At 50.9% G+C, this 56677-nt stretch carries 59 protein-coding genes (1 of these 59 cut by a window edge); 35 read left to right on the top strand and 24 right to left on the bottom strand.

The annotated features are described in order from the left end of the window. The first annotated feature begins 126 nt into the window (after positions 1-126). On the top strand, positions 127-1515 hold the full coding sequence (locus tag C5S61_RS10510) for an SPFH domain-containing protein (protein ID WP_110515015.1): 1389 nt from the start codon (positions 127-129) through the stop codon (positions 1513-1515). A gap of 615 nt (positions 1516-2130) precedes the next feature. Here C5S61_RS10510 and C5S61_RS10515 read toward each other — a convergent pair. Genes C5S61_RS10515 through C5S61_RS10525 form a run of 3 tightly spaced genes read right to left on the bottom strand, consistent with a single transcriptional unit; the run spans position 2131 to position 5334 of the window. Next, on the bottom strand, positions 2131-3324 hold the full coding sequence (locus C5S61_RS10515) for a glycosyltransferase family 2 protein (protein WP_164689351.1): 1194 nt from the start codon (positions 3322-3324) through the stop codon (positions 2131-2133). Continuing rightward, positions 3317-4483, bottom strand: coding sequence for a glycosyltransferase (locus C5S61_RS10520; RefSeq protein WP_110515017.1), 1167 nt, complete (start codon positions 4481-4483; stop codon positions 3317-3319). The genes C5S61_RS10515 and C5S61_RS10520 overlap by 8 nt, the downstream gene beginning before the upstream one ends. Next, complete coding sequence (locus C5S61_RS10525; RefSeq protein ID WP_110515018.1) at positions 4483-5334, bottom strand: alpha/beta fold hydrolase; 852 nt, start codon at positions 5332-5334, stop codon at positions 4483-4485. Before C5S61_RS10525 ends, C5S61_RS10520 begins: the two co-directional genes overlap by 1 nt. A gap of 118 nt (positions 5335-5452) precedes the next feature. Between C5S61_RS10525 and C5S61_RS10530 the strand changes: the two genes are divergently transcribed. After that, positions 5453-6046 (top strand): hypothetical protein, encoded by a 594-nt coding sequence (locus C5S61_RS10530; RefSeq protein ID WP_110515019.1) that lies wholly within the window; start codon positions 5453-5455, stop codon positions 6044-6046. 42 nt (positions 6047-6088) lie between these two features. Then, on the top strand, positions 6089-6682 hold the full coding sequence (locus C5S61_RS10535; protein WP_110515020.1) for a hypothetical protein: 594 nt from the start codon (positions 6089-6091) through the stop codon (positions 6680-6682). On the opposite strand, the gene C5S61_RS10540 is transcribed toward C5S61_RS10535, so the two are convergent. Next, on the bottom strand, positions 6665-8059 hold the full coding sequence (locus C5S61_RS10540; protein WP_110515021.1) for a sensor histidine kinase: 1395 nt from the start codon (positions 8057-8059) through the stop codon (positions 6665-6667). The genes C5S61_RS10535 and C5S61_RS10540 overlap by 18 nt on opposite strands. A gap of 102 nt (positions 8060-8161) precedes the next feature. Here C5S61_RS10540 and C5S61_RS10545 point away from each other — a divergent pair, with 102 nt between their 5' ends. From C5S61_RS10545 to C5S61_RS10560, 4 genes are all read left to right on the top strand, one after another. Further along, positions 8162-9901, top strand: coding sequence for a VWA domain-containing protein (locus C5S61_RS10545; protein ID WP_164689352.1), 1740 nt, complete (start codon positions 8162-8164; stop codon positions 9899-9901). A gap of 114 nt (positions 9902-10015) precedes the next feature. After that, entirely contained in the window at positions 10016-10918 is a 903-nt protein-coding gene (locus C5S61_RS10550) for a LysR substrate-binding domain-containing protein (protein ID WP_110515023.1), read from the top strand. 84 nt (positions 10919-11002) lie between these two features. Further along, entirely contained in the window at positions 11003-11590 is a 588-nt protein-coding gene (locus C5S61_RS10555; RefSeq protein ID WP_110515024.1) for a sigma-70 family RNA polymerase sigma factor, read from the top strand. A 30-nt stretch (positions 11591-11620) separates the two neighbouring features. After that, positions 11621-12469, top strand: a complete 849-nt coding sequence (locus tag C5S61_RS10560; RefSeq protein ID WP_110515025.1) for an anti-sigma factor family protein — start codon at positions 11621-11623, stop codon at positions 12467-12469. 2 nt (positions 12470-12471) lie between these two features. Here C5S61_RS10560 and C5S61_RS10565 read toward each other — a convergent pair whose 3' ends face one another. Beyond that, positions 12472-13074, bottom strand: a complete 603-nt coding sequence (locus C5S61_RS10565) for an HD domain-containing protein (protein WP_110515026.1) — start codon at positions 13072-13074, stop codon at positions 12472-12474. 225 nt (positions 13075-13299) lie between these two features. On the opposite strand from C5S61_RS10565, the gene C5S61_RS10570 reads away from it, so the two are divergent. From C5S61_RS10570 to C5S61_RS10580, 3 genes are read left to right on the top strand one after another with little or no spacing between them, the layout of a single operon-like run. Next, the gene (locus tag C5S61_RS10570; protein WP_110515027.1) at positions 13300-14121 is read left to right on the top strand and encodes an alpha/beta fold hydrolase; all 822 of its coding nucleotides are present in this window, start codon (positions 13300-13302) and stop codon (positions 14119-14121) included. A 17-nt stretch (positions 14122-14138) separates the two neighbouring features. Further along, on the top strand, positions 14139-14426 hold the full coding sequence (locus C5S61_RS10575; RefSeq protein WP_012187950.1) for a metal-sensitive transcriptional regulator: 288 nt from the start codon (positions 14139-14141) through the stop codon (positions 14424-14426). An 8-nt stretch (positions 14427-14434) separates the two neighbouring features. Further along, a complete protein-coding gene (locus C5S61_RS10580) occupies positions 14435-15463 on the top strand; it encodes a magnesium chelatase ATPase subunit I (RefSeq protein WP_110515028.1) in 1029 nt (342 codons plus the stop codon). Here the strand turns inward: C5S61_RS10580 and C5S61_RS10585 are convergent. The 6 genes from C5S61_RS10585 to C5S61_RS10610 form a co-directional block, all read right to left on the bottom strand. Beyond that, positions 15460-15855: a hypothetical protein gene (locus C5S61_RS10585; RefSeq protein ID WP_110515029.1), complete on the bottom strand. Its 396-nt coding sequence runs from the start codon at positions 15853-15855 to the stop codon at positions 15460-15462. The two genes, C5S61_RS10580 and C5S61_RS10585, sit on opposite strands and share 4 nt — an antisense overlap. 13 nt (positions 15856-15868) lie before the next feature. Beyond that, positions 15869-17089: a phospholipase D-like domain-containing protein gene (locus C5S61_RS10590; RefSeq protein ID WP_110515030.1), complete on the bottom strand. Its 1221-nt coding sequence runs from the start codon at positions 17087-17089 to the stop codon at positions 15869-15871. A 17-nt stretch (positions 17090-17106) separates the two neighbouring features. After that, positions 17107-18342, bottom strand: coding sequence for a molybdopterin molybdotransferase MoeA (locus C5S61_RS10595; RefSeq protein WP_164689354.1), 1236 nt, complete (start codon positions 18340-18342; stop codon positions 17107-17109). A 57-nt stretch (positions 18343-18399) separates the two neighbouring features. Then, on the bottom strand, positions 18400-18777 hold the full coding sequence (gene panD, locus C5S61_RS10600; RefSeq protein ID WP_054537250.1) for an aspartate 1-decarboxylase: 378 nt from the start codon (positions 18775-18777) through the stop codon (positions 18400-18402). Positions 18778-18953: 176 nt separating this feature from the next. Next, on the bottom strand, positions 18954-19175 hold the full coding sequence (locus tag C5S61_RS10605) for a hypothetical protein (RefSeq protein WP_054537251.1): 222 nt from the start codon (positions 19173-19175) through the stop codon (positions 18954-18956). Between the two features lie 38 nt (positions 19176-19213). Further along, on the bottom strand, positions 19214-19882 hold the full coding sequence (locus C5S61_RS10610; RefSeq protein WP_110515032.1) for an HAD family hydrolase: 669 nt from the start codon (positions 19880-19882) through the stop codon (positions 19214-19216). A 209-nt stretch (positions 19883-20091) separates the two neighbouring features. Between C5S61_RS10610 and C5S61_RS10615 the strand changes: the two genes are divergently transcribed. Beyond that, entirely contained in the window at positions 20092-20973 is an 882-nt protein-coding gene (locus C5S61_RS10615; RefSeq protein WP_110515033.1) for an apurinic/apyrimidinic endonuclease family protein, read from the top strand. A gap of 3 nt (positions 20974-20976) precedes the next feature. Continuing rightward, the gene (locus C5S61_RS10620; protein ID WP_110515034.1) at positions 20977-21615 is read left to right on the top strand and encodes a DUF8743 domain-containing protein; all 639 of its coding nucleotides are present in this window, start codon (positions 20977-20979) and stop codon (positions 21613-21615) included. Between the two features lie 12 nt (positions 21616-21627). On the opposite strand, the gene C5S61_RS10625 is transcribed toward C5S61_RS10620, so the two are convergent. The 4 genes from C5S61_RS10625 to C5S61_RS10640 are packed head-to-tail and all read right to left on the bottom strand — an operon-like array spanning position 21628 to position 23841. Continuing rightward, positions 21628-22173, bottom strand: coding sequence for a protoglobin domain-containing protein (locus C5S61_RS10625; RefSeq protein WP_110515035.1), 546 nt, complete (start codon positions 22171-22173; stop codon positions 21628-21630). 15 nt (positions 22174-22188) lie between these two features. Continuing rightward, positions 22189-22566, bottom strand: coding sequence for a roadblock/LC7 domain-containing protein (locus tag C5S61_RS10630; protein ID WP_110515036.1), 378 nt, complete (start codon positions 22564-22566; stop codon positions 22189-22191). Then, complete coding sequence (locus C5S61_RS10635; protein WP_110515037.1) at positions 22559-23134, bottom strand: GTP-binding protein; 576 nt, start codon at positions 23132-23134, stop codon at positions 22559-22561. Before C5S61_RS10635 ends, C5S61_RS10630 begins: the two co-directional genes overlap by 8 nt. 8 nt (positions 23135-23142) lie before the next feature. Next, a complete protein-coding gene (locus tag C5S61_RS10640; protein ID WP_164689356.1) occupies positions 23143-23841 on the bottom strand; it encodes a DUF4388 domain-containing protein in 699 nt (232 codons plus the stop codon). 362 nt (positions 23842-24203) lie between these two features. Between C5S61_RS10640 and upp the strand changes: the two genes are divergently transcribed. The 10 genes from upp to C5S61_RS10690 all read left to right on the top strand — a co-directional run bounded on the left by upp (position 24204) and on the right by C5S61_RS10690 (position 34362). Then, a complete protein-coding gene (gene upp / locus C5S61_RS10645; RefSeq protein ID WP_054537274.1) occupies positions 24204-24824 on the top strand; it encodes a uracil phosphoribosyltransferase in 621 nt (206 codons plus the stop codon). A gap of 6 nt (positions 24825-24830) precedes the next feature. Further along, the gene (locus tag C5S61_RS10650; protein ID WP_110515039.1) at positions 24831-25811 is read left to right on the top strand and encodes an NAD-dependent epimerase/dehydratase family protein; all 981 of its coding nucleotides are present in this window, start codon (positions 24831-24833) and stop codon (positions 25809-25811) included. Continuing rightward, the gene (locus C5S61_RS10655) at positions 25812-26627 is read left to right on the top strand and encodes an MBL fold metallo-hydrolase (RefSeq protein ID WP_110515040.1); all 816 of its coding nucleotides are present in this window, start codon (positions 25812-25814) and stop codon (positions 26625-26627) included. Next, positions 26624-27922 (top strand): F390 synthetase-related protein, encoded by a 1299-nt coding sequence (locus C5S61_RS10660; RefSeq protein ID WP_110515041.1) that lies wholly within the window; start codon positions 26624-26626, stop codon positions 27920-27922. Before C5S61_RS10655 ends, C5S61_RS10660 begins: the two co-directional genes overlap by 4 nt. Then, positions 27919-29172, top strand: coding sequence for a glycosyltransferase (locus tag C5S61_RS10665; protein WP_110515042.1), 1254 nt, complete (start codon positions 27919-27921; stop codon positions 29170-29172). The genes C5S61_RS10660 and C5S61_RS10665 overlap by 4 nt, the downstream gene beginning before the upstream one ends. A gap of 24 nt (positions 29173-29196) precedes the next feature. Next, on the top strand, positions 29197-30183 hold the full coding sequence (locus tag C5S61_RS10670) for a 3-oxoacyl-ACP synthase III family protein (RefSeq protein ID WP_110515043.1): 987 nt from the start codon (positions 29197-29199) through the stop codon (positions 30181-30183). A gap of 9 nt (positions 30184-30192) precedes the next feature. Beyond that, positions 30193-30939 carry an SDR family NAD(P)-dependent oxidoreductase gene (locus tag C5S61_RS10675; protein ID WP_110515044.1) on the top strand — a complete coding sequence of 249 codons (747 nt, stop codon included), beginning with the start codon at positions 30193-30195 and terminating at the stop codon, positions 30937-30939. Positions 30940-31029: 90 nt separating this feature from the next. After that, positions 31030-32583, top strand: coding sequence for an ABC transporter substrate-binding protein (locus C5S61_RS10680; protein ID WP_164689357.1), 1554 nt, complete (start codon positions 31030-31032; stop codon positions 32581-32583). Beyond that, complete coding sequence (locus C5S61_RS10685; RefSeq protein WP_110515046.1) at positions 32580-33530, top strand: ABC transporter permease; 951 nt, start codon at positions 32580-32582, stop codon at positions 33528-33530. Before C5S61_RS10680 ends, C5S61_RS10685 begins: the two co-directional genes overlap by 4 nt. Beyond that, the gene (locus C5S61_RS10690) at positions 33454-34362 is read left to right on the top strand and encodes an ABC transporter permease (RefSeq protein ID WP_110515047.1); all 909 of its coding nucleotides are present in this window, start codon (positions 33454-33456) and stop codon (positions 34360-34362) included. The genes C5S61_RS10685 and C5S61_RS10690 overlap by 77 nt, the downstream gene beginning before the upstream one ends. A gap of 488 nt (positions 34363-34850) precedes the next feature. On the opposite strand, the gene C5S61_RS10695 is transcribed toward C5S61_RS10690, so the two are convergent. Together C5S61_RS10695 and rpmB are read right to left on the bottom strand one after the other, a co-directional pair. Next, positions 34851-35909 carry a sigma-70 family RNA polymerase sigma factor gene (locus tag C5S61_RS10695; RefSeq protein ID WP_054532437.1) on the bottom strand — a complete coding sequence of 353 codons (1059 nt, stop codon included), beginning with the start codon at positions 35907-35909 and terminating at the stop codon, positions 34851-34853. 489 nt (positions 35910-36398) lie between these two features. Continuing rightward, positions 36399-36581 carry a 50S ribosomal protein L28 gene (gene rpmB / locus C5S61_RS10700; RefSeq protein ID WP_041303856.1) on the bottom strand — a complete coding sequence of 61 codons (183 nt, stop codon included), beginning with the start codon at positions 36579-36581 and terminating at the stop codon, positions 36399-36401. Between the two features lie 294 nt (positions 36582-36875). Here rpmB and C5S61_RS10705 point away from each other — a divergent pair, with 294 nt between their 5' ends. The 8 genes from C5S61_RS10705 (at position 36876) to C5S61_RS10740 (ending at position 44573) form a co-directional block, all read left to right on the top strand. Continuing rightward, entirely contained in the window at positions 36876-37355 is a 480-nt protein-coding gene (locus C5S61_RS10705) for an Asp23/Gls24 family envelope stress response protein (RefSeq protein WP_160319451.1), read from the top strand. Further along, positions 37327-38964: a DAK2 domain-containing protein gene (locus C5S61_RS10710; RefSeq protein ID WP_110515049.1), complete on the top strand. Its 1638-nt coding sequence runs from the start codon at positions 37327-37329 to the stop codon at positions 38962-38964. Before C5S61_RS10705 ends, C5S61_RS10710 begins: the two co-directional genes overlap by 29 nt. Before the next feature lie 44 nt (positions 38965-39008). After that, on the top strand, positions 39009-39857 hold the full coding sequence (locus tag C5S61_RS10715; RefSeq protein ID WP_110515050.1) for a DegV family protein: 849 nt from the start codon (positions 39009-39011) through the stop codon (positions 39855-39857). Between the two features lie 184 nt (positions 39858-40041). Further along, positions 40042-40875, top strand: coding sequence for a DegV family protein (locus C5S61_RS10720; RefSeq protein ID WP_164689359.1), 834 nt, complete (start codon positions 40042-40044; stop codon positions 40873-40875). Positions 40876-41355: 480 nt separating this feature from the next. Next, a complete protein-coding gene (apbC, locus tag C5S61_RS10725; protein ID WP_110515052.1) occupies positions 41356-42435 on the top strand; it encodes an iron-sulfur cluster carrier protein ApbC in 1080 nt (359 codons plus the stop codon). A gap of 74 nt (positions 42436-42509) precedes the next feature. After that, positions 42510-43544, top strand: coding sequence for a GTP 3',8-cyclase MoaA (gene moaA, locus C5S61_RS10730; protein WP_110515053.1), 1035 nt, complete (start codon positions 42510-42512; stop codon positions 43542-43544). An 18-nt stretch (positions 43545-43562) separates the two neighbouring features. Next, positions 43563-44018: an SRPBCC family protein gene (locus C5S61_RS10735; protein ID WP_110515054.1), complete on the top strand. Its 456-nt coding sequence runs from the start codon at positions 43563-43565 to the stop codon at positions 44016-44018. A gap of 114 nt (positions 44019-44132) precedes the next feature. After that, positions 44133-44573: a hypothetical protein gene (locus C5S61_RS10740; protein WP_110515055.1), complete on the top strand. Its 441-nt coding sequence runs from the start codon at positions 44133-44135 to the stop codon at positions 44571-44573. Here the strand turns inward: C5S61_RS10740 and C5S61_RS10745 are convergent. Next, on the bottom strand, positions 44549-45358 hold the full coding sequence (locus C5S61_RS10745; RefSeq protein WP_110515056.1) for an alpha/beta hydrolase family protein: 810 nt from the start codon (positions 45356-45358) through the stop codon (positions 44549-44551). The genes C5S61_RS10740 and C5S61_RS10745 overlap by 25 nt on opposite strands. A gap of 157 nt (positions 45359-45515) precedes the next feature. Here C5S61_RS10745 and C5S61_RS10750 point away from each other — a divergent pair, with 157 nt between their 5' ends. Next, positions 45516-47255, top strand: coding sequence for an FG-GAP repeat domain-containing protein (locus C5S61_RS10750; protein WP_110515057.1), 1740 nt, complete (start codon positions 45516-45518; stop codon positions 47253-47255). A gap of 48 nt (positions 47256-47303) precedes the next feature. On the opposite strand, the gene C5S61_RS10755 is transcribed toward C5S61_RS10750, so the two are convergent. Then, the gene (locus C5S61_RS10755) at positions 47304-48011 is read right to left on the bottom strand and encodes a hypothetical protein (RefSeq protein WP_110515058.1); all 708 of its coding nucleotides are present in this window, start codon (positions 48009-48011) and stop codon (positions 47304-47306) included. A gap of 62 nt (positions 48012-48073) precedes the next feature. Continuing rightward, positions 48074-48913, bottom strand: coding sequence for a patatin-like phospholipase family protein (locus C5S61_RS10760; RefSeq protein ID WP_110515059.1), 840 nt, complete (start codon positions 48911-48913; stop codon positions 48074-48076). A gap of 508 nt (positions 48914-49421) precedes the next feature. Between C5S61_RS10760 and C5S61_RS10765 the strand changes: the two genes are divergently transcribed. Further along, complete coding sequence (locus C5S61_RS10765; protein ID WP_164689361.1) at positions 49422-50360, top strand: GAF domain-containing protein; 939 nt, start codon at positions 49422-49424, stop codon at positions 50358-50360. 51 nt (positions 50361-50411) lie between these two features. On the opposite strand, the gene murJ is transcribed toward C5S61_RS10765, so the two are convergent. Genes murJ through C5S61_RS10785 form a run of 4 tightly spaced genes read right to left on the bottom strand, consistent with a single transcriptional unit; the run spans position 50412 to position 53829 of the window. Beyond that, positions 50412-51992, bottom strand: a complete 1581-nt coding sequence (gene murJ / locus C5S61_RS10770) for a murein biosynthesis integral membrane protein MurJ (RefSeq protein WP_110515061.1) — start codon at positions 51990-51992, stop codon at positions 50412-50414. Then, on the bottom strand, positions 51989-52705 hold the full coding sequence (locus tag C5S61_RS10775; RefSeq protein ID WP_110515062.1) for a PIG-L deacetylase family protein: 717 nt from the start codon (positions 52703-52705) through the stop codon (positions 51989-51991). Before C5S61_RS10775 ends, murJ begins: the two co-directional genes overlap by 4 nt. An 18-nt stretch (positions 52706-52723) precedes the next feature. Further along, on the bottom strand, positions 52724-53398 hold the full coding sequence (gene lipB / locus C5S61_RS10780; protein ID WP_110515063.1) for a lipoyl(octanoyl) transferase LipB: 675 nt from the start codon (positions 53396-53398) through the stop codon (positions 52724-52726). Further along, positions 53395-53829, bottom strand: a complete 435-nt coding sequence (locus tag C5S61_RS10785) for a hypothetical protein (protein WP_110515064.1) — start codon at positions 53827-53829, stop codon at positions 53395-53397. The genes lipB and C5S61_RS10785 overlap by 4 nt, the downstream gene beginning before the upstream one ends. A 189-nt stretch (positions 53830-54018) precedes the next feature. Between C5S61_RS10785 and C5S61_RS10790 the strand changes: the two genes are divergently transcribed. The 3 genes from C5S61_RS10790 to C5S61_RS10800 all read left to right on the top strand — a co-directional run. Beyond that, the gene (locus tag C5S61_RS10790; RefSeq protein ID WP_110515065.1) at positions 54019-54594 is read left to right on the top strand and encodes a DUF4256 domain-containing protein; all 576 of its coding nucleotides are present in this window, start codon (positions 54019-54021) and stop codon (positions 54592-54594) included. 56 nt (positions 54595-54650) lie between these two features. Continuing rightward, positions 54651-55766 (top strand): class I SAM-dependent methyltransferase, encoded by a 1116-nt coding sequence (locus C5S61_RS10795; protein ID WP_110515066.1) that lies wholly within the window; start codon positions 54651-54653, stop codon positions 55764-55766. A 164-nt stretch (positions 55767-55930) separates the two neighbouring features. Next, positions 55931-56677: the 5' end (the start) of an ATP-dependent nuclease gene (locus C5S61_RS10800; RefSeq protein WP_110515067.1), read on the top strand. 1014 nt of this gene lie beyond the right edge of the window; the window shows 747 of its 1761 coding nt (coding positions 1-747); the start codon lies at positions 55931-55933; the stop codon falls past the right edge of the window.

The following is a 56677-nucleotide window of genomic DNA, read 5'->3' on the forward strand; positions in this document are numbered from 1 at the left end:
CCCAATCCCCGATCCCCAAATCCTAGCTTCATCCTTCATAATTCTTCCTTCATCCTTGTAATAAATGTCATAGCAATTGTCACAGCCGCGGTGTATGCTAGCTCTAGCATAGCAGCGGAGGACACAATGATTATTCCTTGGATCTACTACGTTCAAGCTGATGAACAATTATTAGTTGAGAGTTTTAGCCGCCGTTGGACGGTCAATGGGCCGCAACGTTATACAGCCCGACCCTTCGAACGCATTACGCGGCGCAACGGTTTGGTGCTTGGTCCAACCGAATATGTCTATGTCACCGATTCGTTGAGCGGCCAAGTGCGGCTCGAACGCGGCCCGCAACTGCTCTTCCCCAACGCCTACGAAGAGCTTGGTAAAATTCTCTTGGCAATTCCGCTCAAGAAAAACCAATATGCCCGCATTTTGGATCGCAGCACGGGCCAATTACGCGTTGAGCGTGGCGAGCAAAGCGTCTATCTCGAACCCAACGAGATTCAAATTGGCGCAATTGAGGCTGGCTACAATATCGATGAGCATCACGCTGTGTTGGTACGCAGCACGACTGATGGACAATTAAACCTGATCACCACACCCCAAGTGTTTATTCCTACTGCCGAACAAGAAGTGATCGAACATCGCCAGCGGATTTTGCTCGAAAACCATGAAGTTGTGGTGATAAAAGATCGTGACGGGCGCTATCAATTTCGCCGTGGCAGCCAGCGTGATCGCTCGTTCTTCCTCGAACCATACACCGATTTGGTGACCTTTCGCTGGTCGTCGGGCTTGCACAAAGATAAACGCAATTTGGTCATCACGCATTTGGATATTCGGCCAAAATTTATGTGGTATGCCTTCGAGGCCCGCACCCAAGATAACGTCGAAATTTTGATCGATATTACCTTCTTTTGGCAATTGGCCGATGTTGAGGCCATGATTGTGAGCACCGATGATGCGCCAGGCGATATTTGCGCCCACGCGCGCAGCGCCATCATCCAAGCAGTTTCGCAAACCAGCCTAGAACGCTTTCTGTCCAATTTCAATAGCATTGTGCGCGATGCAGTGATTGTGCCCGAAGACGATTTTTATGCAGAGCGTGGCGTAAAATTGCACTCGGTCGAAGTGCGTTCAATTACCTGCAAAGACCCAAATACCCAGCGTGTGCTACAAGAAATTATTCAAGAAACCACCAATCGGCTCAATCGGTTGCAAAAGCAAGAGAGCGAGAACGAAATTAAGGTCAAGCAACTCGAAGGCGAGATTGTGGCCCAAGAAACCCGCAGCCGCTTGCTCGAATTGCAGCGCCGCATTGCCCAAGCAGAAGCAGAAACCCACGGTTTGGCCGAAGCCGAACGCGTCCATGCCTTTATCCAAGGCCTTGGCGACGATTTGCCAATCAGCGAAAAGCTGGCAATTTTCAATATTCTGCGCCGCCAGGATGCAATTGCTAGCCTCAGCCAAGGCAAGGCTCAGTTGTATCTCACGCCCGCCGATATTAATTTGAGTCTTGAGCATCATTAGTTACTAGTGGGGGTCGGGGATTAGGGATCGGGGATCAGATAATGGGATTTATTTAACCACGAAGAGCACGAAGAACACGAAGGTTTAAGTTATTGAGTCCCAAATACTTATTCGTGCAATTCGTGGCTAAAACGTCTGATTTTTAACGCAGAGGCGCAGAGAAATGATGGCTTGTGGCGCTAGGCTATCGGAATATTTGTATGAAGTCCATGATCATACGTTCTATAGCCACAAGCCAATAGCCAATAGCCAATTTCCCCTTCGTGCTCTTTGCGTTCTTCGCGGTTTAGTGCCTTCGTGGATTACATTTTTAACGCAGAGCAATGATGGCTATGGGCTGATGGCTTTGTGTATTGGTATATTAACCACCTCATGCTCGATCCCCTCACCCTAACCCCTCTCCCGTGGCGCGGGCGAGGGGCTTTAACACCGTGGTTCTGTCGCAATGCGTGGTAAAAAACAGATGCTCCCCCTCGCCCGCGTTCAGTGGGAGAGGGGGCTGGGGGGTGAGGGAACACAATCTACTAGCCCACAGCTAATAGCCTTTCTTCGTGCTCTTTGCGTTCTTCGCGGTTTAGTGCCTTCGTGCTCTTCGTGCCCTTCGTGGATCAAAACTCATTGCTCATCCCTACGTTGCACAAACCGAAATTCGCCGCCTTTTTCCACATCCATCACATGGCCGCGCCAAACGATGCGTTGCGGGGCAAGCAAGGCCTGAATCAATTGCACGGGAATCAGCAATTCTAGAAATGGCACGAGCAGCCAATAGCGGCGTGGCGTGGATTGCGCAAGATATTGCTGATCAATTTGGATAAAATTCAATAGCCCAAGCAGCGTATAGATAGCGCTAAACCAGCGCTGGCGTTGGCTTGGGCGCAGCAGCGTCACGATAGCCAAGAGCAAGGGAAACAGGGTTGGCACAATCACCAAACACAGCAATAAACTGCGTTCGCGCCGATTCAAATGGCGTAGCAACGATTCGCGCGGAAAGATAAACCAGCGTTGAATCAGGCTCCGATAGCGCTGAGCATTGGTCACGGTCGTGCGAATTGCATGGCGCATACTGGTTTGCTGCAAGCCCAAGCCAGCCTGTTTAACCCGTTGCGCCACCGCAAAATCATCGGCCAAAATATGCTCCAGGCCATTGAAGCCATCCAATTGCTCCAGCACATCGCGCCGCAACGCATAGAACATGCCATTAATCGTAAATGGCTCGCTGACTTGAATATATGGCACATAGGTCAGCAAACTATTGCTATTGACAAACAATGCCACCAAACTCGACCAAGCATTATCAAACGAGCGATAGTAGGGCAAGCCAAACGCCAAGCCAACGCCCGCTTGATCGAGCCATGGCAAGCAATCTTCCAAACCATAGGCTGGCAGGCTGGTATCATCATCGAGCACGCAAATAATCTGGCCTTGAGCTTGCGCCAAACCAGCAATCAACTTGAAGGTTTTGGGATTCACGCGCTCCGCAGGCGCAGACAAGCTGATAATGCGAATTGTTTGGTTGGCATATTCTGCTTGTAATTCATGACAAAGTTGCTGCGCTACCCGATCATTATCATCAATCAGCCACAACCATTCACGAGCATAGTTGCTTGGCGCACTCAAATTGGCGCGTAAACAGGTGGCCAAATGGGGGTCGCCACTCAAAATTGGCTGTAGCAAACTCACCAAGGTTGTCGCTGGATCGCGCTGTGATTGGGGCGTAGGTTTGCGAAAAAAGCGCCAAACTTGCCACCACTTCCAGCAGCGTTGGCCAAGCATCAAGCAGCACAACAGCAGCCAAAGCCGTTTAATCATGATTTTGCTCCTTGCCCAGCCACTGAGCTGCTGCCAAATGCCGTAGCCGAATGCGCTCGCCACGCCAAACAATGGTGTCATCGCCAAGCAAGCCCCAAAGCATCAGCAATGGGTCAAGCAAGCTGCCAACGATGCTCAACGGCCAAGCCCACCACGGCGTTGCTTGTTGGCAATACCGCCGCATTTGCCAAACATGCAGGCTCAATTGCGCCGCCAAACAGGCCACCAACCATGGCCGCAGCTTTGGACTAGGCAAACTTGCCAACGCCAAAAGCGGCGGTATCGGCTGGGCAGCGCTGGTCAGGCCAGTTACCAACCGATCACGCCGAGTAAGCTCAGGCAACATCAACACCCGCGGAATCGTAAACCAGCGCTCCATCTGCAACCCATAGGCCTTGAGCGTGGCAAAATAATTATCAACTGTGTAAATTAATGGCGTTTGCAGATTGCGCAGCCCATGCGCTTGCACCCGCCGCGCCAACTCATGATCATCATCAATCCGCCCATCCATTGCTTCAAAACCACCAATGTGCTCAAACACGCTACGTTGCAAGGCAAATTGATGGCCGGTAATCGTGTATGGCTCGGTCAAGGCCGCCACGCCGACGTAGCTTGGCAAGGCATTGGCATTCACAAAATTGCTCATCAAAGCAGAAGGCAGATTTTGCCAATTCGTATAACAAGCCAAGCCAAAAATTGCCCCAACCTGCGGCTGCAACAAGTAAGGAATCGCTTGGCTCAAGCCATCAGGTGGCAACGTTATATCATCATCAACAAACCAAACAACAGCTGCTTGGGCTTGGGCCAACGCTGCGCGCATCTTGCCCAATTTCGAGGCGAAACGGCCCCAATCAGGTTCAATTTGCACAATTGTAATTGCATGATTTGGATTCTTTCTCTGTAACGCAGAGCATACTGCAAATGTTTCCTGATCAGCGCGATCAACCACCCAATAATGATTAAGCTGGCCAGAATAGCGCAAATTCAGCCGTTGCTCCAAGGTTGTGGCCAAATCGAACACGCCGCGAGTCAAAGGCTGAATTAAATCAATGCTTGGCCAAACATCAGGAGCAGCAGGCTTGGGCTTGGCAAAAAAGCGCCGCAGCACCAACCAACGCCAGCAACGATCAAGCAAATACCACAGGGCCAACAATCGCATTATGTCGCCTCAATCTGCGCCAAGGCATAATCAATATAGTCATCAATTTGGGACAGCGAAGCACAATGTTGGGCCTGCGGCACGCGATAATAGCTTGCCGTCGGATAATACTGGCGCAATAATGCTTGATCGCGCCGCCCAAACAAGCTATCGTGTTCAGCCACAATCATGGCTAGCTTGCCATGCCAACGCGCCGCCCCCAAATGCCAATCCAGCTCACGCCACCAACGCAACAAGCTCAGATAATCGTGGCGCTGCATTTTTTGCAAATTTTGCTGCAAACGCTCAGCCCAAAATGGCCGCAGAATACTGGCCATTGGCTGCAAAAATTGCTGCGTGCCGCGCCAAAACAGCCAGCGCACCAAGCCCAATGGCAAGATCGCGACCAGTGGATGCAGCAAACTGAGCCAGAGCCAACGCCCACGCCGAGGCACGCCAGTATCCGAAAGCAGCAAGCCTTGGGCCAATTGAGGGCGATAGTGCAACAGTGCTTGGGCAATCAAGCCGCTATACGAGCCAGCCACAATCCAACTCGCTTCAAATTGCAAATAATCGAATAAGGCTTGCAGATTGGCCGCCAAATCAGCGAGATTATCAATCGTGTTGGGATACGCAAGGCTAAGCACTCGATAGCGTTGCTGGCAACGATCAAGCCAGCGAAAAGCCAAATCGGCTCGCGCCAAGCCACCAGGCAAAATCAACAAGCCAGGCAAATTACCGCCCGTATCGCAAATTTCCCATTCGTGGCCGTTGATGCGCACCCGCTGCACTGGATAGCGCTCAAGAGTTGCCGCATAACAGGTTTGGCAATCGGCAGCGCTGATTAACTGCTCATACGCATGCTGGTTCATGAATCTATGCTGCCTCTCAAGTTGCGCTATTGCTGCGCCTAAATTGCTGCAAAGTTGCTCTATCTGCTCGATTGAGCTTGCTACACTCATTCTAAGCCTTTTATACAGGAGTTCTGCAATGGATAGCGTCGCAGTAGCAGACATTGATCGACCACAACCTTGGTGGCAAAGCATCGTTTATGGCTGGTATTTGCCAGCATGCTTGGCCCTTGTTTGGTTCACCAGTCCTATTTGGCTGAAGAGTGCAATTATGCTCCTCTTTGATTTTCGAATCAGCGAGATTATGGCTAAAAGCATCATTCTAATTCGGACTGCATTCATCGCAAGCCTCGTGCTGAATAGTTTGATTTTATGGTTGCTCAAACCAACAAACTACCTTTGGATTTGCACAATTTGGTTTCTTGGTTTGAGCATGGCCACGGCACTGTATGAAACAATCAACCGATCGGCTATCACTGGCAAGATACCCTCCTTGTTCATCATCAGAGTTCCTGGTAATCATTATAGTTACAATGCAGTGGCGATCTTAATTGGGTTCCTGCTGAGCGTTGTTTGCATGGTCGTTCAGTATTGGCTAAATCCCAAAGCATACCCTACTAGGCGCACGCTACTTGTCGCAGGGCTATGTTTAACAATTATTGCAACATGTGCTGTGAGTATAAAAACTAAAACAATTGATAAGCCACGAGCTATAAGCATTGATGCTTTCTAACCTCATAAGCAGTCAACTACATTTTGATGCAGGAGTTTTGCAATGGATAGCGTCGCAACGGCAGTTCAACCAATTCCACGCTGGCAAAGCATCGTTTATGGCTGGTATTTGCCAGCATGCTTGACGCTTGTTTGGTTCAGCAGCGCTATTTGGCAAGATATTACTTTCATCCAAGCAATTAATCATCAAACAATCAGCAAATGTATGCAGCTCTTGCATTCGATATTTTTTGCTAGTGTCTTTCTCAATGGTAGCATCTTATTTGCGTTAAATCCGCAAAAACATATTTGGCTTGGCATCATTTGGTTTATTGGCATCGCCCTGATTGTACGCTATTACGCTTCGCGCTATGAATCAGCAGGGTTTGCTTTATCGATTCGCGCCTTTGAACTCCCAAATGAAGCCTACTATGTCTGCAATGCAGGAACATTATTGCTGAGTGCAAGTCTAAGCTTGAGCATTATGTTAATTCAATATTTGGTTAACGCTCAAGCCTACACCAACTGGCGCAGCAGGATTTTGGCATGGCTCGCGCTCACAATCGTCGCAGCTTGTTACCTCAGTTTAGAATTTGAGGCTAACGCTATCCTAAAACCTGTCGCTGCTGCATTCAACGCCTTAAATTGGCAGGCTTAATTGAATATGTGCGCCTTGCTCGCTAGGAATCAGCACTGCATCGCCGCCATGCGCGCGCACGATTGCCCGCACAATCGCCAAGCCAAGGCCCGAGCCACCTTCAGCACCACGCACGCCGCGCTCCCAAATTGCATCACGCATGGCTGCTGGAATGCCCTCGCCAGTATCTTGCACATCGATCACAACGTGATCGGCGGTCAAGCTGACTCGCATAATAATTTGGCCGCTTGGAGGCGTGGCCCGTAACGCATTATCAAACAAATTCAACAAGGCTTGCTTCAAACGATCACGATCAGCCTCAATTGCAATTGGGCGCGGCGGAACTTGGGCCAGCAATTCCACCCCGCTGCGTTGCGCCCGCCCACTCAAATTCTGCACCAACTCGTGGATCATCTCGCCAAGATCGAGGCTTTGTTTGGGGCCAAGGGTTAGGCTTGGTTGAGCATCGTTGCGCAAAAGCTCATCGGCCAAACGCGCAAGCCGCGCAATTTCGGCCTGCATTGCCTGAATCGATTGCTGCTGTTCGTCGGCGTTCTCTGCATCCTCGATATTTTCCAAGTAGCCACCCAAGGCCATCATCGGCGTGCGCAACTCGTGCGAAACATCGCGGTAAAACCGCCGTTGCGCTTCCGATTGTTGCTCGATCCGTGATAACCGCTCAGCCAATTGATCAGTCATGGTATTGATCGAACGGGCAAGCTGAATAATTTCTGAGGGGCCACGTTCCAGCGCCCGTTCGGTGAGATCGCCATCGGCCACCTGCTCGGCAGTTGTGCGCAATTGACCAATCAGCCGCGCCAACCAACGGGCCACCAACGACGAACCTAAAAAGGCCGCTGCAAAAGCCAAAGCAATCGAAATAAAGACAAACCGTCCCAGCACGCGCAGCAAGCGATCTTCGTCGGCAACGCTTTGCGAAACCTCAACCACCCCCACAACCTTTTGCTGCCAACGCACTTGGCCCGCCACATAGCGCCGCCCACGGGCCTCGCCCACAAACACAGTTGGAATACTAGTTACAAATTGGCTGGCAGCAGCCCGACTCGGAAACGCCGAGTTTGAGCCATTGGCCCCAAAAATTTGGCCAGCACTCCCAAAGACCCGAATTGCGCCATCGCCATTGCCAATTGGCCGACTCAGCAGAATATTGGTTGCCGATTGTAAATCGCCATCGCTTGCTATCAGTTGCTCGGCAAAGGCAATATACAACTCAAGCTGATTATTTAATTCAACACTGCGACGATCAGCTTCGCTAATGCGTACACCCATCAGAATAATGATCGCGATTAATGCTAAAGGCACAACACTAACCGCCACCATCGTGATGGTTAGGCGCACAGCTAAGGTTACAATTTTGGGTCGATGTACTTTTTTCATAGCAGCATTATCGCATAGCTAGCCACTTGCATGGCATGATATAATCGCTTTTGAGAAATTTTGTCCCCTTCAATGAAACTTGATGTAGAAAGTGTAGAGGCAATGTCTACGTTAACCTATCCACACCTGCCCGCGCCCTTCGAAATCATCGGGGCTTGCGGCAAGCAGTCGAGCCATCGGCGTTTTTTTATGGCCAAAAAATCGGGCATTCCCTACTTGGTTTGGTGGGAAAGCCGCATTCCCGATGCCTTGCGTAAACAGCAAATGGTGGTGCAAATTGCCGAGCAGGCTGGGAGCGAAGTCGCTATTTTAGATGTTCAGGCCTTGTCGTTGCAACAACTTTTGGATACAGCTGGCAGCCTGCCTGCACCAGTTGCCGCTCAATATGCCTTGGGCCTGATCGAAACAGCCGAATTTAATCATCGCCAACGAACTGCATTGACGAGTAGCAATCTGTATGGGCCAAACTTGCTCGACCTTGGTTCACAAGGCACGATTGTGCCAAAAATCGATTCCAGCTTGGCTCAAAAAGCCGCGCCAATTCCAGCTCAATTATTGCCAGTCAACGAACAGCCAAACTCGCAAACCGATAGCTATTATATCGGAGCCTTGATTGCGTGGATGATGAGCGGCCAATTTGCCCCGCAAGGCAATCCTTTAGCCATGCTGCCAGCAATCGATGGCCGCCTAGCGAGCATTTTACAACGCGCCACTGCCGCCAATCCAAAACAACGACCAAGCGCCCAAGAGCTTGGCCAACTCATCCAAGATTGGTTATCGGGCAAAGTTACCGAAGCTGCCAAAAAGAAACCTTCAAAGCTGAAATGGGTGGTCGGTGCAATTGGCACAGCAATCGTCACCTTCTTAGTCATCTATGGTTTATCGCAGCGTGATAAACCTGCTGATACTGAGTTTGGGCAGGCCAAAGCCAATGGTCCAAGCACCGATTTCCAATCAGACAAACCAGGCACAGGTTTGGCCATGCTCACTGATGTCAATGAAGTTGAGATTAATCGCATCGATGATACGGGCTATCCCGACATTGATATGTATCTGAGTATCATGCGCCCGACGGGGGTGATAACCGATGTGCCACGCCAAAATGTTAGCGTCTTTGAAAATAATAATAAAATTGAAAACTTCTCGTGGGTTAATCTCTCGAAGATTCGTGATCCGCTGAATATTATGTTGGTGATGGATACCAGCGGCAGCATGGGGCCAAGTAAAGAAGGCTTAACCGATGGCGGTTTAGATGCAGCCAAAGTAGCAGCCCTCGATTTTATCGAGCGCCTGCCATCAAACACCAATCTTGGCTTAATTCACTTTGGCACGATGGTGACGGTTGATCACTCATTAACCGATGATATTGATGCAGTGCGCCAAAGCATTACCGAGCTTAAAGCCGAAGGCCAAACTGCGATTTATGATGCCTTGGCAATTAGCTACACCCAATTACGCCGCGCTGAAGGCCGCACATTCATCGTGCTGATTTCTGATGGCGCTGATACCGCCAGCAAGGGCGATAATTACGATAGCATTGTGGCTAAAGCTGCCAAAGCCAAAATTCCAACCTATATTATTGGCTTGACCAGCCCAGAATTTGATGGCAAATTGCTGGAAGATTTGCAACGCGATACCAAAGCCATGATCTACCAAACCCCATCCAAAGAGCAATTAACCAGCTTCTATGGCGAGGTCGCCCAAGAGGTTGCTGGCCAATATCGGGCAAGTTTCAGCGTGCCAGATAGCTATACAAGCGGCGCTGGAATTACGCTCAAGGTCGAGGTCAACGCTGGCGATGGCCGCTTAGTTACCAAAGAACGCAACTATAACAAACCTTAAACTGCTCACCGACAGCACGTTTTCAATCGCAGCATCGTACCAATGCTGCGATTTTTATTTTGGCCGGAAGTTGTGCTACAGTGCAAACCACAATTGAACCTATGAGAACACCCTATGCTGGATTTACAAAAACTGCGCATGTTTGTGGCGGCAGCTCAAAGCCGCAATTTCACCCGCGCCGCCGAGCAACTCGATCTCACGCAACCGACTGTTAGCCAACAAATCCAAACCCTCGAACGCGAACTTGGCGTGAGTTTGTTCGAACGGTTGAGTCGTGGCATCGAGCTAACCGCTGCTGGGCGAGCACTGTTACCCCATGCCGAGCAAATGATCGCGCTCGAACGGATTGCCGAACAGGCGGTACGCGCCGCTGCTGGCCAAAGCGAACGCACATTGCTTCTGGGCGTTGGCAATACCTTGGCCACCTATGCGCTGCCCGATTTGCTGCAACGCTTCAACTGGGAACACCCAGAATTTGTCGTGCACATCGGCACTGGCAACACCGAGCAGTTGCTGGCTCAAGTGATTTCTGGCGAATTTGAATTGGCGCTGGTTGGTTCGCCGATTAGCCACAATCAATTGATCGTGATGCCATTTCTTAGCACCGAATTGGTGGTCATCGTCAGCCCCGATGACCCGTGGGCACGCTTGAAACAGATTAATCTCGAAGCCTTGCATGGGCGGCGAATGCTCTTGCGCGAGGAAGGCTCAGCATTGCAAGCGAGCGTCAGCGAGTTGCTCACCAAGCAACAAATTCGCCCCAAACAGCCAATTGTGCTTGGCAATCTCGAGGCAATCAAGCGCTCGGTTGAAGTTGGTTTGGGCATCGCCTTAGTACCAGCCATGGCCGTGCGCCGCGAAGTAGCAGCAGGGCGTTTGCGCCAATTGCATTTGGCCAATATGCCAACGCGGCGGGTTTACAATGTGGTGCATCATCGCGACCGCCACATTACGAATGCAGCCCAATTATTCCTCGATCTTTTGCGCAAACCCTTGGGACCCGATACTAACGAATGAGCCATTGATATGATATGATACGAGCTATTGCTTCCGACCACCTTTTGGAGCAGAACCCGTTATGGGCTTGGGGGAATGGCCTGCATGACCGATGCAGAACGACAATGGGTGAGCGCCGCCAAAGCTGGCGACGTTGAAGCCTTCAATCAATTAGTGCGCATGTACGAAGGTCGAGTCTATGGCTTGGCCTATCGCATGCTGGGCGATAGCGATAGCGCTGCCGATGTGGCCCAAGATACCTTTATCTCGGCATTTAAGGCAATTCAGCGCTTTCGCGAAGGCTCATTTGCGGCATGGTTGCTGCGCATCGCCACCAACGCGTGCTACGATGTGTTGCGCGCCCAAAAACGCCGCCGCACCACCTCGATGGATCAAATGCTTGCTGGCGATGATGATAGCCCTGGCGAGCAATTTGAAGATCAATCGCTGCCACTCGATCAGCACATGATCAATCGCGAGCTGCAAGCAGCCATCCAAGCAGGATTGGCAACCTTGCCCGAAGATCAACGAGCAGTGTTGATTATGTGCGATATTCAAGGCTTTGCCTACGAGGAAATCGCGGCAGCTACTGATACCCAACTGGGCACAGTCAAATCGCGGCTCAGCCGAGCACGGGCAAAGTTGCGCGATTATCTTAAAAGTCGGGAACTTTTGCCAACTGCCGAACGTTAAGCGTGATATGACGACACAAGTGGGTATGCAATGACACTAATATCTGAACAACAACAAGAACTTCTTTCGGCAGCCCTCGATGGTCAGCTTAGCGCCGCCGAGCAAGCTCAGTTGGATCAACAGCTTGAGCACGACCCTGGCTTAGCTGTAGAATTTGCCGAGTTGCGCTCGATGCAGGCGTTGTTGCAAGACCTCCCGCCTGTTCGACCACCACGCAGCTTTACGCTTGATCCCGCCCTCCATGCGCCCAAACGTAGCTTCTGGCTCAGCGGCTGGACACGTTGGGTCACGGTAGTTGGCGTATTCGCGTTAATGCTGACGGTTGGCTTGCAGCTAACCAATCAGGCTGAGCAATCGATGACGATGGCTCCTGAATCGCGCATCCTGAGCACTGAATCAGCAGCTGTTCAATCCCAGCAAAATGACGAAAGTGCTAATCCTGTAGCGACACCAATGGACACTGGCAGCGGCGGCGCAGCCATGCCAACCCCAGAGATGGCACTGCTGCAACAACCAACTGGTGGAGCTGCCGATACAATGGGTGGGGCTTATCCACCGCCAGCCCAGCCATATGCTGCTGGCTCAGTTCCAATGAGCGATACGCTCGATATGGCACGGAGCATCAGCCCTGAACAAGCGACTGCCTTAGCTGGCAATCCCTTGAACCAACCATTGATCGAGCCTAATCGCACCTCATCGCCCGATACCAATGAGTTGGAGCAACCAGTGCTCAAGGATCAGGTGCTTGAGCAAGTAGCTCCTGCGCCAGCAGCTGAGTCTGAATCATCATTATTGCTCTGGTTCAGCATCGCACTTGTGCTCGGAGTTGGCTTAGCGTTCGCCATGGGCTATTGGTTCAAACTGCATAAACAAGCCTAAATTTACCACGGCTGCCCTTGTGCTTCTGCTTGGGCAGCCGTAATAAATTGGGCTAGCACTGCAATCCGTGCTTCAGCCAAACGCTGGGCGCTGGCAAGGCGCAGTTGGCTCGGCAAATGGTGTAGGTTGTGCTCCAAGGTCGCCAACACATCGCCAAAGGTTCGATAGCGTGTATCGCGACCAACTTTACTCACAATTCGCAAGATTCCTACCGCCCCTAGTTGCTCCAAAATATCAGCATCGCGCAATAAAGTGGCTTCAAGGCTAGTTGGCGTTTGCTGCGGGCTATGTTGGCCAATCGCCGCCACCACCGCCGCAATTTTGGCGCTGGGGAATTGCCATTGTTGCAAGAGCGCAGGCACTTGGCGCATGGCATAGGCCACATTATCCCAAGCAGCCAATGCGGCAGGTTCAGCAGGCCGATGGCCAATAAAGACTCCAAGATCGTGCAACCACGCCGCCGCATACAATACATCATCATCATAGACCAAACCTGCACCAAGTGTTATCGCCAACTGATATAAGCGCGGCTGATGGCTATATTTATCGATCGGCAGGGCTTGTTCACGAATATAAGTCTGAATCTGGGTGCGAAAATCTGGCATAAAACGACCTCTTGCACTACGAAATTTCCATTTTAGCCGCCAAAAGCAACCCATCTGTCACCCGTGTAGACCCTACTTTTGAGAATTGACATAAACGTCGTATCACAGGTACACTACAGCGACCACTCAACCACAACCCATTTTAGCAAGCAATGCTGCGTTGCCGAGCTTTAGGCGGTATGGTATAGTTTGGTTGACAGCAGTCTGCAACGTGAGAGCATCACCATGAGCGTAATCGTCATTGATGACCAAGTTGTGCATTACGAGACCTTTGGGCGTGGTCGTCCAGTCCTATTTCTCCACGGCTGGCTCGGTTCGTGGCGCTATTGGATGCCGACGATGGAATACGTTTCCAAAGATTTCCGCACATATTCGTTCGATTTTTGGGGTTTTGGTGATTCAGATAAAACAAGTACTGCCAAGAGCATTAGCATTACCAATTTCTCTGATCAAGTGATTCGATTTTTGGATGCCATGGGCATCGATAAGGTTCCGCTGGTCGGCCACTCAATGGGCGGAATGGTCGCGCTCAAAACTGCAATCCGCCACCCCAATCGGATTAGCCGAGTTGCGGCTATTGGTGCTCCAATCGTTGGTACATCGCTTTCAGGCTTGCTCAAACTCACCGATAATCAGTATGTTTCGCGAGCAATGGCGCGCGTGCCAGTCGTCACCAAGTTTTTGTTTCGCTGGTTTTTGGGCAATGTCAACGATACGTCCTATGGCGAAATTCTCGACGATAGCGTTAAGCCAACCGAAGAAAGTTTGCGCCGCGCCGTTGGCTCGATGATGCGCACCGATCTGCGGCCTGAACTCGAACAATTGACGGTTCCGACCTTGGTTGTCCATGGCGCTCGCGACGATATTGTCAATCCCAATCAGGCCGATATTTTCTTACAACGCGATATGGCCAACACGCAAGTTTTTGTGATGCCAGAAAGTCGCCATTTTCCTTTCCTTGACGAGCCAGCTCAATTTAACAAGGTGCTTCACGCCTTCTTAAAACGGCCAGTCAACGAAACCCGTGCTGCTGCTGAAGCAGCATAGGTAGTTAGGTCAAGTTCATGATTGATGAACAAACTGAAGCCTTAGTCCGGCGACTCAAAAGTATCGAAGGCCATGTGCGCGGCGTGCAACGTATGCTCGAAGAGGATGCCTACTGTATCGATGTGCTGCGTCAAACCCTGGCCATTCGCCGCGCACTCGAAAAAGTCGATGCCCTGGTGCTCGAACGCCATCTCTCAACCTGCGTAACCAATGCAATTCGCTCGCCCAACGAGGGCGAACGCGAACAGGCCATTACCGAAATTCTCGAAATTTTTGCGGCAACCCGCAGTGTTAGCGAGAAATAACCAACTCTATGAATGAGCTGCTACCCTACCCATTGTTGGGCATTGTCGGCCAAAGCGAGCTAAAAACCGCGCTTACCTTGGCCTTGGTCAATCCCGCTGTGGGTGGGGTTTTGTTAAGTGGCCCTTATGGCGTAGGCAAAACCACCGCCGTGCGCGGCTTGCTCGATATTATGCCCTTGGTCAAACGCTCGCGCTGTGAAAATAATTGCCCGCCCGACGACGAGAGCGACCTCTGCCCAACCTGCCTTGATTACCTCGAACGCGGCGAATCGCGGCTCAAAGATGATCTCATGCGCTTGATCGAGCTGCCACTCAACGCCCGCTTAGAGGATGTGGTCGGCGGTATGAACGAGCGCGTCGCCATCGAACAACAACGGGTAGTGCTTGAAGAAGGGGTTTTGGCCCGCGCCAACAATAATTTGCTCTATGTCGATGAAATTAATTTGCTTGATCACGCGGTGATCGATGCGATTCTCGATGCTGCCGCCCAAGGCCAAACCTTCGTGCGCCGCGGGGCAATGGTCAAACTCTATCAAAGTCGCTTGGTGCTCATTGGTTCGATGAATCCAGAGGAAGGTCGCTTGCGTCCGCAAATCTTGGATCGTTTGGGCTTACGGGTGTGGGTCGGCCCGCAACCAACCGCCCGCGAACGGCTCGAAATCTATCGCCGCGCAATTGCCTTTCGCCAAGATCGTACAGCCTTTCGGCTAGCCTATGCCCAGGCTACTACCCAACTGCGGCTTGATGTGCTCAAAGCCCGCGAGTTGCTGCCCAACGTTCATCTAACCAAAGCTGCTGAACGCTATGCCATGCAGATTATTACTCAATTGGCGATTCCTTCGCATCGGGCTGAAATTGTGTTGCTGGAGGCTGCCCGCGCCCGCGCTGCTGCTGATGATCGGCTTCGCGCTACACCCAACGACATCAAAGCAGTTGCTCCAATGGCCTTGCGCTGGAGACAAAGCCCGCATCTCAGCGATTTTCTGAAGCAGCATGCAACCGAAGAAGGCCTGATCGCCCAAGCCTTGCAAGCCTAATAATAGACTTCGCGACCAAAAAAGGCTTCTACATCACGCGAATTCATATAGGCCAGCACAATGACATTCCACAACATGCCGCCCCAAGCCCAGCGCTCACCCAACAAACCATCCAAAATATAGCCACCAATCGAAACATAGGCGCTGACAATGACAACCCACCACATGATCCGCCAGCCTTGAAACAGCGCCAAACCCATGACCACTTGAAAGCATGCGGTCACAACCAATACAATCGGATCTTCCGATAAGATAAATGATTGCAAAAAAGCTGGCACGCGCCCCAGCAAGGCCACGCCAATCTCAACCATTGCGGTCAGCACATAGCCAATCGCAATCACGGTAATCAAAAATGGGCGGCCAAAAGCCAACGATTCATTGCGTTTGAGCATACTTGCTCCATTTCTACAAAATCGGCCACAGCGGCGAGAGCACCAGTTCAGCAGCCTTGGTATACCACGGACGCTGAATCCATTCGGCCAAGGTAAGTTCGCGGGCATTGGTCATATCGCAGGCAAAAATTGCTTGCATTCGTTCAGCAAAAGCCGCATTGTAAATTTCAAGATTAATTTCGTGGTTGCCCGCCAAACTCAGCCGATCAAGATTGGCCGTGCCAACCGTCGACCAAATGCCATCAATCGTCGCGGTTTTGGCGTGAATCATGGCGTTTTCATACAGAAAAATTTTAATTCCATGGCGCAAGCAAAATTCAAAATAATGACGCGCCAGCCAATCAGCCAACACATGGTTCGATTCAGCTGGAACCAAAATCCGCACATCAACCCCGCGCCGCGCTGTGAGCACCAACGCCTCTAAAATCGCCCGATCAGGAATAAAATAGGCGTTGCTAATGTAGACAAAACGCTCGGCCCGTTCAATCGCATCAAGATACATCGAACGAATTGGAAACACCAAACGCCCAGCATCGTTGCGCTGCACTCGCACCGTTGATTGCCATTCCAAATCAAGGTCGATGTTGAGCCGAGGCAAGCGCCGCCGATAGCGATTCCATTGCGAAGCAAACATCTCGGCCAAATTACTTACAATCGGCCCGCGCACTTGCACATGGGTGTCGCGCCACTCGGTGCGATACAATTCGCCCAAATTGTAGCCACCAATAAAGGCTACGTCGTTATCGACAACCAATAGTTTGCGATGGTCGCGCGCATACGAGCCAATATCAAAAATTTGCGATAAGCGCGGAAATGCCGGATAGGTCAACAAGTGAATTTCAGCAGGAAACTTTTTGAATTTACGCGGAACCACCAAATTTGCAAAACCATCGACAATCACATACACCGCCACGCCGCTATGCGCTTTACGCATCAAGGCATCGCGAAATTTTTGGCCTAATTCATCGCCTTTGAAAATAAACGTTTCGAGCAAAATCAAGCGTTGCGCCGATTCGATAGCTTGCAGCATCGCCGGAAACAGCTCTTCGCCCGACATATACAACTGAAATTCATGGCGATCGTCGCTGGTTGGCGGCAGGCTAATCCGTGGATAGCGTTTATAGCTGGTTGGTCGCCATTTGCGCACGCCAATCAACAAAAAAGCCAAGCTCACTTGGAGTACCACGATTACCACCAGCATCGTTATCAGATCTTGAAATGATTCAAATGGCATCCGCCGTACTCCATCAACTATTGCAGTTCGCCAAACAGCACAATTTCGGCGTATTCACCACGAATAATGCCACGACTTGCCTCTGGCACAATCAACAAACCATTGGCCCGTGCCATTGAGCTAACCAAACCTGATCCTTGAGCACCAGTTAATTCAGCGGTCAAGCCTTCAGCACTGCTTTTAACAATTACCCGCAAATATTGGCGACGTTCGTTGCTTTCCAAATCGGCATCAAGCAATTTGGCCCAAACGCTAGGCCGAAATAGCTGCTGATAACCACCGATCTTGCGTAACGCAGGCCGCACAAACAGCTCAAAACAGACCATAGCCGAAACAGGATTGCCAGGCAAGCCAAAAATTGGTTTGCCTGCGATCGAGCCAAAAGCCAAGGGTTTGCCTGGACGCATGCGCACGCGCCAGAATTCAAGCTTGCCAACTTCATTCAAAATTTGCTTGACCAAATCATAATCGCCAACTGACACGCCGCCAGAGGTCAGCAACACATCAGCTTCAGCCACGGCTTGGGCTAAAGTTGCGCGCAAAGCAGCAGCATTATCGGGCACAATTGGCATTAAAATCGGAACCGCTCCCGCTTCGCGCACTTGGGCGGCATTGGCATAGCCATTCGAGTTACGAATTTGGCCAGCGTTTGGCTCGACTCCCACATCAACCAACTCATCGCCAGTAGCAATAATTGCCACGCGTGGTTGGCGAAAAACGGGCACTTGAGCCGCGCCAATCGTTGCCAAAACCCCAATACTGCCAGCATGCAAAACCTGCCCAGCATTTAGAACCAAGGCTCCAGCCTGCATATCCTCGCCTGCTGGCCGAATATTATTGCCATGCTGGGTTGCTTGAAACAGCTTCACAACCTCGGTTTGGGCGTTGGGTTGGCCTTCGTCGGTTTCCTCGAAGGGCACAACAGCTTCTGCATTAGCCGGAACTTGGGCTCCAGTCATAATCCGAATCGCGCTGCCATGCCGCAGTTCATGCTTTGACACCGCTCCCGCCGCAACCCGCTCAATAATCTCTAACGCCGCAGGCTGATCGGCACTAGCTTGGGCCAAATCGGCGACTAAAACCGCATAGCCATCCATGGCCGAGTTGGCAAACGGCGGGGCATCGCGATCGGCGTACATTGGCGTGGCCAAAACGCGACCCAAAGCCTCAGTTAACGCAATTGATTCGCTGGCGAGGGTGGTCATGCGCTCAAGAATCGCCGCTTGAGCATCAGCAACAGCAAGTAAGCTCATATAAAAAAAGGCCATGGATGGGCCAAAACCCAATCCATGGCACACTCCTCACAACAACTAACGACCACCAGCAGGCTGCAACGCCTTCACCTCGGTAATCGCATTTTGTTCATCAACAAAGACCACGGTTGGCTCCCATTCTTCGGGTTTGGCATCAACTTGGGCATAGGCCATGATGATCACCAAATCGCCAACATTGACCAAGTGCGCCGCAGCACCGTTAAGTTGAATTGTGCCAGAACCACGTTCGCCTACAATTGCATAGGTTTCGAGCCGCGCACCGTTATTAACATCGACTACTTGAACCCGTTCAAATGGCCAAATTCCCGCTGCTTCCAACAGATCCTCATCAATGGTAATCGAACCAACATAATTGAGGTCTGCCCCAGTGACGGTGGCGCGGTGAATTTTGGCATGCACGAGGGTACGAATCATCGTTGATTACTCCTTAGGTTGGTCGCCGCTGTTCATCCCATCGATCAACAGTCGCCGCCATAAACCATGATACGGCTGTCAGTGGTCTAACGCAAGTCGTTTTTATTGAGGTTTCGATTCAACCACAAATCCCTGCTTCCTTCGCCCGCGTTCAGTGGAACTGAGGGAACAGCGCCTTACTTTTGTGGATTAGGATAGCGTTCGAGTTTACCATCAAGGTCAGCAATGCGCTCGCGCAATTGCTCGACACTCAAGGCTGTGCCATCGTCATCGGTTGGCAACACAATCCCTTCAGCCTCAAGATCCCAGTTTTGTTCGAGGCCTTCCAAGGCGCGGGCCAATTTGCGGCGTTCCGAAAGCCATTCTTTGCGATACATGCGGTTTTTATATTGTGGCATACAATCCTCCAATTCAAGTAATAGCTCTATTGTACCATTCAGCGTTGCGCATTTTGAGCCAACCAAGCGGGCAGTTCGCTCAGCTGAGTTACGATCGCCACTGGTTGGGCAGCGCTGAGCGTTGCCAGATCATGCGTGCCTGTTGTGACCGCCACACTAGCAACTTGGGCGTTATGTCCAAGCGTAATATCGTGGGTCGTATCGCCAATCATCAAGGCTTGGGTTGAATTCAGGCCAAAATAGGCCAATGTTTTTTCCAACATCTCAGCATGCGGTTTGGGCTGGCTCACTGAATCATTGCCCAGCAACAAATCAAAATAATCTAAAAGGCCAACCTGGCGCAGCACCGCAGCACTCACTGGCGTAATTTTCGAGCTAGCAATCGTCAAACGATACCCAGCTGATTTTAATTCGCTGATAGTTTCGGCCACACCTGCAAACAAACGGCTGCTTGGAATCGCAATCTCACGATAGATTGTACGATAGCGCTCGGTCAAAATCGCATAGTTTTCAGGCAGAAAATCGGTTAAGCGTTCCCAAAAAACCTGCAATGGCAAACCAATCCATGGCGCGATTTGGCTATATTCTGCTCCAGCAAAGCCATGTTCCGCCAACACTTGATTGACCGTATCAACAATCCCTTGCGCCGAATCGACCAAGGTTCCATCTAAATCGAACGCCAATAATTGAATCTGTGTCGCAACCACAACCTGCTCCTAGCTTATGCAACGAATCTAAACAGCTATTATGCAACGTTTGAGCAGTTTCGCAAATTGCTCAGCAACCCATGCCAAAAATCGTGATCAAGTGTATCTAACCAAGCTGAGTGAATAGATTTACCAGCTATGTTCTGCATAGCATCCATTCCACAAAGGCTGGCAATCTTCACCCAAACCCAGCCTTTGTGGAGTTACCCATGCGCTATCTTGGCCTGAGTGGCCGCATTTTAAAACGACCTGATTTACAAGCGCCCAACCAGCAAGGCCTAAGCCAATGGGTTTTGTATCTTTACGATGTGCTGCGCTATCTCGACCAACACCACATTCATTGTTATCGCTTGCCAGCTTGGCCGTATGAGTTGCTGAATAGCTGGCCCGAAGCCGCCGACCAAATTCATTTAATTGGAGAATATGCCCAACAAGCCAAGATTCGCCTAACCTATCATGTGCCAAGCAATGTGCTGCTCAATAGCCATGATCAGCACATTCGCCACTATGCGCTGAATTATTTAACTAGTGCAGCAGCCTTTTTGACCCAGCTTGGCAGCTATGATCCAGTGATTGTGGTGCATATCGGGGCGCAATATGGTGATCGCGCTTGGGCTTTGGCGCAAACGGTTGCTAGCTTGCAGCAGCTTGATCCCGCAATTCTCAATTGCTTGGCACTCGAGGCCGATGGCCGCGTTTGGAGCTTGCTCGATGCGTTGCACATTCATGCCCAAACCAAGATTCCGGTGATTTTCGATTGGCTGCATCATCAGCTTTACAACCCAGCCCAATTAAATGCTGCCGCTGGATTGGAATATGCGCTGGCGACATGGCCAAGCCAACGCAAGCCCAAAGTGCATTTTAGCTCACCTAGAACCGAAATTCGGCTTGGTCAACGCCAGCAATTGCTATTGCCAACATGGCACGAACACAGCGATTTGGCCAATCCATTTGAATTAATCAGCCTGCTGCGTTTGCCATTCCAGCGTGATTACGACCTGATGCTTGAGGTTAAGGCGGGCGATTTGGCGCTAGAACGAGCACGGAGCGATCTCCAACGCTTTGCGCCAGAGCTTGTTGATGTGGAGTAGCGTATGCCAGAAGCGAACACGCCAGTTTTAGTCGCAGTTTTGAATAATCAAGCAGATTGGCAACGGATTCAGGAGCAGCAGTGGTATCGGGTGCCATTGGCGCATGCCCCACGGCGGATGGCTGCTGGCATCTTGGCATGGTATCAAACCAAGGCGTTTGGCGCTGAGGGCGGTCAAATTCGCTGGTATGCAGAAATTAATCATGTGAGCCAAGCCACCCGCATCCAGCTTATCCCCGAACAGCCTGAGCATCCCCGTGCTCAAGAGCACTACTGGCGGCTGCAAATTGGCGCGTTGCAAAGCTTGCCCCAGCCAATTAAGGCCCAACGTTTTCGGCGCATAACCTTCATTAGCACCAATTGGCAGCAGTTCATTCACGCCAAACAGATCAATGATCTATGGCTAGGTGATAGCTTAATCGAGCAACTAAGTCAACAACTCATCAGCGAGGGTATGAACGTAGTGCGGCGGCGCTTACACGATGGTAATACGCCGCCGCAAGGCACGTGTCTGCTGATTCCGTTGCTCAATCAACTTGAGCTCCAGATTGGTGAGCAAGTTTTACGCTTCGAGCATGAGGATTTAATTTGGGATTTTGCTGGTTGCTTAGCCCAAATTCGGGCTATTCAAAGCCGAAATTAAGGAAAGCTGCGCTTACTGACCAGCAAGCAACAAACGGGCGAGGCGCTCACCGCCAACCAAATCGGCCAAATGGGCTAATTGGTTATCTTCATAGGCTTGATTAAACAGCGCTACATCGAGGGCTAGCACTTTGCGGAAAGCAATAATTGCCTTGGCAGGGTCGCTACTCGTAGCGGAAATCTGCTCGCCACACGGCATAATAATATCCAGCATCGCCAACGGATAGCGCACAGGTAAACCGATACGTACATGAATTTCGCCAATTTTCAAGCGTTGCTGAGCATACGCTTCATCATATGTCCCGCGAAACAAATCGCTAAACCATGTTCCCAGCATACCCGTCAAGCGTTCGACCGAAACGCCATCGAGATATTCAGCGGTCGCGGCGTGACCAAGCAAGCGCTTGTAAAACGCATCGGTAAAATCTTTGGTTTGGGCTTTGGCCTGCTCGTGTAAGCCGCCGAGTAATTGAGCTTCGGCAGCAGAAACATCCATCATTTTGACCAACTCGGTAAGAATGGCCGTGCCTTTCACGCCCCAACTTTGACGATCTGCCATGAGCTATCTCCTTGATTAAGCACTCATCAATTCGGCGATTGCCCGACCAGTTTCCCGCGCTTCAATCCGAATCATGCCAAGGTTGGCTTGTTGGCGCAAAATAATGGCCAAAATCATTTGAGTAGCTACAGGCATAACCAAGAGATAGCCACTTTCGGCGTTTACAATGGCCTCGTTGGCCTTACCAATTTTCAAATCGTTGACCACGCGGGTCGTAACCCCCATCATGGTGGCTGCAATCGCTCCCATGCGGTCGGCATTAACATCAGCCGACATGCGCGAGCTAATCAAAATCCCATCTGAACTAATTAATGCGGCCCCATTAATATCGTTACCGTTATTGGTAACCAATTGGCCTAAAATAGTATTAATTTGTTCCGAACGACTAGCCATGCAAATGCTCCTTGTGAGTTACAGGCGAGGAGGATGAATTTTGGGCTAAAACGTCGATTCGATCTAATAACGTTGAAATAACATCGCTTACCGCAGCATAATCAGTTGCCACGCAAGCGAGAATCGGAATATCGTTTGGTAGCCCTAAACGGCGGCGAATATACGTTGGCGGCAAGGCCCCAGGTAAATCTTGTTTGGTGGCGGCAACCACAAATGGCACGGGGGTCATGGCCGCGAAGCGTTCCAATACCACAATCGTCTCGTTAAAATGGGCTGGGCGACAGCTATCAACTAAAACAATATAGCCCAAACAACCTTCGGCTAAAATTTCCCACATAAAATCAAACCGCTCTTGGCCTGGTGTACCAAATAAGAGCAGCCGTTGTTCGGCATCAATCGTCAACGTGCCGAAATCCAAACCAACCGTCGTATGATGTTTAAGCTCTTTTTCTTCGACGTGGGTCACGGGAACATCAGTATCAACGACATCGATTTCGCTGACCGTGCGAATAAATTGCGATTTACCCGCAGCGTATGCTCCCGTGATGACAATTTTATAATTGACCATTGTTACTCCTACGCACTAGCGCTGGTACGACGCAACCGCGCTTTGATCGCTTGAACCAACCCACGCACGCGATTTTCAACCATATGCTCGGAGTTGGGGGCCATCAAAACTGGGCTAAGCGAACGCTGAGAAACAACAATCTCGCTAGACACCTCCACTAAGTTCAAGGCGATCAAACGGTGCAAGACGGTGAGGGTTTGATCGTAATTCCAACCAGTGGCTTCAACCAGTTCGGCCACACTTAATTCTTGGACCAATTGGCTCAAAATGCGCCAATCTTCGAGGGTCAGGGTGATGTCGCTGGCTTGGCTAAGCTTTGGCACCAAGCGCAAACGCGAGGTTGGCTGAAGTTTGGTCGTGCCAGCCAAGCGTTGTGGTTGGTCGCGGCGACGCAAGCCTTCAATAATCAGCCAATCAATTGAACGTTGAATTTGCACGCTGACCGTTTCTTGTGGGTTGGGTGGCAAAAAGACAAACTGGGCATCATCCCACGCCAGCATATCAAACACCGCTTGTTCACCACACGTTACCCGTTCGTGGGAGGTATTTTTGACCACCCCTGCATTGATAATCGCACCATCAAAAAACCACAACATCGCCTTGAATGGAGCATTCGCAATCAGTAGACGACCAGTTTTGCGCCCATGATGAAATACATGCATCAAATCAATCAATGGCATATCAGCAAAATTACCTTCGAGAGCCATAGCCGTCTCCTTTTTGCGCAGTACAACCAGTCGATGTTGTCTAGGTTTTGTCCATATTCTGTACAAAAATAATACATAACTGGAACAAATATATTTTCTAGCAGGCTTAAGTGCAGGCATCGACGTAAGAAAAATGACAACTCTATTATGGCCGCAACTGGATGTATCCGTCTATGATATGTCAATACTCTTTATGGCTATGCAGGGGTAAGGTGACTATTGGGATGGAAGTACTAGAAGACGTTTCCATGGAGAGGAGCGCAGGTATAACGTGCTAGGTTGATTGAACCATGCCTAAGAGGGGTTTGTCAAGATGGGATACAATAGCCACGATCTGCTGTTTTTTTAGTATTGAGGTTGTTATGGGCTTACATGTATCATCGCATCCATTGGTTTTACATAAATTGGCGTTGCTGCGACGCGTTGAGAGCGAACCAAAGAAATTCCGCGAATTGGTGCGCGAAATCTCGCAATTTTTGGTCTACGAAGCAACTGCTGATATGCCGCTTGCGCCCTATACCATTCAAACCCCGTTGGGTTCGATGGAAGGCCATGCAATTGGGGCGAGAATTGGCTTGATTCCAATTTTGCGCGCAGGCTTGGGCATGGTCGAGCCAGTGATTGACCTCTTGCCAACCGCCCATGTCTGGCACTTAGGCCTGTATCGCGACCATAACTCGCTTGAGCCAGTTACCTACTATAACAAATTGCCAGCTCAACCTGATATTGATGTGTGTTTGATTCTCGACCCAATGTTGGCAACTGGTGGCTCAGCAGTTGCTGCGGTGGATATTTTGAAGGCTTGGGGCGCTGCCAAGATTAAATTCTTGGGGTTAATCGCCGCACCTGAAGGGGTAGAACGCTTGCAAACTGCTCACCCCGACGTGGAAATTCATTTGGCGGCGCTCGACGAACGATTGAACGAGCAAGGCTATATCGTGCCAGGCTTGGGCGATGCTGGTGACCGCCAATTTGGGACGTAGGCAAGAATGCGCATTTTAGTCACTGGGGCAACTGGTTTTTTGGGTTCGCACACCGCTTTGGCACTGCACAAAGCTGGGCATACGGTACTAGGTTTGGGTCGCCGCTGGCAGCAGGTTCCGCAGCTTGTGAACGCTGGCATTCAGCCAATTACTGCTGATTTACGCGAGCGCGAGGCAGTGATTGCAGCCTGCGCTGGTTGCGATCTGGTGGTGCATAGCGGAGCACTTTCTACGCCGTGGGGCAGTCGCCGCGATTTTCAGGCAATTAATGTTGATGGAACCGCGCATGTGCTGGCTGGTTGTGCTGCCCATAATGTTGGACGCTTGGTGTTTATCTCATCACCAAGCGTTCTCTCGAATGGCTACGATCAGCTAGATTTAGTTGATACTGCGCCCTATCCGGCGCGGCCAATCTCGCTGTATTCAGCCAGCAAACAGCAGGCCGAGCAGCTGGTGTTGGCGCATACAACGCCAAGCGTCATTTTGCGGCCTAAGGCGATTTTTGGCGAAGGTGATCAAGCGTTGTTGCCACGAATTATTGCTGCGGCGCGGGCTGGGCGCTTACGTCAATTTGGCGATGGTCAAAATCTGGTTGATTTAACCTATGTTGAAAATGTGGTGCATGCGATTGAGCTGGCGTTAACCGCACCAGCAGCGCTTGGCAAGGCCTATACAATCACCAACGCCGAACATCCGCAACTATGGGCGGTCATTCGGCGCGTGCTGACGGAGTTGGGCGTAAAGAGCGATTTGCGGCCCATGCCCTTGCCGGTGGCATTGCTGATGGCGCGCATAATGGAAACAATCAGTTTGCTGACCCGCCGCGAGCCATTGTTGACGCGCTATAGCGTGCTGGCCTTGGCGCGGAGCCAAACCCATTCGATCGTGGCAGCCCAACACGATTTGGGCTATCAACCCCAAATTAGCCTTGAGCTTGGCATTCAACGCACAATCGCCGCCCTCAAACAGCCAACAAAGGTGGATTAAATGCAGGTTTTCTTGCTGGACACTGGAATTTGCCGCGTGCCCGAATATCATATGTTGCGCGATGGCAGCAGCCAAATTATCGATTGCCATGCAGTTGTGGCCTTGATTGAGCATCCTCAGCGCGGTTGGGGCTTGTTTGATGTTGGGTATAGCCAAGCGATGCTCAGCGCCACCGAGCATTTGCCGTGGTCGCTCTATCGGCGGGCTACGCCACTGCGCTTATCGCCAGCGCTAGAAGTGATCAATCAACTGCCAAACTATGGCTTGAGCGCTGCTGATATTGGCTGGATTGTGCTTTCGCACGCGCATGCCGACCACGTAGCCGCGTTGGCCGATTTTCCAGAGGCCGAGTTGTATCTTTCGGCGGCAGCGTTTGAGTTGGTCAGCCAAGTTCAGGGGATTAATGCCTTACGGCGGGGCATTATCCCAAGCTTATTCCCCCCAGATTGGCACCAACGTCTGCATTTAATTCATGCATTTAACGATCAGCCGTTGTTTGCCTTGGGCAATAGCCACGATTTGTTTGGCGATGGGCTATTGCGTTTGGTTGAATTACCCGGCCATGCGCGCGGCCAAATTGGCATGTATGTTGCCAATCAACGCCCAATCTTGCTGGCGGCAGATGGAGCGTGGCACTCGCGGGCGATTCGCGAACAAGTGCTGCCCCATCCAATCACCTATTTTATGATCGACGATGCCAAAGCCATGGCAACGACCTTGGCGCGTTTGAGTGCTTTTGCCCAAGCCTATCCCGAGGTATTGATTGTGCCTTGCCACTGCCCAGAAATCTATGCTAGCGAGGTAGCCAAGGCATGAGTATCAGCGATATGGTGATTACAGGCGCGTATTTTGGGCGGGCGCGGTGGCGTTGGCGGCTGAATCGGCAGCGCTTGCGGGCTTTTCAAAATGCCAAGGCCCAGCAATTAATTCCATGGGTGGCTCAGCATTCGGCATTCTATCGCCAGCATTGGCATGGCCACGACCTGCGCGATTGGCGCAATTTGCCAACCGTCGATAAACGCTTGATGATGGCCAATTTCCGTGAATTCAATAGCTTGGAAGTGCCAGCAGCAGCGGCCTTCGATTTGGCGCAACAAGCAGAGCAAGAGCGTGATTTTGTGCCGCGCTTGGGCAATGTGACGGTTGGGCTTTCGTCGGGCACATCTGGCCATCGCGGCTTGTTTTTAATAAGTGCTGCCGAGCAATTGTTTTGGGCTGGCACGCTGTTGGCGCGTACATTGCACCAAATCAAGCCAACCAAAATCGCCTTTTTCCTGCGTGCCAACAGCAATCTTTACCAACAATTGGGCGGGCGTTTGATTCAATTTCGCTATTTTGATTTGACTCAAGCGCTTGAGCCGCAACTTGAAATGCTTAATACGTACCAGCCAACAATTATCGTTGCGCCGCCTGCATTACTGCTGCAATTGCTCACGGCAGCGCAAAATGGTGAATTGAAGCATCGACCTGAGCGTATGATTAGCGTGGCCGATGCGTTGGCTCCAGATGAACAAGCGCAACTCAGCACGTTTTTTGGCATTCCAATCGAGCAAATCTATCAAGCAACCGAAGGTTTGCTCGCCATTTCGTGTGCGCACGGCAGTTTGCACATTCAAGAAGATTTGGTGGCGCTGGATTTTGAGGATTTGGGTCAAGACCGAGTTACACCGTATGTCACCGATTTGTGGCGACGCACCCAGCCGATTATTCGCTATCGCTTGAACGATGTGTTGCGCTTGAGTTCGCAGGCCTGCAGCTGCGGCAGCAGCTTCAAAGTAATTGAGCAAATCGAGGGACGACGCGATGATATTTGCTACTTTACGGCCCATGGCCAGCGCCAAGCAATGTTCCCTGATAGCTTGCGCCGCGCCATTCTCCTAGCCCATCCAGCGATTCAAGAATATCAAATCATCCAGCCAGCAGACAACCAACTGCAAATTACGTTGACCGTGGCCAACGCAGTAGATCCTACAGTGGTTAGTACAGCAGTTGAGCAGCAGATTCAGCGCCAGCTAGCAGAATATGGTTGTAGCGATTATCATTTAAGCATCCATTTTGCAGCAATCGACTATGGTACGCTGAATAAACGGCGGCGTGTAATTCGCCAATGAACTATTGTATTTTGGCGCTTGGCTCGCGCGGCGATGTGCAGCCGTTTATCGCTTTGGCGCTTGGTTTGCAGGCTCAAGACCATCAGGTTGTTATCGCCGCCGCCCACGATTATCGGGCGCTGGTCGAAGGCTATGGTTGCCGCTTTGCACCCTTGATTGGCTCGATTCAAGCCTTGCTTGACCCTGAGCAAATGGCAGCGGGCTTGGCAGCAGGTCGCGGTGCAATTATCAAGCAATTTTTGCAACAAACGCCGCCAATTATTCGCCAATTAATCGCCGATGCGCTGGCGGCCTGTCGTGATGCAGATTGTTTGATTGTGGCAAGTTTGGGCATCTGGCCAGCCTTACATCTCGCTGAGCATTTGCAAATTCCAGTGGTGGTGGTGCATATGCATCCGTATGGCGCTAGCAGCCAAACGGCGCATCATTTTATGCCCCAATTGACGTGGCCTGCCTATCGCCGCATGAGCTACCATTTGGCCGAACAGGTGCAATGGCAAGTGCTACGCATGGCCTTCAACCAAGCGCGGCAGCAGATTTTGCAACGGTCAAGTTTGAGCATTGGCCAACTTTGGCAACGCAGTCGCCGGTTTCAGCCGCCAAGTTTGTATGCCTATAGCGCCTTGGTTGCGCCGCCGCCTGCAAATTGGCAGAACGCTGGCTCGATTACAGGCTATTGGATGCTCGAACCAGCATCACATTGGCAAGCTCCGGCAGCAGTGCGTGATTTTCTGGCAGCAGGCCCAGCGCCAATCGCCGTGAGTTTTGGCAGTATGATTCATGGCCAACAGCGCGGTGCGGAATTAAGCCAATTGCTGATTGCAGCCAGCCAAAAAACCAACGTGCGCTTGATTATCAACCAAGGTTGGGGCGATTTGGGCCAAGGTCGGTTGCCAGCTAATTGCTTTGCAGCTAATGGCTTGGATTATGCTTGGCTGTTTGAGCGCGTTGCGGCGGTGGTGCATCATGGCGGCGCAGGCGTAAACGCAACCGCCTTGCACGCAGCCAAGCCTGCGTTGGTCACACCATTTTTGGGCGACCAATATTTTTGGGGCCAACGAATCTACGATTTAAAGGCTGGGCCAGCCCCTGTACCAGCCAATCGATTGCAGATCGATCGCTTGGCGCAGCTGTTACGCAGTCTGATTGAACGGACTGATTATCACCAAGCAGCCCAGCAGATCGCCAGCAAATTAGCCGCTGAGCATGGCGTACAGCAAGCCATCGACTGGCTACAGCAACGGTTTTGAACTTTTTAATTACGAGGTAGTGTTATGCAGTTTCCTCTGCGCATCGCCGGCATCGGCGCTTACGTTCCAGCAACCATCGTTACCACCAGCGACTTAGCCGAGCGCTTTGGGGTTGATCCGAGCATCATTGAGCGCACCACCGGCATTACCGAGCGCCGTTATGCGGTGGAAGAAACTGCCTTGACGATGGCGGTTCAAGCCTCACAACAAGCGCTAGCCGATGCCAAGTACGAGCTTGATAGTATCGATTTGATTGTGGTGGCCGCTGCAGGCATGCATCAATACATTCCATGTACCGCTGCTTTGTTGCAAAAGGCTTTACAAGCGCCAGCTGGCCGGAGTGCATGTTTCGATTTAAATGCCACCTGTTTAAGTTTTCTGTTTGGCTTGCAATTGTTAGCACCCTTGATTGCCAGCGGAGTTTATAAGCGAGTGCTCTTGGTCAGCACCGAACGGGCTTCGGTTGCGCTCGATCCAAACGAATGGCAATCGACAGCCTTATTTGGTGATGCTGCTGCAGCCGTTATTTTAGAGCGTGGCGATGGCAGCAGCAGCCTAGAACATAGCCAATTTACAACATGGAGCAATGGCAGCGATTTGATTCAAATTCGCGGCGGTGGCTCAAACCAGCATCCCAACGCAGCTACTACCACGCCCGATATGAATTGGTTTTCGATGCAAGGGCCGTTAGCGTTTCGCTTTGTGTTCCGCGAGCTTCAGCAATTTGTAAAGCAATTTTTGGTCGATCTTGGCTGGCAAAACCACGAAGTCGATGCCTTGATTCCACATCAAGCCAACCGCCATGCCATTGAGCAAGTGCAAGTTCGCTTAGGCTTTACAGCGGATCAAGTGATTAGCAATTTTGCCAAACGTGGTAATTGTGTTGCTGCCTCAATTCCCTTGGCCTTGGCCGAAGCTGTCGCCGAGGGCCGCATTCAACGGGGCAATCGGCTGGTGTTGCTTGGCTCGGGTGCTGGCATTACTTTGGGCGTGGTGGCCTTGATTTACTAGGAATTGGCGATGGTTGTGTTGATTACTGGGGCTGGCACTGGCCTTGGTCAGGCGCTGGCGCTGGCCTTGGCCAAACGGGGTGCGACAATTATTTTGGTTGGTCGCCGCTCCGCAAAGTTGGCGCATAGTACTGGCTTGATTACCCAAGCAGGCGGCCAAGCTTGGCCAATTGTTTGCGATTTAAGCAATCAGCAGGCGGTGGAAGCACTCGCCAACCAGATTAAACAACGCTATCGGCAGCTCGATTTGGTCATTCATAATGCTGCAATCCTCGCTGGCGGAGCATTTGAACACCTGCCTGAAGAGCAAATTTTACCTGCAATTAATGCCAATTTAGTATCCCCAATTTGGCTTACCCGCCAACTCTTGCCCAAAGCAATCTTGATTGTTGGCAGCACCGTCAGCAGGGTTGCCATGCCCGGCGCAAGCCTGTATAGCCTGAGCAAAGCAGCGCTTGAGGCGTGGGCCTTGGCGCTCGCCGCCGAAACCACAATCAGGGTTGTGCGGGCCTATCCGCCTGCCAGCAAAACCGCCATGACTGCCGCCATGGCCAAACAAAGCGGCCACCGTTTTCCCCTAGCTGAGCCAAACCACGTAGGCGAGCACATTATTCGGCGCTACTTGGCTGGCGAAACCGAAATTATACTGAGTATCAATGATAAGTTAATTTTTTGGCTGCAACGCTACAGCCCAAAACTGCTCCAAGCGTTGCTCAAACGCTTTCATCGACAATTGATCAAGCTTTGGAGCGCCTAGCCCAAGCAATTTGACAAACCCAACCCAGCCGACTACAATTGCCGCCTTGTTGATACTTAATATCAATAAATAATGAAGAAAGGTTTGGCAATGCGGCGTTTTGGTGCTCAGCTTTCAGGGCTGATTCTGCTTCTCCATCTGTTAATCGCCTGTGGATCAACCAGCGAAACAGCTCAAACAACAACATCGACGAATGCAACGACCGAGCAAACGGCCAATTCCAACGGCGTATTGCGAATTGGTACTGGTATCAATTTGCCAGTTGGCTTGGATGTAGCCCAAGGCTCAACTGGCTACAACATGGTGACCTATGGTGCAGGCGAAACCTTGATGCGCTTTACCGCCGATAATAAACTTGAGCCGTGGTTGGCCGAAAGCGTTAGCCCAATCGATGCCACGACGTGGCAAATTAAATTGCGCCAAGGCGTGCGCTTTCACGATGGCAGCGAACTTAAGGCCAGCGATGTGGTTACTTCATTCAATAGCAGCTGGCAAAACCTGAGTGCCGCCAAAAACTTCATTCCTGCAGATAGCAAAACCACAGTGATTGATGATTACACCCTCAACTTGAGCACCAGCCAAGCTGAAGGCAGCGTGCCCTATAGCCTTGCCAACTGGAATTTCGTCATTCACAAGCCTGCGGTCAATGGCGTTTCAGTTTTGACCGGCATGTATCAGCCAATCAGCCTCGAAAAAGACCAAGAATTGGTGCTCGAACGCTTTGCCAACTATTGGGATGGTCAGGCAGGCCTACAAAAAATTAGCGTCAAGAAAATTCCCGATGCCAATGCCCGTTCTTTGGCCTTGCAAAGCGGCGATTTGGATATGTTGACCAACGTCGCGCCGGATCTGGCCAGCGGCCTACCAGCAGATATTGAGCTTCAGAGCGTTGCTGGCACGCGCATGCATTATGTTATGTTAGATAGTGCCTATCCGCCATTCGATGATCGTTTGGTGCGTCAAGCGCTGAGTTTAGCAATTGATCGCAAAGCCTTATTGCAAGCAACGCTTGATGGCCAAGGCGCAGTGGCAACCAACCTCTATCCAGCAAGTGTTGGGATTGAACTGGTCGAAGCCCAAATCTTTGATCCAACCCAAGCTGCCACATTGCTTGACCAAGCAGGCTGGGTTGTGGGCAGCGATGGCATGCGCAGCAAAAATGGCCAAGCGCTCGCCTTTACCCTGCACAGCTACCCGGGCCGGGCCGAACTAACCTTGATGGCAATCGCGATTCAAGCCCAATTGAAAGACCTTGGGATTGCCGTCGAAGTCAAGGAAGTAACCGATATTGGCGAAATCGTCGAAAAAGGCAACTTCAACGCCAGTATGTATTCAATCGGTACCTCGCCAGATCCCCAATACACGGTTGGCACGACGCTGATCAAGGGTGCGGCCTACAACTACGCTGGCTATAGCAACCCAGCGATTGAAAGCGCCTTTGCAGAGCTACGCGCCGAGCAAGATCACGCCAAACGGATCGCGATTGCCAAGCAGATTCAAACCGAGGTCAAAAACGATCCGGTGAATGTGTATCTTGCCAGCCCACCGCTGATTACGGCCTATCGCAAGGGCAGCCTCAGTGGCTATGTGCCCAATCCAAATGATGTCTATTTGATCACCAAGGAATTGAAACTCAATCAATGAGTACGCTGATTCGCCAAATTGCTGGGCGCTTGCTAAGCGGGCTGATCGTCCTATGGATGGTCAGCGTGCTGGCTTTTCTGATTATTCATGCAGCTCCAGGCGACCCAGCCCGAATGCTGTTGAATGCCAATGGCCTTGATGCACCGCCAGTCGAAGCGGTCGAGGCCAAACGCCGCGAGCTTGGCCTTGATCAGCCGTTGCTCAAGCAATATAGCAATTGGATTGGCGGCATTGTGCAGGGCAATTTTGGCAACAGCTACCATTCGGGCAAGCCAGTTTGGCTACTGTATCGTGAGCGTCTGCCAGCAACCTTGCTGATGGCAGGCTTGGCGTTGACGCTCTCGCTGGGCATTGCAATTCCCTTGGGCTTGCTCAGTGCAATCAAACGCCACAGTTTGTTGGATCATGCGGCGCAACTGATAGCGGTCATCGGGGCGGCGATTCCTGGCTTTTGGATTGCCTTGGTGCTGATTTTAGTCTTTGCTGCCAAACTACGTTGGTTGCCAGCCTTGGGGAGCGCCACATTTAAAGGTATGTTGCTGCCAGCAATCATCTTGGCCTTGCCCAATATTGCCCTAACCTCGCGGCTCGTGCGCGCTACGACGCTCGATGTGCTAAATCAACAATACATCGTGACTGCGCGGGCCAAAGGTCGCTCGGAACATGGCTTGTTATTTGCCCATGCCTTGCCCAATGTTGCTGCCAGTTTGATCACCCCCATTAGCCTTGAAATAGCGTTTTTGCTCACAGGAACGGTGATTATCGAGCATGTTTTTGCCTATCCTGGGATTGGGCGCATGGCTGTTGAGGCAGCGTTAATTGGCGATATGCCAGTTTTGGGCTTGGCGGTGTTGATTGCAGGAGGAATCTATGTTATCGCTAACTGGTGCGCTGACCTCGGCATGGCAGCGCTTGACCCACGGCTCCGCCAACATCGCCAAAGCTAAGCAGGATGATGAGCAACGCGCCAAGCAGCAGTTGAGCCGAATTGGTCGCGTGGCTGCTGGAATGTTGCTGCTCATGGTTGTGGCTGTCAGTATTGGGCCATTATTTTGGCAGGTCGATCCGCTGGCGCAACATATTGGGCAACGGTTGAATCCGCCCTCATTGAGCAATCCACTTGGCACCGATCAATTTGGGCGCGATGTTTTAGCCCGAATCTTGATTGGCGGACGTTGGTCGTTAGCGGGAGCGGCCTTGGTCTGTCTTGGCACAAGTTGTTTAGGCTTGGCAATTGGCGCATGCTGCGCCTTGGGGCCGCGTTGGTTGGATTATCTGCTGAGCCGCATGACCGAAACTTTGCAAGCAATTCCGGCAGTGTTATTGGCCTTGGCGCTGAGCGCGATTCTCTCACGCTCGTTTGGCAATTTGCTGCTGGCGTTGGTGCTGACCAATTGGACGTGGTATGCCCGCATGTATCGGGCCTTGATCATGAAAGAATTGGCAATGCCCTATATCGAAGGTGCGCAGGTCATTGGAGTCAAGCCGCTGGCGATTCTAACCCGACATGTGCTGCCCAACCTCTTTGGTGCGCTTGTTGTGGTTGCTACGACCAATTTTGGCAGCGTGATTTTGAATCTCTCGGCGCTCTCGTTTATTGGCTTTGGCCTCAACCCACCAACGCCTGAATGGGGCAATTTGATCAACGAATCGCGGACATTTTTTCAACGTGAGCCACGCCTGATGATCATTCCAGGCTTATGCATCGCCACAACTGTGCTTTGGATCAATCTCTTGGGCAATGCCCTGCGCGACCGCGTAGATCTTGATAAAACGTAGAGAGTGGGGGTTGGGGGTTGGGGATCGGGAGATCGATTTAACACAGAGAAATGATGGCTATTGGCTATGGGAGCAATAATCAAGCTAATCTGTGCAATCTGTGGCTAAAAATACTTATTCGTGCAATTCGTGCAATTCGTGGCTAAAAGTACCCTTTGTGAATCAAGCTTTTAACGCAGAGGCGCAGAGAAAGTATGGCTTTGGGCTATAGCAATAATTAATCTGAGCTAATCTGTGCAATCTGTGGCTAAAAATACTTATTCGTGCAATTCGTGCAATTCGTGGCTAAAAAAATAAAAGAACAGAGAACCTAATCCCAACAATCTGTGTCAATCTGTGGCAAAAAACTTCGTGTTCTTCGCGTCCTTCGCGGTTTCCGTCCTTCCTGCTTTCCCTGCTTCGTGTAACTTCGTGTACCTTCGTGGCTCAAAAACAAACCCCCGCCACCAAAACGGTAGCGAGGGTTCGTAAGCCATAGTAAAAACCTTTTAGTCAAGATATGCTCGGAGGTGTTGGCCAACATTTGGTTGGCGCAAGTGGCGCATTGCTTCGGCCTCGATTTGGCGGGTGCGTTCGCGGGTAATCCCGAATTCGGCCCCGACTTCTTCGAGGGTACGGCGTTTGCCATCGGCCAAGCCATAGCGCAACTGCAAGATTTGGCGTTCGCGGTCGGGCAATTGCGAAAGTGCATCGGCCAACTCATCGTGCAACATCATGCGCGTTGCTTGCTCGAGTGGCGCTTCATCGGTATCGTCGGCCAAAAACTCGCCAACCCGGCCTTGGCCTTCTTTGCCAATTGGTTGCTCAAGCGACACTGGCTGCACCGAAGCATTCAACATGCGCTTGACCTTGCGCAAGCTTACGCCCAAGGCATCGGCCAACTCATCGGGAGTAGCCTCGCGTTGCAGAGCTTGTTCAAGCTGATACGCAACGCGGCGCATTTGCGCGATTGATTCGCTCAAGTGAACTGGCAAGCGAATGGTGCGGCTTTGCTCGGCAATTGCCCGCGTTACTGCTTGGCGAATCCACCATGTTGCATAGGTTGAAAAACGATTGCCTTTGCGATAGTCGAACTTTTCGACAGCACGCATCAAGCCAATGTTGCCTTCTTGGATGAGATCCATGAACGACATATGATTGCCAATATATTTTTTGGCGACGCTGACGACCAAGCGCAAATTGGCTTGAGTTAGTTTGCGGCGGCCTTCATTGCCATAATCAACGCGGCGTTCGAGGGCTTTACGCTCGTCCCACGTTGCGTATTGTTCGGTTTGCAACTGGAGCTCCGCCTTGCGCCCAGTTTCAATTTGTTTGGCGAGGGTAATTTCTTCCTCGGCGGTAAGCAGCTCGACCTCGCCGATTTCACGCAAATACATCTGGACTGAATCTTCGACAGCCTCGGAATAGAGCGTTTTCTTGCGGCGTAGGTTTACTATGGCTAATTCTGCGTCTTCATCATTAAAACCCGGCTCAAGCTCCCAGCCCTCAGGGGCATCTTCAAGCTCCGGTTGGTTTTTTGCTACATTCATCGTTTCATACTTTGTCATCGTCCACGCTCGCTGGGCTACGCCCACTATGGCTCTCGCTGCTGGCGGCGCACGAAAGCTATCTATTGAACCCGCAGGATTCTTTCAATGTACTACGTTACGTCTGGTAAGTTTGGATGTTTGCTGGATTGTGACGGGCCGCTTATCGTTTGGACTAGGCTAAGCAAAAACCACGCCACGAACTGTAATTCTTACAGTTACAGTATAACAAGTATAGTATAGCAAGAGATTCGTCAAGATCAATAAGCCAAAAGGGGTAGTTTATAGATGTTCAAAGTTTCTTCATAGGTTAGGAGTAAAGTGCTAGTGTACAATGGGACTATTGTATGCATTGGGGGATTTATCGAATTGTTAGGTATCAAAAAGTAGCTTGAAATGAGGTCAAATAATAGTTAAAAACTATTGCAAAGGGTATAGCTATCCGCTATAATGCGTTGCGGTCAAAACCGAGGTTCCTTGCCGCAACGCACCTCTGCGGTGATAAAACCATTAGCGATCTTTGTACATGGTGCGAATATAGCGGGTGCTAACTTTCATTCGCTTCATTTGACCATTAACTTCAACCATAGCCCATTGGATATTTGGTTTCCATGAGCGATTGGTACGGTTTTTAGCGTGGCTCACATTGTGGCCGAAGGAGCGCTTTTTCCCCGTCATTTGGCAAACTGCCATGGGCGGACCTCCGTAGTTGAGACTTAAAAAGAGCCACCCTTGGTGGCTGTACCCGCTGACTATACCATAGGACGCGCTCTGATGCAACTTTTTAAATTATGCAAGTTTTCTGGTTGAATGCATAGCAATCACGGCCAATTGAGCTTCAGATTAAAGCCAATTATGGCATATGCTAGCTCTTGCATAATCGAGTATCATACAGCAGTAGCGCGGTTTGTTCCGCGCTATTCTCATCAAAAAACGGACGCTCGTGAGCGCCGACCATCGAACCATCTAGTTGCGAGGACTGTTCGAGTGAACGAGAAAACAAGTCTCGCGAATGTGCGCCAAAACGACGCTGGACGCATCGAGGTACATTCTCGCGCCATTGCTACTGTGGTAGCCGGAGCGGTAGTGCGGTGCTACGGCGTTGTGGGCATGGCCCCGCGCAACTTACGCGATAGTGTCGCCCATGTGTTGCGACCAGAAGATCAATATAAAGGTATTGACGTGCAAGTCAGTAGCGAGGCAATTAACATCGATCTGTTTGTGATCATCGAGTATGGCACACGGATTGCCACGGTTGCCCGTAATATTATGGAAACGGTTCAGTACGCGGTTGTGCATGCACTTGGCGAGGCCAATATTACGGTCAATGTGCATGTTCAGGGCCTGCGAATTGAGCAAGCAGACAAAGAACCAACAAAAGATGCAACCGAAGGCCAGCCCAGCCGCTGGCGACGTTTTGGCGTAATGGGAGGTCTGCGTGGACAGCGCACCGAAGAATCAAATTGATGGCACTCGGCTGTTGGCGGTTTTTCGCGCAGCCGCAGCGTGGTTTAGCCAGAATGTGGCAACTGTCAACGCGCTCAATGTGTTTCCTGTGCCCGATGGCGATACAGGAACCAACATGAACCTTACGCTGACAGCGGCGCTCAAGGATGTGCAGGATGATGCCTCGGTCGCTGTGGTGGCCGAACGAGTCTATCGCGGGGCTTTGATGGGCGCTCGCGGCAACTCTGGCGTGATTCTTTCGCAAATTCTGCGTGGGCTTTCGCAGGGTATGGCAGGCCAGCAGGTTTGCACGCCCGAAATCTTGGTTGCGGCCTTAGAACAAGCCTCAACCACTGCCTACAAAGCGGTGATCAAGCCAGTCGAAGGCACGATGCTCACGGTTATTCGCGAAACCAGCGAAGCTGCACGGGCAGGCTTTAAGCCAGAGATGAACTGGCACGAAGTGCTTGATTTAATTGTTAAAGGTGCACGGGTTTCGGTCGATAATACGCCTAACCTGATGAAAATGTTACGCGATGCTGGCGTGGTCGATGCTGGTGGCGAGGGATTGTATGTGCTCTTCGAGGGCGCGCAGGCATTTGCCCGTGGCGAAAAACTTGAACAACGAGTTGCGCCAGTCGATCAATTGGCCATGGCCTTTGACGATATTCATAGCGATGACGATTTTGGCTATTGCACCAACTTTATGATCCAAGGCGAAGACATCCCGTACGAAGATGTCCGACGCACAATTGCCGAAATGGGCACGTCGGTGGTTGCTGTTGGCGATGAGCGTTTGGTCAAGGTGCATTTGCACACCTTGCGGCCTGGCGATGCGCTCAATTATGCCGTGCAATGGGGCAGCCTTGGGGCGATTGAAATTACCAATATGGATAAACAGCGCAGCGATCTGCATGAGGCCAAAGCCCAACAAGCCAGCCAACCAGCGCGGGTTAAACCCGATGAGCCGGTGAGCGATGTTGGGGTGGTCGCGGTTGCGCCTGGCCAAGGCTTCCGCGAGCTGTTTGAATCGTTAAATGTTGGCGAAGTGGTCACTGGCGGCCAAACTATGAATCCATCGATTCAAGATTTGGTGACGGCAATCGAGAAATTGCCTCAGCCAGCGGTCGTGGTTTTGCCAAACAATAGCAATGTGATTTTGGCAGCGCAACAAGCGCAACAATTAACCAATAAAGTTGTGCATGTGATTCCAACCAAAACTGTGCCGCAAGGCATGGCGGCAATGTTTGCCTTTAATTATGCGGTTGGCGCTGAGGAAAATGTGCAGGCTATGAGCCGCGCAATTAAAGCTATTACCACGGCGGAAATTACGACTGCTGTGCGCGATGCTACCGTAAATGATGTTGAAGTGCGCGATGGCCAAACGATTGGCTTGCTCAACGGCGCACTGGTTGAATCTGGCGATCAGCCCGACGACGTGATTGATCGCATCTTAGCCCGGATGGATTTGGACGACCATGAGATCGTTACCATCTATTATGGCGAACAATGTTCGGCGGAACAGGCTGAAACACTAGCCCACAAAATCAACGCAACCTACCCTGCGCTTGATGTTGAGGTGCAAAACGGCGGACAACCATTTTATGATTACATTCTCTCTGCGGAGTGATACACAGCCCCGTTTCTGACGGCGCGATGGAGATATGTTGGGTTATGGCGCGAGTAAAGATTATTACCGATAGCACTGCTGATATTCCACCAGCCTTGGCACAAGAGCTGAACATCACCGTGATTCCAATTCATGTGCATTTTGGTGATCAGACGTTGCGAGCTGGAATCGACATTAGCAACGAGCAGTTTTATCGGCGGATGGCCGAGGGTGGGCCGTATCCTTATACGACTGCACCAGCACCAGGAGTGTTTGAACAGTATTATCGTCAATTTTCCCGTGAATATGACGGGGTCTTTTCAATTCACTTGTCGAATCGCTTTGGCGGCGTAGTTAAATCGGCAACGATTGCCCGCGATAAATTGCCAGCCTCGCTGACGCGGGTTGAGGTCATCGATAGCACCTCGACCTCGTTGGGTTTGGGTATGGTAGCAATCGCCGCAGCGCGGGCAGCACTCGATGGCGCATCACTTGATGAAGTGCATCGCACTGTGATGCAAACTATTCAATTGACCCACGTGGTGTTTTTTGTCGATTCAATTGATTATCTTGAACGTAGCGGGCGTTTATCGCAAGCCTCGGCAATGCTTGGCTCGATGCAACGAATCAAGCCTTTGCTGATTCTTGATGATGGTGAAATTGTGCCCTACGATCGCACCCGCACGCGAGCCAAAGCAATTGAAGGCTTATTTACCTTTATTGAGGATTTCCCCAAAGTCGAGCAGGTAGCAATTATGCACAGCACCACGCCCGATGATGTGGAAAAATTGCTTGAGAAGATCGACCCGATCTATCCTCGCGATCAGGTCATGATTGTGGAATATGGGCCAGCGCTTGGCGCACATCTTGGGCCAAATGCAATGGGTGTCGTGGTTTACGAAGGTGTCGAGTAAGCCAGCGCCGCCAAGCAACTGCGCAGCAACCAATCAATAAACCAAAGCAATACCCCACGCAGCGCCATTTTCGGCTATTATACGGCTGCGTGGGGTAGCTATTCCCTTAGCGAGCAGGGTGCTGGCAGTGTCGCCGAACGCCGCTCGCTACGATTTGGCTAAAATAAAGCCAGAAGGAGGCCAAGTGGCGATTATTGTAACCGACAGTACTGCTGATATTCCGCCAGGGTTGGCAGCAGAACACGACATTCATGTAATTCCATTAACGGTTAATTTTGATGCAGAATCGTTCTCCGATGGAGTCGAAATTACCCACGATCAATTTTATACCCGCCTCGTTGCCAGCAACAATTTGCCAACCACGTCGCAGCCCTCAGTTGGGGCCTTCGAGCAACTGTATCGCGCAATTGGCAACGACGAACCAATTATCTCGATTCATATTGCTGGCAAATTGAGCGGCACGATTCGCTCAGCCCAACAAGCAGCCGAATTATTGCCCGATTTCGATATTCGGGTGATTGATGTTCAAAGCACCACCATGTCGCAAGGCTGGGCAGCGCTCTTAGCAGCCCGCGCCGCCAAAGAAGGCAAATCGGCTGATGAAATTGAAGCCTTAGTCCATAGCATCGTCGAGCGCACCCGCTTGCTGGCAGCCTTGGATACCTTGCGCTACCTCGAAAAAGGTGGCCGAATTGGCAAAACCCGCGCATTGCTCGGAACGTTGCTCAACGTCAAGCCGATTATCGACGTGCGCGATGGCGAAGTTAAGCCGTTCGAGCAAGTGCGCAGCAAGAAAAAAGCAGTGGCCCGCTTGATCGAAGAAGCGCGCAACATGGCTCCGTTTGAAGAATTGGCAGTGCTCTATTCGCGCAACGAGGAAGAAGCGCAAGAGTTTGCCCAAAGCCTCAACGAAATTTTCCCCGCCGAACGGATTGTGCTGGCCGAAATTGGCGCAGTTGTGGGAACCCACATCGGGCCAGGCGCTTTAGGCTTCACTGGCGTACGTAAGAATAAATAGGCGATCAGGAATCAGGGGTCAGGGATCAGGCTTGAAATGGTGTACCTGATCCCTCATCCTGTGCAATGCAGCTTGAAACCACAAAGAGCACGAAGCTTGAAACCGCAAAGATCGCGAAGGCCCCTTTTCGCCACAGATTGCCACAGATTGGTGGGATTATGTTCCCAGAGCCAATAGCCATCCTTCACTCTGCGCCGCTGCGTTAAAAACTACAATATTTTTAGCCACGAATTCCACAAATTGCACGAATAATGTTCCGATAGCCCAAAGCCATTTCCCCTTCGTGCTCTTCGCGTTCTTCGCGGTTAAATTTCATCCTTCATCCCTCATCCTTCTATCTTGAATTCATCCCTCATTCTTCATCCTTAACAACAGCGACTTAAGTCATAGCTAGTCGTGCTATAATCGTTCTAAATAGCATAACAAGATTGCTCAATGGTGCGCGACACTCGCATCATTGTTATAGGAGCGCATAGCACCATGGGCTTGTTTGGGAAACGGGCGGATGCGCCAACACAAGAGGCAGTCTTAGCTGCCCTTGCAACGGTGCAAGAGCCAGAACTCGGCGGCAATTTAGTTGCCCGCAAAATGATCAAAGAACTGACCATTGATGGCGGACGCGTCGTCGTCTTAGTCGATCTGACCACGCCAGCCTGTCCGTTCAAGGACCAGTTGGCCAACGATGTGCGCGCAGCTTTGGCCCAAGTGCCTGGCGTAAGCGAAATCGAGGTCGATTTTACTGCCACTGTGCGTTCATACAATGGGATTCCTGATAAAGCCCGCGTACCCGGCGTGAGCCATATTTTGGCTGTGGCTTCGGGCAAGGGCGGCGTAGGCAAATCAACAGTTGCGGTTAATCTTGCGGTCGCTTTGGCCCAAGAAGGCGCACGGGTTGGCTTGCTCGATGCAGATATTTATGGGCCAAGCGCTCCGTTGATGACTGGCGCACGCGGCAAGCCAGGCATTACCGAAAATCAAAAAATTGCCCCGCTCGAAGCGCACGGCATCAAAATCATTTCGGTGGGCTATTTTGTTGATGATAGCCAACCCTTGGTTTGGCGTGGGCCGATGATTTCATCGATGTTGCGTCAATTTTTGTTCGAGGTCGATTGGGGCCAGCTCGATTATTTGGTCGTCGATTTGCCCCCGGGCACTGGCGATATTCAATTAACGTTGGCCCAAGCGATTCCGCTTTCAGGCTCGGTTGTGGTAACGACACCGCAAGATGTAGCCCTTGCTGATGCGATTAAAGGCGTTGAGATGTTCCGCAAGTTGAATGTACCCATCTTGGGAATTGTCGAGAACATGAGCTACTTTATCGCGCCCGACACTGGCAAGCGCTACGACATTTTTGGCCATGGTGGCGCTCGAACCGCCAGCACCAAATTGGGTGTACCCTTCTTAGGCGAGATTCCGTTGGGTATGTCAATTCGCGAAGGTGGCGACACCGGCCAGCCAGCGGTTACCCAAACAGCCAAAGATGCCTATGCAGAAGCCTTCCGCGATGTTGCGCGCACGCTCGCAGGCCGCATCAGTATTGAAACCATGGTGGCGGCCTAGCGCCTTGCCACTGGCAACGCTTCAATGACGCATGGCTACAGCTATGCGTCATTGTTGTCTGAAAGAGCAAGCCGATGATGCCGATTGAACTACTGGAAAGCCCTCAAACCAGCCAAATTCACGCAACTGCCCCTGCCCACGATGCCCATGGGCGGCGGATTAATTACCTGCGCATTTCACTAACCGACCGCTGTAATTTCCGCTGTTTCTACTGTATGCCTGAATGGGGCATGCAATTTGCACCCAAACCAGAATTACTGACCAATGACGAATTGATTCGTTTGGTGCGAATTATGGCCCAAACTGGCTTTGAAAAGATTCGCCTAACTGGCGGCGAGCCAACCTTGCGCCGCGATTTGGTTGGGCTGGTCGAAGCAATTGCCAATATCCCAGGCATTAATGAAGTTTCGATGACCACCAATGCCTTATTACTAGCTCCAATCGCCCAGCAATTGGCCGATGCAGGCCTCAAGCGAGTCAATATCAGCATCGATTCGCTCAACCCAGAAAACTTCCGCAAAATTACGCGTGGCGGCGATTTGGCCCGCGTTTGGGCTGGGATCGAAGCAGCAGAACAAGCTGGGTTGACTCCACTCAAACTCAATTGTGTGATTGTGCGCGGCGTAAATGACCAAGAAGTGCTCGATTTGGCCCGCCTGACGATCGATAAACCATGGCAAATGCGCTTTATCGAGGTGATGCCGTTGGTGGGCGTGGCCGATGTGGCCGATAACGGCGTAGTGCCAAGCAATGAATTAATTGGCCAAATTGAGGCCAACTTGGGCCTCGATTTCCTTGGCTGGTATGGAGCCGACCCTGCGCGCACCTATCAAATTCCTGGGGCACAAGGCAAAATTGGCTTTATTAGCTCGATTAGCGATCCGTTTTGTGCCACCTGCAATCGTATGCGGCTCACAGCCGATGGCAAATTGCACCTGTGTTTGCTGCGCGATAATGAGCTTGATCTGCGGTCGGCGCTGCGTAGCCAAAGCAGCGACGAAGAGCTAGCTGCCTTGGTTCGGCATGCAGTTTGGATCAAACCATGGGGCCATGGTTTGCCCGATGGGGTTAAGCCAACCATACGTGGGATGTCGGAATTAGGCGGGTAATAGTGGAGAAGCAAGCACATGCCAAACCCATTACGCATCAGCGCCAACGAATTGCTGAGCAGCGATCAAGCAACGACCTTTGCCTATGTTTGTCGGTTTGAAAATAACCGCGAGTGGTGGCTACCAGTCACCCATACTCAACACATCAGCGGCGCGGGCGTTGGCGCAATCTACGAGGAACACGCCAAAGTGGCGGGGATTCCGATGAAAATGCAGTTAAAAGTTTATCACTACGAGCCACCAAAACAGATCAAATTTACAATTAGCTCGGCGTTAATGCAATCGGATATGGATTATCAGTTTGTGGTTGAGCCAGCAGGCACACGCTTAATCATTAGCACGGCGATTGATTTCAAGTGGTTTTTGCGGCCATTTGCCCCGCTGATGCGTTCTGCATTAATCAAAGAAGCCAGCCAACATTTGAGCGTGCTCAAGCGCGTGTTGGCCCAAAAAACTGCGCAAGCGAGCGGTTAATAAGCAACTTTTTTGCTTAGGTCACCCAAACTTTATGGTATCCTATACAAAACTTAGACGCTGAGGTCAACGTTGTTGCTCGGCGTTTTTTGTTGTTGAAAGGATAGTGGCGCAATGGCGCGTACTGATCAAACCACTGAATCGGAAGTTTTAGCAGGTAGTAGCCGGGTTTTACGCTTTGCCTATTGTGTGCTGGCAATTTCTGCTGGCGCGCGGGCTTTGTTTCAAGTTGCCACCAAATTCAATCAAGCGCCGCTGGCCTATGGCTTAACTACCATCGCCGCGTTAATTTATGGAATCGCTTTCTTAGGCTTTGGGCGACGCTCACCGCAAGCATGGCGCGTAACCATGGCGGTGTGTGCGGTTGAGCTGTTGGGCGTGATTACGGTTGGCATTTTGACCTTAATCGAACGCGATTGGTTTCCAAAAGATACGGTTTGGAGCGATTTTGGCATTGGCTATGGCTTTACGCCATTAATCTTGCCAATCGCTGGGCTATGGTTATTGCTGCGTCAAGAAACCCGCGAAGCCTATGGCGTTGCCAATAAATCCTGAACCGCAGCCACAACCGCTGACCACTCGCGACTCGACGGATCGATTAACTCAAAATGATGAGCGTTTGGTAGCGCTACCAGCCGCACATCATCGCCAGCAGCCAGTGCTTGGGCAACATAGCTTTGGCTGATGCCAAACGGTACTGGCCCGTCATCGGTGCCATGCAGCACGATTTGGGGCACGCCCAACGGCAATAAGGCAACTGGCGAAGCATCGTGGTAGCGTTCGGGATAGTCGGCCGGCGAGCCGCCCAATAATTCTTGCACCGCTTGTTGGCTCAAACGACGTTGATCAGCCAAGGCCAAATCGGCAACCCCAGCCAAACTGACAACGCCTTGTAATGCTAAAGGTGCTGCTTGCCAAAGCGGGCTGGTTGGGGCAAGTTTCGAGCGTGCAGCCAGCCATAAGGCCAAATGACCACCAGCAGAATGGCCCAAGCCAATCACACTTTGAGCATCAATGGGATAGGTTTGGGCCAACTGGGGCACAAAATCGGCAGCTTGAGCAACATCAATAAAGGTATTGGGCCAACCACCGCCATTGCCAACCCGCCGATATTCGATATTCCACGTCGCATAGCCAAGTGCAGTCAGTGCAGCACAAACGTGGCCAATATGCTCAAGATCATAGCGAGCGCGCCAAAAACCACCATGGACAACGATGACCACAGGAAATGGCCCACTGCCAGCTGGCAAGCGCAAATCGCCAAATTGCAACGGATCAGCAGCATACCAAATTCGCTGATCAGCAGGCGGCGCGGCCTGAGCCAAAATCGAATCACTCATCGGCTATTCCTAAATGCTTAAAAAATACATACTTGTTAATAAAGTTTTAAAGGCGAATAGGACTGTTGGCCTATAGTCAATTAGGGCTTAGCATAGCACGATCTACCCATTATTTCCATTTAACTGCCAAGTTTGCAGTCACGGAGGAGTGTCTGGTATGTTCATTCGAAGGATGATGTTTGTTCTGCTCGTTATTTTTAGCTTGAGCACGGTTTCGGCAAAGCCGCTCGAAACGAGCGCACCTGAAGCCTCAGTCGTCGCTAGCCCAGCCGCAACCAACGCCTACAACATGCGCGCTGGCTTTCCAGCAACCAAGCCCAATGGCTCCTATTTTTCGTCACCAACCGTCGTCGATTTGTTCAAAGATGGCTCGCCGGAAATTCTCTCCGCCGATGCAACTGGCTGTATTTGGGGCCATAACATTTATGGTCAAGTGCTGCATGGCTTCCCATGGATGACCGGCGGCGCATGCGCCAACACTCCACGGGTGAACGGCTCGTTAGTAGTCGCCGATATTAACCAAGATGGCTTGCTTGAAATTGTGGTTGGAACGCGCGGCAAAGGCACTGCTGTCGGCCAACGCGGCAAAGTTTTTGTCTATCAACGCAATGGCGCAATCTTGAGCGGCTGGCCCAAAGAGATGGATTGGGCTTATATCACTAATGGCAATTTCCCCGAAGTTGTGCACGTTGCAGTTGCCGATATTATTGGCGATGGCAAACTTGAAGTGATTGCAACCACGACCAACGAAGCTGGCAACAATACCAATTTCGCGCCAAATGTCTATGCATGGTCGTCGAACGGAACGATCCTCAATGGCTATCCCCGCAGTGCCGACAAAGGTTCGGGCATTTGGGGCCACCCAGCCTTGGCCGACATCGATAACAACGGCCATTCGGAAATTTTGGTTGGCCGCGATGAAATCTATTTCTATCGCTACAATGGTGATGGTAACCAATATCCAGGCTGGCCAATTCGCACCTATACCAACGTCAATCAAACTACTTGGAACACCCACGATTATCTGGAGTTTACCCGCTCTGGGCCAGCAGTCGCCGACTTAGATGGCGATGGCAGTTACGAGGTTATTGCAGCAGGCAAAGTGCGTACGCCCGATGGTTTACCCGATAACAACTACGACCCCCAAATTGCTAGCGCGGTGATTGTGACCGAGCCAAACGGCACACGGCGCGCAGGCTGGACTGATGCCAAACGCGCAGGCGCACCGTTGGATGTGAACTTCACGCCCAATAACCCAATTGTTGTCGCCGATTTGGATGGCGATGGCATCAAAGAATTTGTCGTGACCTTCGATGATGGCACGATTCGCGCCTATCGCGAAAATGGGGTCCAAATGTGGTCGTTCTTCTATGCCCAAGAGCCGGTTGCTGGTGCACCAACCCGCAAAGTCTTTGGCAGCGAAGTAACGATTGCCGATGTAACTGGCGATCGCAAAATCGACATTGTGTTTGGCACCTATTCATTCGATCGAATTTATGCGGGAATTGTGGGTCTGTACGCGCTCGATGCTCGTACCGGAACCTTGCACAGCGGTTTTCCATTATCGCTGCCCAATGAAGGCCCATCGAACGATAACAGCGCTGGCTCGCAAAAAGGCATTCAAGCTGCGCCAACCATCGCCGATATTGACAACAATTGTTATGTTGAGATTTTGGCCCATAGCCGAGCTGGCAATATTTATGTTTGGGAAACCCCAGGCCGTAATTTGCCCGAATTAATGCCTTGGCCAATGAGCCGCCAAGATTTACAGCGTACCGCGTGGGTCAAAAACCCTGCGCCAGAAGCACCACGCCAACAAGTGTATGCTCCAGAGCAACTGCAAGGTGGCGATTACAAGGCCTATTTGCCAATTACTCGCACTGGCTGCGATTTCTAAATTCAGTGCCAGCGCAGGGATGGTCGAGCCATCCCTGCGCTTTTTTAATTATTGCAATGGAAGGCTAGGATCAATTTTGTAGCTTTGGACAATCCGTTGCAGGTCGGGCTGCAAGCTCTCAAATTGCTCAAGTGGCACCAAAATCTGAATCATGCTGAGATATTTGCCATCGCGGCGCACATAGCCATCGCCACTCATCGCCAGCAAGCTTTGCGGATCAACGAAACTATAGGAAACATAGGTTGTGCCATCTGCTTGCTTGACTGGCTGATCAAGATTAAACTCCGCCGACTCACCCACAATTTGGCTAATAAAATCGTTTAAAAACTCTTCATCGTTCGTAATCAAGTTTTCGCTATCCTCAACCACCAGCAATTGAATAAACGCTTGTTCTAAGGGATCGACCCAAAACAGCAGATTATTGCCTGCATCAACGCTATCGCGTAGTTGCCAATCGCTCGGTACATCAATTGAAAAAGCCTTGGTTGGATTGGTGTAGGTTTGCAGTTCGTTGATCACGATAAAGGATGTGCTATCGCCTGGAATATTTGCCAAATCGTCGATGGTTGGGGTTACTTGTGGACGTGGGGCAACCGTCGCTGGAATGGTGGGAGTAGCTGATGGCATGAGCAAAACTGGCTCAGCAGTAGCTGTGGCCGCTTGGGCAACCTGTTCGGTTGGTGGCACGGTTGTGGCCGTCGCGTCACCACAAGCGACCAAACTACAGATCAGCAAAAAATAGCCAATAAACCGCATAGAAACTCCTTCCGACCAAATTGGTCGGCTCAATGACGGTTTAGAGTGTACTCGATTTCGGCTTAGGCTAATTCGCCGCGTTGCCAAAGCGCCAATTGCTGCAATTCTTCGTAATAATCAGCCACACAGGCAATTCCTGCTTGAATGCCATCATCAAGGTGCAGGAGATCGGCCATACTCATGCGATTCACATCGGGGCTGAACAGCAGATCAGGCGGCGTTTCACGCAAGCGTTGCAAGGTAATTTGATGCACCATTATACCAATCGCCCGTTCGGCCAAGGCTAATTGAGTGAGTGGAACCCAGCGCCGCCACGAAAAAAGGCTGCTTTGGGCAGCACTGCTAACTTCAAATTGATCAAATTCGCCAATGAGATTGACCGCAATCACTCGTTCAGCCCCAAGTTGACGAGTTATGTCAATTGGCAAATTATTGCGAATGCCGCCATCGGCCAAAATATATTTATCGATGCGGCGCGGCGGAAACACGCCAGGCACGGCAGCACTCGCCAGCGCTGCTTCAACCAACGAGCCACGTTGCAACACAATCTCATGGCCAGTTACCAAATCAACCGCCACCGCTGCATAGGGAATTGGCAAATCCTCGATTAACTGGTCGCCCAATAATTCGCTAAGCACGCCAGCCAATTTTTCCGAGCCAATCAAGCCCCAGCTGGCCGGATCGAGGCTGAGAATTCGGCGCAATGGAGTCGAGCGAAAGGCTTGCTCGATGGTGGTAGCGTTGTAGCCCGCCGCCACAACCGCGCCAATAATTGCGCCAATGCTAGTTCCGGCCACCATATTCGGTTGAATGCCAACCCGTTCTAGCTCGTGCAGCACGCCAATATGAGCGCTGCCCTTGCCGCCACCGCCACCAAGGCACAAGCCGATTGTCCGTTGCATAGCTCAACTCCTGAGTAAATGACGCACTGCGTTATAGTATATCACAAAGGACGCAAATAACACCAAGGCTTTTTAGCCACGAATTCCACGAAAGACGAAACCGCGAAGAGCGCGAAGACCGCCAAGGCTTTTTAGCCATAGATTGACACAGATTATTAGGATTATGTTCTATGTTCTATGTGTACTGGTTCATAGCATTAACCATCGCCTGATCCCCTCACCCCAACCCCTCTCCCGTGCGCGGGCGAGGGGCTTAATCGTGCGATTCTATCGCGATGCGTGATAGAAAACGGTCGGCTCCCCCTCGCCCGCGTGCAGTGGGAGAGGGGGTTGGGGGTGAGGGGACATGATCGCCAATTCAATGAACCAGTACATCTATGCTCTTCATCCCTCATCCCTCATCCCTCATCCTTCACTACCCCTCATGGTTACCCTATCTCGGCAATTGTGCAATCTTAATAACTCTGTTACTGTTTTGAGTAACGCTATTATGTGGAGAGTCTGGCATATGTCCTCAGCATCAGGATCGCAGCTTGACAATGCTGACCGAACCGAGACACTACAAGAGCTAGGGCTCCTTGATGTTTCTTTCGACCCAGCCTTTGATCGATTGACCCGTTTAGCAAGCAAGGTGCTGCAAGCACCAGTTTCATTACTTTCCTTAGTTGAACATCATCGCCAATATTTTAAAAGTCATGTTGGCTTGGCCGAGCCTTGGGCAGAACGGCGCGAAACGCCTTTGAGCCATTCATTTTGCCAACACGTGGTCAGCAATGGCCATGAGTTAGTTGTCACCGATGCCCGCGAACATCCTTTAGTTCACGATAACCTAGCCATCCCCGACTTGGGCGTGATTAGCTATGCTGGCATGCCGATTCGCAGCGATGGCCATGTGCTTGGCTCGTTCTGTGTGATCGATAGCAAACCACGGGTTTGGACAGTTGAAGAACTCGATATTTTGCATGAATTTGCTGAATTGTTGATGACTGAGCTTAAATTGCGCCAAGAAATTCGCACCCATCAACACGATATTCGCGAACGTGATCGCCTGCAAACCGAGATTATTGGCTTGCAACAAAACCTGCTCGATGAGCTTTCAACGCCGTTGATTCCGCTGAATGATCAAGTGTTGGTTGCACCCTTGATTGGCGCACTCGATCAGCAACGAGCGCAACGTATGACTGAGGCAGTCTTATCGGGAGTTGGCAAATATCGCGCCGATTTCGTGATTCTCGATATTACGGGCGTGCCAGTTTTGGATACCTATGTGGCTTCGTTGTTGGTGCAAACCTCGCAAGCAATTCAGCTGCTTGGGGCGCGTATGGTGCTGACTGGCTTGCGGCCTGAAATTGCCCAAACCATCGTCAGCGTTGGCCTCGATTTGCGCAGCGTTGTGACCTATAGCACGTTGCAACAAGGCATCGAATATACGTTTCGGCGTAAATAACTGCACTGCTTAATCAAATGACGGCGGAGCGCAAACTCCGCCGTGTTGCGTTTAAGCAGCGTTGCGTTTGAATTTGCGTTGCAGGGCTTGGCTGAAAAATTGCAGCGCATCGAGTTTAAGCCACCACAATAAGCCCAAATAGATTAAGCCACTGCCGCCGCCCGCCACAATCAGCACCAGCAGCGCATTCAATTTGCTGGGCGTGGTTGGCAACACTTGTAATAGCCCCCAACATGTTGCCGCCATGACCAAGGCGGCCATTGCAATTTTGACGCTCGCTAGCAGCATAGCTTGGCCATCAAAAACCCGCAGGCGGCGATGTGCCACGACGGCCATTACCAACGCGTGGATGGTTAATTGAGCCACGTTGCCAGCAATCAGGCCATACATGCCCCAATGGCGATAGCTCAAACCAGCCACCAAAAAATAGCTAGCAATCGCTGGAGCTTGCACCAAATTGGGCAACAAGGTGTTCTTGCGGGCATAAAAGGCGAAAATTAATGGCTGATCGATCGCTGCCGCCAACATGCTTGGCAAATATGCCAGCAACACCAAGGCTGTAACTCGGGTATTTTCTGGGCTAAACTTGCCACCTTCAAACAAAATTCGCAGCACTGACTCGCCTAAAAAGCCAAAAATCACCAACATTGGCACAATTAGCAGCAACACCACTTTTAGCCCAATGCCTAAGATGCGACGAAAACCAGCTTCATCGCCATCGCTGTTGAGCCGCGCGAGCGTTGGCAAAATCGCAATCGAGATGGCCGCTGAAACTAAGCCCAAGGCAAATTGAATAAAAGTTGTGGCATTGCGCATATACGATGCAGATAGGTCATCGATGCTGCCCGCCAGCTGACGATCGATCAATGTGCCAATAAACGAAAAGCTAATGCCAAGCGCAACTGGCGCATAGAGTAAACCGATTCGGCGCACGCCTGGGTGGCGCAAACGCAGCATCGGGCGCAATCGTGCACCGCGCAAAGCTGGCAATTGCAAGCCAACTTGGGCCAACGCTCCAGCCACCATCGCCCAACCCAACACCCGCGCATCCTGCGGCCAAAACCAAATCAGCACAATCAAGGCCAAATTAAACACGGTCGAGGTAAAGGCAGGCAACGAAAAACGCCGTTGGGCTTGCAATAAGCCAGTCAGCACGCCCGACAAGCACATAAAAACCACGGCGATGACCATTGAGTGCAACATCGATACGCCAAGGTTGAGCATGGTTGGGCTAGCAACAATCTTAGAAGCGAGTACCTGATTAATTGGCTCAGCAAAGAGCCAAACTAGCCCACCCAAAAAGCTCAAAACAAGGCTGAGAATGGTCAAAATTGTGTTGATAATTTGCCATAAATCGCCATCATCATGCTGATCGATGTAATCGCTGAGCACTGGAACAAGCGCCGCGCTGACCAAGCCACCAACTAAAAAATCGTAGAGCTGGGTTGGCACGGCGCTGAGCAACGAATACAGGCTGGTTTCTGCGCCAACGCCAAAATTGTGATTGATAACTTTATCGCGGACGAGGCCAAGGATGCGGCTGGCAAAATTGCCAACCATTAATAACAAAGCGGCTAGCGCAATACTGCGGCCAGCCGTTGCTTGGGCTTTGGTTTCGAGTTTGGTGTTCATGCAAAAAGTGTCGTTTCTGGCTGATCGTTCAATCCGAACGAAGGATAGACGCGGTGTAAATAGGCGGTATTAAACCAATCGTGTTGGTCAAGGAATTGCTGCCAATCGTGGCGCTGCGTGGCGTGAGCATCTAATGCTGCGCGCTTGGTTTCGGCAAACTCACTCACATCAATAATCGTCGTTGCAGGCAAGGGATCGGGGAAATTGCCGCTGCTCGCCGAATTAATCACCCGATCGCTGCCCGGCGCAACGCTCTGATAATATAAGCGCGGCTGCTCGCTGCTTGGATTCAAGGCCATATATTGAGCAAAAGCTTGGGTTGTGGCCATGCTAATTGCAATATGATCAGGATGGCCATAAATTCCATCGGGGCCAAACGTCAAAACAATTTCTGGCTGCTCCGCATTCAGCACTTCAACAATTTTATCGCGCAATTCGCTGGCATTTGCCAACGCCAAGCCACCATCGGGATAATCCCAGACGATGCTGCGATCGACTCCAATTGCTTGACATGCTTGATGCAGCTCCTCTAGTCGCACCGAACCCAAATGTTCAGGATCAATTTCCAGCTCAGGGCTAATATCGCCGCGTTCGCCATGGGTTGCGGTAATAATCACAACGCGATAGCCAGCAGCACGGGCTTGGGCAAGCACACCAACAGGGCCAAAAGCTTCATCATCGGGATGCGCCCAAACAGAAAGAATGGTTGGCATAGTTAAGATAGTCCTCGACTAAGCAGGCTCTAGCAGGTTTAAATCAAAGATGCGGCTAAAAATCCGAATAACTCGTTGTTGCACATCGCTCAAAGCTGGCGCGACCGGCAAAAGCTCGGCCAACGACGTTACGCCATAATCGTGAATGCCACAGGGCACGATGGCCGCAAAATCATCCAAATTGGTCGTAACATTCAGGGCAAAGCCATGCGAGGTAACGCCACGGGTGTTCGAGCGCACACCAATCGCGGCAATTTTGCGATCGCCGACCCAAACCCCGGTATAGCCAGCAAAGCGCCGCGCACTCAGGCCATATTCCGCCAGCAGTTCGATAATCACTGCTTCGAGCATGCGCAGATATTGGTGTAAATCGCGGCCATGATCGCGAATTTGCAAAATTGGGTAGCCCACCAACTGGCCTGGGCCATGATAGGTAATATCGCCACCGCGATCAACCTCGATTAAGGCTGCGCCGCGTTGTTGCAAGCTTTCTGGGCTGACCAACAAGTGATCGTAGCCGCCAGAACGCCCAATCGTGTAGGTTGTTGGGTGCTCCAACAACACCAAGGTATCGGGAATAGTATCGGCGCTGCGTTGGCTCACTAAGTTGCGTTGCAAGTCCCACGCAGCTTGATAATCGAGCATGCCAAGAATTTGCACAGCCAATTGGCGTTGCACTTGTTGAATCGTCATAAAGGCATCAAGCTAATCATATCGCCGCCGAATGGTGATGGTTGGCTCAGCCGAGCGCCATAGGTTGCTGGTTCGCTCGCCGCCCAATCTACATAATCGGCGCTATATTGGCCATTAAAATAGACATGCACCACTTGATTGTGGGTCACGCGGCTCATCGCATCCCACACTTCATTATCGTCGTGGGAATATGCCACCAGCATGGCACGCTCAGGTGCAAATTCATCTTCCTCTGGCGGAATCACCAAGCCCAGCCATTGATTCGGATAGCGGGCTTCGATGATTTCGATGGCTTCTGTATGGCCGCGGGTTTCCATCGCGGTATAGGGGCAACCACAATTGCAACTCACGCCACATTCGGCGGTGCCACATTTGCCGGTTGAAACGCGTCCGCCGTGGTCGGCAGTGGTTAATTGAATTAAAACAGGCATAGCTTAAACTCACAAATTGAGAACAAACGCTCTGCGAGCATGATAGCACAATCAGCTTATTTGCAACCAGATCGCTAGCAATTAAGGAATTTCTGCTATACTAGCACGCTAGTTAGCCGCACATTGCGCGCAAACCTAGTTGCTTATGCTCCGTCAATGCCAAGCAATCAAGCGGAGGTACGATACACAATGAAGAGTGTTGATCCAACCCAAGCATCCTTAGCACCGGAAGATGCCGAGGCCCTGCTGCGCAGCTTGCAAGCTCGTTTTGAGCAATTCATGCAGCGCCATCCAACGCTGGAATGGGCCAAGATTGAAGCAAAACTTGCAGCCCAACCCGCCAAACTGTGGTCGCTCAACGAAATGGAGCGTACTGGTGGCGAGCCAGATGTGGTTAGCTACGATGCAGCAAGCGATCAATATCTGTTTTACGATTGTTCGGTCGAAACTCCTAAATATCGCCGTAGCATCTGTTATGATCGCGAAGCGCTGAATGCGCGCAAAGAACATAAACCAGCAACCAGTGCCCAAGATATGGCAGCGGAAATGGGGATTGAATTGCTGAGCGAAGCAGATTATTGGGCCTTGCAACAGCTTGGCGCATTCGATACCAAAACATCAAGCTGGCTTCAAACCCCACCTGCAATTCGCGATCATGGCGGCGCGCTCTTCGGTGATTATCGCTACAAACATGTTTTTATCTATCATAGTGGTGCAGATTCATATTATGCGGTACGCGGCTTTCGTGGCTTGTTGCGCGTCTAAAGCCAGCTTGTTTAATATCGCGGCATCCTATGCTACGCCAATAGAAAGGTCGATCAATGGTTGGACGTGAACTTTATCGGTTGTTGCAATGCCCTACCTGTAACTCACGGGATTTGGCGGTGTATGCTGAGCATGTGCTATGCGCTGGCTGCCGCAACGAATATCCCATTCACAAGGGCTACATTGATTTAATGCCGCGCCAAACTGAATTTGATTATATTTCAAAATATGTTTCCGAAGAAGAAAGCATGGGCGAGGAGCTTGATTATCGTGAGATGGCTCCCCCATTGCTGGCAGCAGGCGTGCGCCATCGCCAAATTCGGCGCATGTTGGCGCTCAAGCCCACTGATATTGTGTTTGATAATGCTTGTGGCAATGGGCGCTTTGGCTTGTGGAACGCTGATGCGGTTGGCTTGATTGTTGGCAGCGATCCAGCGGTGCTTTTCGCCGACCAAGCGCTAGCCGAGATGGAATTGGCCCAAGCTGATTCGCGGCGCTTGCCATTTGTCGATGGTGCATTCGATAAATCGCTCTCAGTCGATGTGCTCGAACACTTCCCGCGCGACGTGATCCACGATTATTTGGTCGAAACTGCGCGCGTGTTGCGGGTTGGCGGTCGAGTGGCAATCTTCTCGAATACCCGCGAAATGTCGCCAATTCAGCCGATCATCAATATTTCCAAGCGCTTGGGCAAATTCTTTGTCAAGCAAGGCGTTTACGATTTCGAGCGCGAAGCACGGCGTAAATCCGACCACATCAAAGACCTCAAAACGTGGGATGATGTGGAAGCGGCCTTGGTTGAAGCAGGCTTGAAGCCGGTTAAAGTGGTATTTTGGAATAGCGTTTTCACCTCATTTGTCGAGCATGTGCTGATGAAACTGGGCGAATCGCTGATTGCTAAGCGCAAAACCGCCAAAGCCACCATTGCTCCGGTGCTAACCGATGAGGCCGTCAATGCCTCGGCTGGTGCCCAACGCGAAATCGTGGCCCGCCGCGCAATGCGTCGCCACCTGACCAAAAACTCGCCAATTTATTGGGCGCTATATCTGGTCACACTGCTGATGGAGCTTGATTTGTGGTTGTTTGGCTGGATGCGCACCGGCCCGTATTTTGTGTTGGCCGAGAAGGTCGAAGGCCGCTATGTGCCAGCGCCCTTGCCCGCCGAAGAATAAAAAAAAAGCCCTGTTGCTCAGTTGAGCAGCAGGGCTTTTTTTGGTTAATCGAATTTCTATTGTTATACAGATAATAATCCCATCAAACATTGACAGTTCACATATTCAATTGCTATAGTAAGTTTAACGCTTTTTTGTAATAATTTACATAAAAAGGAACTACTATGAGCAAAGTAACTATTACACGTATTGAATTTAAGAACTTCAAAGCTTTTTCTCGCTATTCAATCTCCCTGAGCAAGATGAATGTTTTAGTTGGCCCAAATAATTCAGGTAAATCAACAATTCTTAATGCAATTCGCGTATTAAATGCTGGTATTCGGCGCGCAAATGCCAAAAATGCAGTTCCTGTAGCAGGTCCAGAAGGCTATACATATGGCCATATTATTCCAACCGATAGTATACCAATCTCATTGGAGAATGTTCATACAAATTACGATGAAAGTACGCCTACAACAATTATTTTTCATCTATCAAATAATACAAAATTAATGTTGTATTTTCCAATTGATGGTAATCCTGTGTTCATCCCCATGGATGGCTCTAAATCCGCGCGAACTGCCAGTCACTTTAAAAAGATTTTCCCTCTAAAAGTAGATTTTGTGCCTGTTATGGGACCAGTAGAATATAAAGAGGAATTGATTAGTAAGCAGACTGTTCAAAATGGTTTAGTTACGCATCGTGCTTCACGCCACTTTAGAAATTATTGGTACTATTTTCCAGAAAAATTTGAGGATTTTTCAGAAAAAATTAGAAAAACTTGGCCCGGAATGGATATAAAATTTCCAGAAATTATTGATCATTCAAGTTTAGTAATGTTTTGTAGTGAAAATAGGATTGACCGTGAAATATATTGGTCTGGCTTTGGATTTCAAATCTGGTGTCAACTAATGACCCATATTGTTCGTTCA

Origin of the sequence: Herpetosiphon llansteffanensis (assembly GCF_003205875.1) — a bacterium.
GTDB classification, from domain to species: domain Bacteria; phylum Chloroflexota; class Chloroflexia; order Chloroflexales; family Herpetosiphonaceae; genus Herpetosiphon; species Herpetosiphon llansteffanensis.

Excerpts from the sequence above, each read along its gene's own strand:
- moaA (WP_110515053.1), top strand. The coding sequence starts at position 42,510 with ATGATGCCGATTGAACTACTGGAAAGCCCTCAAACCAGCCAAATTCAC.
- C5S61_RS10520 (WP_110515017.1), bottom strand. The coding sequence starts at position 4,483 with ATGCGATTGTTGGCCCTGTGGTATTTGCTTGATCGTTGCTGGCGTTGG.
- C5S61_RS10650 (WP_110515039.1), top strand. The coding sequence starts at position 24,831 with ATGCGCATTTTAGTCACTGGGGCAACTGGTTTTTTGGGTTCGCACACC.
- C5S61_RS10685 (WP_110515046.1), top strand. The coding sequence starts at position 32,580 with ATGAGTACGCTGATTCGCCAAATTGCTGGGCGCTTGCTAAGCGGGCTG.
- C5S61_RS10740 (WP_110515055.1), top strand. The coding sequence starts at position 44,133 with ATGGCGCGTACTGATCAAACCACTGAATCGGAAGTTTTAGCAGGTAGT.
- C5S61_RS10785 (WP_110515064.1), bottom strand. The coding sequence starts at position 53,829 with ATGCCTGTTTTAATTCAATTAACCACTGCCGACCACGGCGGACGCGTT.
- C5S61_RS10695 (WP_054532437.1), bottom strand. The coding sequence starts at position 35,909 with ATGACAAAGTATGAAACGATGAATGTAGCAAAAAACCAACCGGAGCTT.
- murJ (WP_110515061.1), bottom strand. The coding sequence starts at position 51,992 with ATGAACACCAAACTCGAAACCAAAGCCCAAGCAACGGCTGGCCGCAGT.
- C5S61_RS10625 (WP_110515035.1), bottom strand. The coding sequence starts at position 22,173 with ATGGCAGATCGTCAAAGTTGGGGCGTGAAAGGCACGGCCATTCTTACC.
- C5S61_RS10535 (WP_110515020.1), top strand. The coding sequence starts at position 6,089 with ATGGATAGCGTCGCAACGGCAGTTCAACCAATTCCACGCTGGCAAAGC.
- C5S61_RS10760 (WP_110515059.1), bottom strand. The coding sequence starts at position 48,913 with ATGCAACGGACAATCGGCTTGTGCCTTGGTGGCGGTGGCGGCAAGGGC.
- C5S61_RS10660 (WP_110515041.1), top strand. The coding sequence starts at position 26,624 with ATGAGTATCAGCGATATGGTGATTACAGGCGCGTATTTTGGGCGGGCG.
- C5S61_RS10565 (WP_110515026.1), bottom strand. The coding sequence starts at position 13,074 with ATGCCAGATTTTCGCACCCAGATTCAGACTTATATTCGTGAACAAGCC.
- C5S61_RS10755 (WP_110515058.1), bottom strand. The coding sequence starts at position 48,011 with ATGCGGTTTATTGGCTATTTTTTGCTGATCTGTAGTTTGGTCGCTTGT.
- C5S61_RS10655 (WP_110515040.1), top strand. The coding sequence starts at position 25,812 with ATGCAGGTTTTCTTGCTGGACACTGGAATTTGCCGCGTGCCCGAATAT.
- C5S61_RS10580 (WP_110515028.1), top strand. The coding sequence starts at position 14,435 with ATGAATGAGCTGCTACCCTACCCATTGTTGGGCATTGTCGGCCAAAGC.
- C5S61_RS10545 (WP_164689352.1), top strand. The coding sequence starts at position 8,162 with ATGTCTACGTTAACCTATCCACACCTGCCCGCGCCCTTCGAAATCATC.
- C5S61_RS10765 (WP_164689361.1), top strand. The coding sequence starts at position 49,422 with ATGTCCTCAGCATCAGGATCGCAGCTTGACAATGCTGACCGAACCGAG.
- C5S61_RS10585 (WP_110515029.1), bottom strand. The coding sequence starts at position 15,855 with ATGCTCAAACGCAATGAATCGTTGGCTTTTGGCCGCCCATTTTTGATT.
- C5S61_RS10560 (WP_110515025.1), top strand. The coding sequence starts at position 11,621 with ATGACACTAATATCTGAACAACAACAAGAACTTCTTTCGGCAGCCCTC.
- C5S61_RS10590 (WP_110515030.1), bottom strand. The coding sequence starts at position 17,089 with ATGCCATTTGAATCATTTCAAGATCTGATAACGATGCTGGTGGTAATC.
- C5S61_RS10615 (WP_110515033.1), top strand. The coding sequence starts at position 20,092 with ATGCGCTATCTTGGCCTGAGTGGCCGCATTTTAAAACGACCTGATTTA.
- C5S61_RS10515 (WP_164689351.1), bottom strand. The coding sequence starts at position 3,324 with ATGATTAAACGGCTTTGGCTGCTGTTGTGCTGCTTGATGCTTGGCCAA.
- C5S61_RS10675 (WP_110515044.1), top strand. The coding sequence starts at position 30,193 with ATGGTTGTGTTGATTACTGGGGCTGGCACTGGCCTTGGTCAGGCGCTG.
- C5S61_RS10605 (WP_054537251.1), bottom strand. The coding sequence starts at position 19,175 with ATGCCACAATATAAAAACCGCATGTATCGCAAAGAATGGCTTTCGGAA.
- C5S61_RS10640 (WP_164689356.1), bottom strand. The coding sequence starts at position 23,841 with ATGGCTCTCGAAGGTAATTTTGCTGATATGCCATTGATTGATTTGATG.
- C5S61_RS10570 (WP_110515027.1), top strand. The coding sequence starts at position 13,300 with ATGAGCGTAATCGTCATTGATGACCAAGTTGTGCATTACGAGACCTTT.
- C5S61_RS10635 (WP_110515037.1), bottom strand. The coding sequence starts at position 23,134 with ATGGTCAATTATAAAATTGTCATCACGGGAGCATACGCTGCGGGTAAA.
- C5S61_RS10745 (WP_110515056.1), bottom strand. The coding sequence starts at position 45,358 with ATGAGTGATTCGATTTTGGCTCAGGCCGCGCCGCCTGCTGATCAGCGA.
- C5S61_RS10795 (WP_110515066.1), top strand. The coding sequence starts at position 54,651 with ATGGTTGGACGTGAACTTTATCGGTTGTTGCAATGCCCTACCTGTAAC.
- C5S61_RS10555 (WP_110515024.1), top strand. The coding sequence starts at position 11,003 with ATGACCGATGCAGAACGACAATGGGTGAGCGCCGCCAAAGCTGGCGAC.
- C5S61_RS10680 (WP_164689357.1), top strand. The coding sequence starts at position 31,030 with ATGCGGCGTTTTGGTGCTCAGCTTTCAGGGCTGATTCTGCTTCTCCAT.
- C5S61_RS10735 (WP_110515054.1), top strand. The coding sequence starts at position 43,563 with ATGCCAAACCCATTACGCATCAGCGCCAACGAATTGCTGAGCAGCGAT.
- C5S61_RS10665 (WP_110515042.1), top strand. The coding sequence starts at position 27,919 with ATGAACTATTGTATTTTGGCGCTTGGCTCGCGCGGCGATGTGCAGCCG.
- C5S61_RS10525 (WP_110515018.1), bottom strand. The coding sequence starts at position 5,334 with ATGAACCAGCATGCGTATGAGCAGTTAATCAGCGCTGCCGATTGCCAA.
- C5S61_RS10530 (WP_110515019.1), top strand. The coding sequence starts at position 5,453 with ATGGATAGCGTCGCAGTAGCAGACATTGATCGACCACAACCTTGGTGG.
- C5S61_RS10575 (WP_012187950.1), top strand. The coding sequence starts at position 14,139 with ATGATTGATGAACAAACTGAAGCCTTAGTCCGGCGACTCAAAAGTATC.
- C5S61_RS10630 (WP_110515036.1), bottom strand. The coding sequence starts at position 22,566 with ATGGCTAGTCGTTCGGAACAAATTAATACTATTTTAGGCCAATTGGTT.
- C5S61_RS10550 (WP_110515023.1), top strand. The coding sequence starts at position 10,016 with ATGCTGGATTTACAAAAACTGCGCATGTTTGTGGCGGCAGCTCAAAGC.
- C5S61_RS10690 (WP_110515047.1), top strand. The coding sequence starts at position 33,454 with ATGTTATCGCTAACTGGTGCGCTGACCTCGGCATGGCAGCGCTTGACC.
- upp (WP_054537274.1), top strand. The coding sequence starts at position 24,204 with ATGGGCTTACATGTATCATCGCATCCATTGGTTTTACATAAATTGGCG.
- C5S61_RS10750 (WP_110515057.1), top strand. The coding sequence starts at position 45,516 with ATGTTCATTCGAAGGATGATGTTTGTTCTGCTCGTTATTTTTAGCTTG.
- panD (WP_054537250.1), bottom strand. The coding sequence starts at position 18,777 with ATGATTCGTACCCTCGTGCATGCCAAAATTCACCGCGCCACCGTCACT.
- C5S61_RS10510 (WP_110515015.1), top strand. The coding sequence starts at position 127 with ATGATTATTCCTTGGATCTACTACGTTCAAGCTGATGAACAATTATTA.
- C5S61_RS10595 (WP_164689354.1), bottom strand. The coding sequence starts at position 18,342 with ATGAGCTTACTTGCTGTTGCTGATGCTCAAGCGGCGATTCTTGAGCGC.
- apbC (WP_110515052.1), top strand. The coding sequence starts at position 41,356 with ATGGGCTTGTTTGGGAAACGGGCGGATGCGCCAACACAAGAGGCAGTC.
- C5S61_RS10620 (WP_110515034.1), top strand. The coding sequence starts at position 20,977 with ATGCCAGAAGCGAACACGCCAGTTTTAGTCGCAGTTTTGAATAATCAA.
- C5S61_RS10790 (WP_110515065.1), top strand. The coding sequence starts at position 54,019 with ATGAAGAGTGTTGATCCAACCCAAGCATCCTTAGCACCGGAAGATGCC.
- C5S61_RS10540 (WP_110515021.1), bottom strand. The coding sequence starts at position 8,059 with ATGAAAAAAGTACATCGACCCAAAATTGTAACCTTAGCTGTGCGCCTA.
- lipB (WP_110515063.1), bottom strand. The coding sequence starts at position 53,398 with ATGACGATTCAACAAGTGCAACGCCAATTGGCTGTGCAAATTCTTGGC.
- rpmB (WP_041303856.1), bottom strand. The coding sequence starts at position 36,581 with ATGGCAGTTTGCCAAATGACGGGGAAAAAGCGCTCCTTCGGCCACAAT.
- C5S61_RS10775 (WP_110515062.1), bottom strand. The coding sequence starts at position 52,705 with ATGCCAACCATTCTTTCTGTTTGGGCGCATCCCGATGATGAAGCTTTT.
- C5S61_RS10715 (WP_110515050.1), top strand. The coding sequence starts at position 39,009 with ATGGCGCGAGTAAAGATTATTACCGATAGCACTGCTGATATTCCACCA.
- C5S61_RS10670 (WP_110515043.1), top strand. The coding sequence starts at position 29,197 with ATGCAGTTTCCTCTGCGCATCGCCGGCATCGGCGCTTACGTTCCAGCA.